This window comes from Staphylococcus sp. GDB9P120P, from assembly GCF_017893435.1.
Taxonomy (GTDB): domain Bacteria; phylum Bacillota; class Bacilli; order Staphylococcales; family Staphylococcaceae; genus Staphylococcus; species Staphylococcus cohnii.
In genome coordinates this window covers 1-56,583 of record NZ_JAESNB010000003.1, presented here as the reverse complement: position 1 = coordinate 56,583, position 56,583 = coordinate 1, and the positions used below count along the sequence as shown (strand labels likewise).

General features: G+C 30.6%; 50 protein-coding genes and 4 pseudogenes. 27 read left to right on the top strand and 27 right to left on the bottom strand.

Annotation, left to right across the window (positions count from 1 at the left end; genetic code table 11):
* Positions 1-319 precede the first annotated feature (319 nt).
* Genes icaA through icaC form a run of 4 tightly spaced genes read left to right on the top strand, consistent with a single transcriptional unit; the run spans position 320 to position 3,717 of the window.
* Entirely contained in the window at positions 320-1,549 is a 1,230-nt protein-coding gene (icaA, locus tag KA856_RS04405; RefSeq protein ID WP_192945564.1) for a poly-beta-1,6 N-acetyl-D-glucosamine synthase IcaA, read from the top strand.
* Between the two features lie 50 nt (positions 1,550-1,599).
* Complete coding sequence (locus KA856_RS14100; protein WP_194375771.1) at positions 1,600-1,821, top strand: adhesion protein; 222 nt, start codon at positions 1,600-1,602, stop codon at positions 1,819-1,821.
* Positions 1,818-2,672: an intercellular adhesin biosynthesis polysaccharide N-deacetylase gene (icaB, locus tag KA856_RS04395; protein ID WP_103301675.1), complete on the top strand. Its 855-nt coding sequence runs from the start codon at positions 1,818-1,820 to the stop codon at positions 2,670-2,672. The genes KA856_RS14100 and icaB overlap by 4 nt, the downstream gene beginning before the upstream one ends.
* The gene (icaC, locus tag KA856_RS04390) at positions 2,665-3,717 is read left to right on the top strand and encodes a polysaccharide intercellular adhesin biosynthesis/export protein IcaC (protein ID WP_046467880.1); all 1,053 of its coding nucleotides are present in this window, start codon (positions 2,665-2,667) and stop codon (positions 3,715-3,717) included. Before icaB ends, icaC begins: the two co-directional genes overlap by 8 nt.
* 17 nt (positions 3,718-3,734) lie before the next feature.
* On the opposite strand, the gene KA856_RS04385 is transcribed toward icaC, so the two are convergent.
* The 3 genes and pseudogenes from KA856_RS04385 to rbsR all read right to left on the bottom strand — a co-directional run bounded on the left by KA856_RS04385 (position 3,735) and on the right by rbsR (position 7,345).
* Positions 3,735-4,787, bottom strand: coding sequence for a family 20 glycosylhydrolase (locus KA856_RS04385; protein ID WP_081256381.1), 1,053 nt, complete (start codon positions 4,785-4,787; stop codon positions 3,735-3,737).
* A gap of 643 nt (positions 4,788-5,430) precedes the next feature.
* Positions 5,431-6,103, bottom strand: a pseudogene (locus KA856_RS04380) (IS6 family transposase).
* A gap of 252 nt (positions 6,104-6,355) precedes the next feature.
* Positions 6,356-7,345, bottom strand: coding sequence for a ribose utilization transcriptional repressor RbsR (gene rbsR / locus KA856_RS04375; protein WP_192945217.1), 990 nt, complete (start codon positions 7,343-7,345; stop codon positions 6,356-6,358).
* Between the two features lie 283 nt (positions 7,346-7,628).
* Between rbsR and KA856_RS13850 the strand changes: the two genes are divergently transcribed.
* The 8 genes from KA856_RS13850 to KA856_RS04340 all read left to right on the top strand — a co-directional run bounded on the left by KA856_RS13850 (position 7,629) and on the right by KA856_RS04340 (position 17,163).
* Entirely contained in the window at positions 7,629-7,727 is a 99-nt protein-coding gene (locus tag KA856_RS13850) for a hypothetical protein (RefSeq protein WP_236593591.1), read from the top strand.
* A 791-nt stretch (positions 7,728-8,518) separates the two neighbouring features.
* A complete protein-coding gene (locus tag KA856_RS04370) occupies positions 8,519-9,598 on the top strand; it encodes a GntR family transcriptional regulator (protein ID WP_192945218.1) in 1,080 nt (359 codons plus the stop codon).
* 143 nt (positions 9,599-9,741) lie between these two features.
* Positions 9,742-11,340, top strand: a complete 1,599-nt coding sequence (locus KA856_RS04365; protein WP_192945219.1) for a xylulokinase — start codon at positions 9,742-9,744, stop codon at positions 11,338-11,340.
* Between the two features lies 1 nt (position 11,341).
* A complete protein-coding gene (locus tag KA856_RS04360; protein WP_002506429.1) occupies positions 11,342-12,037 on the top strand; it encodes an L-ribulose-5-phosphate 4-epimerase in 696 nt (231 codons plus the stop codon).
* A gap of 12 nt (positions 12,038-12,049) precedes the next feature.
* Positions 12,050-13,471, top strand: a complete 1,422-nt coding sequence (gene araA / locus KA856_RS04355; protein ID WP_192945220.1) for an L-arabinose isomerase — start codon at positions 12,050-12,052, stop codon at positions 13,469-13,471.
* Between the two features lie 72 nt (positions 13,472-13,543).
* A complete protein-coding gene (locus tag KA856_RS04350) occupies positions 13,544-14,953 on the top strand; it encodes a sugar porter family MFS transporter (RefSeq protein WP_192945221.1) in 1,410 nt (469 codons plus the stop codon).
* A 710-nt stretch (positions 14,954-15,663) separates the two neighbouring features.
* Positions 15,664-15,756, top strand: coding sequence for a type I toxin-antitoxin system Fst family toxin (locus KA856_RS04345; protein WP_192945222.1), 93 nt, complete (start codon positions 15,664-15,666; stop codon positions 15,754-15,756).
* A gap of 369 nt (positions 15,757-16,125) precedes the next feature.
* Positions 16,126-17,163, top strand: a complete 1,038-nt coding sequence (locus KA856_RS04340) for a 2,3-butanediol dehydrogenase (protein WP_210138518.1) — start codon at positions 16,126-16,128, stop codon at positions 17,161-17,163.
* Between the two features lie 130 nt (positions 17,164-17,293).
* Here the strand turns inward: KA856_RS04340 and KA856_RS04335 are convergent, their stop codons facing one another.
* The 11 genes and pseudogenes from KA856_RS04335 to KA856_RS04290 all read right to left on the bottom strand — a co-directional run bounded on the left by KA856_RS04335 (position 17,294) and on the right by KA856_RS04290 (position 26,089).
* Entirely contained in the window at positions 17,294-17,668 is a 375-nt protein-coding gene (locus KA856_RS04335) for a hypothetical protein (protein ID WP_011867723.1), read from the bottom strand.
* A gap of 7 nt (positions 17,669-17,675) precedes the next feature.
* A complete protein-coding gene (locus KA856_RS04330; RefSeq protein ID WP_064209988.1) occupies positions 17,676-18,200 on the bottom strand; it encodes an acyl-CoA thioesterase in 525 nt (174 codons plus the stop codon).
* Positions 18,201-18,309: 109 nt separating this feature from the next.
* Positions 18,310-19,197, bottom strand: a complete 888-nt coding sequence (gene cidR, locus KA856_RS04325; protein ID WP_210138517.1) for a cidABC operon transcriptional activator CidR — start codon at positions 19,195-19,197, stop codon at positions 18,310-18,312.
* Between the two features lie 26 nt (positions 19,198-19,223).
* Positions 19,224-19,755: pseudogene (locus KA856_RS04320) on the bottom strand (recombinase family protein).
* 1,090 nt (positions 19,756-20,845) lie between these two features.
* A complete protein-coding gene (locus KA856_RS04315; protein WP_210138516.1) occupies positions 20,846-21,028 on the bottom strand; it encodes a hypothetical protein in 183 nt (60 codons plus the stop codon).
* A 955-nt stretch (positions 21,029-21,983) separates the two neighbouring features.
* Positions 21,984-22,190, bottom strand: coding sequence for a hypothetical protein (locus KA856_RS13845; protein ID WP_226957056.1), 207 nt, complete (start codon positions 22,188-22,190; stop codon positions 21,984-21,986).
* Positions 22,181-22,402 carry a plasmid mobilization protein gene (locus KA856_RS13840; protein ID WP_226957057.1) on the bottom strand — a complete coding sequence of 74 codons (222 nt, stop codon included), beginning with the start codon at positions 22,400-22,402 and terminating at the stop codon, positions 22,181-22,183. Before KA856_RS13840 ends, KA856_RS13845 begins: the two co-directional genes overlap by 10 nt.
* A gap of 1,165 nt (positions 22,403-23,567) precedes the next feature.
* Complete coding sequence (locus tag KA856_RS04305) at positions 23,568-23,996, bottom strand: Hsp20/alpha crystallin family protein (protein WP_167708169.1); 429 nt, start codon at positions 23,994-23,996, stop codon at positions 23,568-23,570.
* A gap of 21 nt (positions 23,997-24,017) precedes the next feature.
* Positions 24,018-24,185, bottom strand: coding sequence for a hypothetical protein (locus tag KA856_RS04300; protein ID WP_154409710.1), 168 nt, complete (start codon positions 24,183-24,185; stop codon positions 24,018-24,020).
* Positions 24,186-24,797: 612 nt separating this feature from the next.
* Positions 24,798-25,104: pseudogene (locus KA856_RS04295) on the bottom strand (protein rep); the annotation flags it as partial.
* A gap of 13 nt (positions 25,105-25,117) precedes the next feature.
* Positions 25,118-26,089 (bottom strand): replication initiator protein A, encoded by a 972-nt coding sequence (locus KA856_RS04290; protein WP_154409711.1) that lies wholly within the window; start codon positions 26,087-26,089, stop codon positions 25,118-25,120.
* A 416-nt stretch (positions 26,090-26,505) separates the two neighbouring features.
* On the opposite strand from KA856_RS04290, the gene KA856_RS04285 reads away from it, so the two are divergent.
* From KA856_RS04285 to KA856_RS04255, 7 genes are all read left to right on the top strand, one after another.
* Positions 26,506-27,240 carry a DUF536 domain-containing protein gene (locus tag KA856_RS04285; protein ID WP_154409712.1) on the top strand — a complete coding sequence of 245 codons (735 nt, stop codon included), beginning with the start codon at positions 26,506-26,508 and terminating at the stop codon, positions 27,238-27,240.
* A 224-nt stretch (positions 27,241-27,464) separates the two neighbouring features.
* Positions 27,465-30,251 (top strand): type I restriction endonuclease subunit R, encoded by a 2,787-nt coding sequence (locus tag KA856_RS04280; protein ID WP_210138515.1) that lies wholly within the window; start codon positions 27,465-27,467, stop codon positions 30,249-30,251.
* A gap of 97 nt (positions 30,252-30,348) precedes the next feature.
* Positions 30,349-30,924, top strand: coding sequence for a restriction endonuclease subunit S (locus tag KA856_RS04275; protein WP_002508614.1), 576 nt, complete (start codon positions 30,349-30,351; stop codon positions 30,922-30,924).
* On the top strand, positions 30,925-32,481 hold the full coding sequence (locus KA856_RS04270) for a type I restriction-modification system subunit M (RefSeq protein WP_192945532.1): 1,557 nt from the start codon (positions 30,925-30,927) through the stop codon (positions 32,479-32,481).
* Positions 32,474-33,679, top strand: coding sequence for a restriction endonuclease subunit S (locus KA856_RS04265; protein ID WP_192945531.1), 1,206 nt, complete (start codon positions 32,474-32,476; stop codon positions 33,677-33,679). The genes KA856_RS04270 and KA856_RS04265 overlap by 8 nt, the downstream gene beginning before the upstream one ends.
* A 639-nt stretch (positions 33,680-34,318) precedes the next feature.
* Positions 34,319-36,037 (top strand): ATP-dependent nuclease, encoded by a 1,719-nt coding sequence (locus KA856_RS04260; protein WP_069844430.1) that lies wholly within the window; start codon positions 34,319-34,321, stop codon positions 36,035-36,037.
* A 227-nt stretch (positions 36,038-36,264) separates the two neighbouring features.
* Positions 36,265-36,813 carry a recombinase family protein gene (locus tag KA856_RS04255; protein ID WP_001837446.1) on the top strand — a complete coding sequence of 183 codons (549 nt, stop codon included), beginning with the start codon at positions 36,265-36,267 and terminating at the stop codon, positions 36,811-36,813.
* Positions 36,814-36,981: 168 nt separating this feature from the next.
* On the opposite strand, the gene cstB is transcribed toward KA856_RS04255, so the two are convergent.
* Both cstB and cstA read right to left on the bottom strand, forming a co-directional pair.
* On the bottom strand, positions 36,982-38,316 hold the full coding sequence (gene cstB, locus KA856_RS04250; RefSeq protein ID WP_031863947.1) for a persulfide dioxygenase-sulfurtransferase CstB: 1,335 nt from the start codon (positions 38,314-38,316) through the stop codon (positions 36,982-36,984).
* 30 nt (positions 38,317-38,346) lie between these two features.
* Positions 38,347-39,414, bottom strand: coding sequence for a persulfide response sulfurtransferase CstA (gene cstA, locus KA856_RS04245; protein WP_012816716.1), 1,068 nt, complete (start codon positions 39,412-39,414; stop codon positions 38,347-38,349).
* Between the two features lie 137 nt (positions 39,415-39,551).
* Between cstA and cstR the strand changes: the two genes are divergently transcribed.
* From cstR to KA856_RS04210, 7 genes are all read left to right on the top strand, one after another.
* Positions 39,552-39,812: a persulfide-sensing transcriptional repressor CstR gene (gene cstR / locus KA856_RS04240; protein ID WP_031863946.1), complete on the top strand. Its 261-nt coding sequence runs from the start codon at positions 39,552-39,554 to the stop codon at positions 39,810-39,812.
* Positions 39,812-40,567 (top strand): sulfite exporter TauE/SafE family protein, encoded by a 756-nt coding sequence (locus KA856_RS04235; RefSeq protein WP_031863945.1) that lies wholly within the window; start codon positions 39,812-39,814, stop codon positions 40,565-40,567. Before cstR ends, KA856_RS04235 begins: the two co-directional genes overlap by 1 nt.
* Before the next feature lie 134 nt (positions 40,568-40,701).
* Positions 40,702-41,307: a recombinase family protein gene (locus KA856_RS04230; RefSeq protein WP_031917995.1), complete on the top strand. Its 606-nt coding sequence runs from the start codon at positions 40,702-40,704 to the stop codon at positions 41,305-41,307.
* A 122-nt stretch (positions 41,308-41,429) separates the two neighbouring features.
* Positions 41,430-41,756 (top strand): four-helix bundle copper-binding protein, encoded by a 327-nt coding sequence (locus KA856_RS04225; RefSeq protein ID WP_031917994.1) that lies wholly within the window; start codon positions 41,430-41,432, stop codon positions 41,754-41,756.
* 427 nt (positions 41,757-42,183) lie between these two features.
* Positions 42,184-44,226 carry a copper-translocating P-type ATPase CopB gene (gene copB, locus KA856_RS04220; protein WP_069827826.1) on the top strand — a complete coding sequence of 681 codons (2,043 nt, stop codon included), beginning with the start codon at positions 42,184-42,186 and terminating at the stop codon, positions 44,224-44,226.
* 14 nt (positions 44,227-44,240) lie between these two features.
* Positions 44,241-45,674: a multi-copper oxidase Mco gene (gene mco, locus KA856_RS04215; RefSeq protein ID WP_000277153.1), complete on the top strand. Its 1,434-nt coding sequence runs from the start codon at positions 44,241-44,243 to the stop codon at positions 45,672-45,674.
* A 19-nt stretch (positions 45,675-45,693) separates the two neighbouring features.
* Positions 45,694-46,239 carry a YdhK family protein gene (locus KA856_RS04210; protein WP_002510756.1) on the top strand — a complete coding sequence of 182 codons (546 nt, stop codon included), beginning with the start codon at positions 45,694-45,696 and terminating at the stop codon, positions 46,237-46,239.
* Between the two features lie 474 nt (positions 46,240-46,713).
* Here KA856_RS04210 and KA856_RS04205 read toward each other — a convergent pair whose 3' ends face one another.
* From KA856_RS04205 to KA856_RS04150, 11 genes and pseudogenes are all read right to left on the bottom strand, one after another.
* Positions 46,714-46,935, bottom strand: a complete 222-nt coding sequence (locus KA856_RS04205) for a helix-turn-helix domain-containing protein (protein WP_011867734.1) — start codon at positions 46,933-46,935, stop codon at positions 46,714-46,716.
* 512 nt (positions 46,936-47,447) lie between these two features.
* A pseudogene (locus KA856_RS13835) lies at positions 47,448-48,158 on the bottom strand (transposase).
* Between the two features lie 143 nt (positions 48,159-48,301).
* Positions 48,302-48,994, bottom strand: coding sequence for a Crp/Fnr family transcriptional regulator (locus tag KA856_RS04190; RefSeq protein ID WP_011867731.1), 693 nt, complete (start codon positions 48,992-48,994; stop codon positions 48,302-48,304).
* 16 nt (positions 48,995-49,010) lie between these two features.
* The gene (locus KA856_RS04185) at positions 49,011-49,562 is read right to left on the bottom strand and encodes a Dps family protein (protein WP_015728978.1); all 552 of its coding nucleotides are present in this window, start codon (positions 49,560-49,562) and stop codon (positions 49,011-49,013) included.
* 1 nt (position 49,563) lies between these two features.
* A complete protein-coding gene (locus KA856_RS04180; protein WP_011867729.1) occupies positions 49,564-49,800 on the bottom strand; it encodes a heavy-metal-associated domain-containing protein in 237 nt (78 codons plus the stop codon).
* A 63-nt stretch (positions 49,801-49,863) separates the two neighbouring features.
* A complete protein-coding gene (locus KA856_RS04175; protein WP_192945230.1) occupies positions 49,864-51,714 on the bottom strand; it encodes a heavy metal translocating P-type ATPase in 1,851 nt (616 codons plus the stop codon).
* A gap of 576 nt (positions 51,715-52,290) precedes the next feature.
* Positions 52,291-52,386 carry a type I toxin-antitoxin system Fst family toxin gene (locus KA856_RS04170; protein ID WP_192945231.1) on the bottom strand — a complete coding sequence of 32 codons (96 nt, stop codon included), beginning with the start codon at positions 52,384-52,386 and terminating at the stop codon, positions 52,291-52,293.
* A gap of 166 nt (positions 52,387-52,552) precedes the next feature.
* A complete protein-coding gene (locus tag KA856_RS04165; protein WP_002452612.1) occupies positions 52,553-52,900 on the bottom strand; it encodes an ArsR/SmtB family transcription factor in 348 nt (115 codons plus the stop codon).
* 18 nt (positions 52,901-52,918) lie between these two features.
* Positions 52,919-53,536, bottom strand: a complete 618-nt coding sequence (cadD, locus tag KA856_RS04160) for a cadmium resistance transporter CadD (RefSeq protein WP_210123583.1) — start codon at positions 53,534-53,536, stop codon at positions 52,919-52,921.
* 373 nt (positions 53,537-53,909) lie between these two features.
* Complete coding sequence (locus tag KA856_RS04155) at positions 53,910-54,341, bottom strand: universal stress protein (RefSeq protein WP_000475805.1); 432 nt, start codon at positions 54,339-54,341, stop codon at positions 53,910-53,912.
* Between the two features lie 132 nt (positions 54,342-54,473).
* Positions 54,474-55,148 carry an IS6-like element IS257 family transposase gene (locus KA856_RS04150; protein ID WP_002501687.1) on the bottom strand — a complete coding sequence of 225 codons (675 nt, stop codon included), beginning with the start codon at positions 55,146-55,148 and terminating at the stop codon, positions 54,474-54,476.
* Between the two features lie 331 nt (positions 55,149-55,479).
* Here KA856_RS04150 and KA856_RS04145 point away from each other — a divergent pair, with 331 nt between their 5' ends.
* Entirely contained in the window at positions 55,480-56,514 is a 1,035-nt protein-coding gene (locus tag KA856_RS04145) for a family 20 glycosylhydrolase (RefSeq protein WP_150879720.1), read from the top strand.
* Positions 56,515-56,583: the final 69 nt, after the last annotated feature.

Genomic DNA, 56,583 nt, shown 5'->3' with positions numbered 1-56,583 from the left:
ATGCTGATGATATGACGCAAGATGAATTGGTAGATTATGTATTATCTTATATTGAAGTATTTCTCACAAACTAAAAAGCGCATTCCATATCGATATGGAATGCGCTTTTTAGTTTGTGATCTAATATTACAAAATTATTACAAATTAAAGAAGATTATTATAAAAAATAGCATGTTAGCGTTTACTTATTATATATTGTTGTTTAACAATATAGTTTTGTTACAATGCAATTACGCAGTAATAAAACTATAATAAATAAAGTTTTGAAAAATTTTATTGGGTGTATTATGATGATTGATAGTTAGTTAGGGGAGATTAAATGAAACTATACAATTTACTATTGTTATACCCACTGTTTATGTCGGTTTATTGGATTATTGGGACACTATATTACGTATTACTAAGGGAAATTAAAAACAAAAATGAACCTACATATAAGACATATGGAGAAGGTATATCATTCTTAATACCTTGCTACAACGAAGAAGAAACAATTGAAGATACGATTAAAAATGTATTAAATTTAGAGTTTCCGAACAAACAGATTATTGTAATTAATGACGGAAGTTCTGATGATTCTGAAAAAATTGTGTCAAAATTGAAAGAAAAATTAGATTTTGTATTTGTGAATTTAGAAGAAAATAACGGCAAGGCTAACGCCCTTAATGAAGGAATAAAGTATGCGACATATGACTATGTTATGGGTATCGATGCCGATACAATCATTGACGAAAAAGCACCATATTTCATGATAGAAAACTTCAAAAAAAATTCTAATCTTGCAGCCGTAACAGGCAACCCTAGGATTAGAAATAAAAGTTCTATATTAGGTAAAATTCAAACAATAGAATATGCAAGTATGGTAGGTAGTATTAAAAGAACACAATCCATCGCTGGAAAAATAAATACAATTTCAGGTGTTTTTACATTGTTTAAAAAAGAAGCAGTTGAAAAGGTTGGGAAATGGGATATAGATATGATAACTGAAGATATCGCTATATCGTGGAAGTTTCATATTAACAAATTTCAGATTAAATATGAGCCACGAGCATTGTGCTGGATGCTTGTTCCTGAATCTATTGGAGGTCTTTGGAAACAGCGAGTAAGATGGGCGCAAGGTGGCCAAGAGGTGTTGATCAGGGATTTCAAAAAGGGAATTAAGTCTTTTAATTTTCCTTTGTACTTTTTACTTTTCGAACAAATTTTTTCGCTTATTTGGGTTTATTGCGTTGTCCTATTACTAGGTTTGACAATTATTAATGCAAATTTTTTAGACATATATTATCTAGAATATCAATTCACTATTATTATTCTTTCTGCATTTGTTTTAACTTTCATTAATACAGTTCAATTTATTATTTCTCTTATTATTGATAGCAAATATGAAAAAGTAAATGTATTTATAGTTGTTTTTCTAAGTTGGTACCCAACTGTGTATTGGGTTCTTAATGCTTTAGTAGCAATTGTTGCCTTTCCAAAAGCTTTAAAAAGGCAGAAAGGGGTGTATGCAACTTGGTCAAGTCCAGACAGGGGAAACATCAAACGGTAAAATCGAGTTTAAATGTAATACGAGAAGTATGTGTTCTTCTTTTCACTGCTATGTTCTGGTTATATTGTTGTACTGCGATTATAGTGATTGGTGGTTCATTGTTACATATTAATGTGGAAACAGTTCTAATGATAAGAACAGTACTTAATATTGAAGTTGATGATATAAACTATCTTTTTAAACTCATAGCAATTTTTGCAGTAATTACTTTCTCATTGCTAACATTATCTCTTATCACACAAAAATTGAAAGGAAGTAAAGGAAATCTATGAGTAGACGATTACTATTATTTACTTTGATATTGCTTATTATTATAAGTTCAAACTTACTAATGAACAACCAAAAAGTTCAATCTAAAGAAAAGGAAATAAAATACAAAGAAAATAGCGCACTTGCTTTAAACTATCATCGCATTAGAAACGATAACTTTTTCGATGACTTTTTATCTATATTTTCAAATAGTAAAGAACTTTCAACCTACAGTATTACTAAAGAGGAATTTGAAAAGCAAATTAAATGGTTAAAAGAACAGCATGCCCATTTTTTAACTGAGGAAGAGTTTATTAAATATAAGAAAATTGGGAAATTTCCTAAAAGAAGTGTTTGGATAAATTTTGACGATATGGATCAATCAATTTATAAAAATGCACACCCCGTATTAGAAAAATATAATATCCCGGCTACGGGTTTTGTTATTACTGGGAATGTTGGAGCTGAAAATTTTAATAACTTAAACTTGATAACTCTAAAAGAATTGAAAAAAATGAAAAAATCAGGTTTATGGACTTTTAGTTCTCATACTAATAATTTACATAAATTAAGTAAAAACAAATCTATGATGGTGAAAACTTCAAATAAAAACTTTGTAGATGATATTAGTAAAAGTAATGAATATTTAAAAAAACATTTCAATTACGATAATGAGTCATTAGCATATCCTTATGGCCAAATAGATCAAGAAAAAGAGAAAAATTTGAAAAAAGCAGGTATAAAATATGGTTATGTGTTAGAGGAAAGGCCTGTGGAACCTGGTGATGATAATTATTACATTCCACGAATACTTGTAAGTGATGATGCATTTCATCAAATAATTCAGAAGTGGGATGGATTTAAAAATGAATAAAAAAAAGACTGAGTTAATATATTTACGTGCGTTTATTTGTATACTTATTATAGTAACTCATTTGTTAACTCAAATGATGAACGATATTGATGATACTGAAATAAACCAATTAAAACTTCTTTATTATGTTCAAAATATTGTTATCTTTGGTACACCGAGTTTTATTATCTTATCTCAATTATTAACAACTTTGAATTATGAGAAAATAACATTTAAATATTTATGGTCTAGATTTAAATATATCTTTATTCCTTATTTAACCATCGGGTTATTTTACTGTTATACAGAATCGCTTAAATTAAATAGTCCATTTTTACATCAATTTTATGAAAACGTTGTTTTAGGATATTGGTATGGTTATTTTATTATAGTTATTTTACAATATTTTATACTAAGTTATTTTATATATAAAATTTCAAGTAAGATTTTTGAAAGCAAGGTAATACTATTAATTTCTTTAATAATTCAAATAACTTTTTTACATTTACTACACAATAATAATGAATTTGCTGAAAATTTCCATGCTATTTATCCTTTAAGTGACAATACCTTCATTTTAGGTTGGATATTTTTCTTTTTTTTAGGTGGTTATATTGGGAAGAACTACAATAATATAACTGCTTTTTTAAGGAATTATTTATTTATAATTTTGGTTTTAGCAATTTTATCTTTTGTTTTGTTTATCATTATGTTCTCTCATGATTATTGGAATGTTACTAGTTATACAGAAGCATTAATTTTTTATCATTCTTTCATGTTTTTATTATTACTCGGTGCAACCCTTCATTTTAAGGAATTTATGTTTTATTCTATAAATTTAGTTAATACTTTTTCGTTCTTTGTATATTTATTGCATCCTATTGTTATAGATGCTCTTTATGAAAATACTTCAGTATATATTGACCATACCTTTATTTTCTTGGCAGTGTCATTATTATTTATATTAGGTCTATGCATAGGTGTGGGCATTATACTAAGAGAATTTTATATTTTTAGATTTGTTATTGGTAAACAGCCCTATAGCTTAAAACTAGATTTAAAATAAAGCAAAGTTTAAAAGTATTATTTATTTAAATATGTGCGTATAAGTGGTAGTTCTTGGTTGAGAACTTCTTCCTCTCTCATGCCTGTAGCATGCTCGCCCCAAAAGCTTAAAGCAGAACCTTGGATATTTAAAGAATCTACTTCATAATATGGATTCTTTAAATAGTAAAAACTATTGTGATTATATGCCCAACTGATATAGCTAGTTTGTTCTTCTATATCAGTTGGGCTATAGTTTTTAGAAGGTAAAAAATATAGTGAATAAAAATTATAATTGTAAACTTTAAAATTATAGTCTAAAAAATCTTCGACAGTGATCCCTGGTTCATTATTTTCATTATTACTTTGTTTCCAATAAATTACTGAAAAGTAATTTTTTAATAATTTCAAACCATTTTTAGTAATAGAATCATTCCATATTTGTGGTTCATATCCATTTTGATAAGCATATTCACCAATTTCATTCATAAAATTAATGAAGTCATTTTGGTATGATTTTCCACCAGGAACCTCATCACCGCCCAATACTATTCTTTGTTCTTTTTGAAAATTTGGTTGATGAAAGAGATCTAAAATTTCTTTGATTTGCCTTTTGCTAATCTCTAATGCTTTTTGATTAGAAAAAAAATCAATTGTTTCATCGCTATAATCGCTTACGATATTTTCGTGTAAGTTTGAATTTTCATTTTTTAATAACAATAACCAAGCTTTTGAATGAGAAGGTAAATCAAATTCTGGAACAACCATTATATTTAACTTATTACTATAATGAATAAGGTTCTTTAACTCTTGTTGACTTAAATAATTTTGTGAAGCTATATTTTCGTGTTTAAAAAATTGAGATTCAATTGCATAGTTTTCATTATCAGAAAAATGAAGTTGTAAGTAATCCCCATTATTTTCATGAATTGTATCAACAATCTTTTTGAGTGATTTCAAGGAATAATCTTTTCTAGCTATATCAACATTGATTCCCTTTTGAAAATCTTGAGCATGGACAGAAAAAGAGTTGAATAAAAAAAGATATGAAAGTAAAGTTGAAGTTGAGAAAATAATTTTAATGTAGACCACCTATATTTAAGTTTTATTTAATTTAAATATAACTTAAATGCTATTGAAAGTAAAAGTATTTATTAGCAGAAACTTCCACTGTATAGCGTATACCTTTTCAGTTCCTATAATTAAGTAATTATGTTAACCAAACCAAAAGCCCAAAACACTGTTAAATCAGTGTTTTGGGCTTTTATCATTTGTGATCCTTTATACATGGTTTATACATCTCTGATTTAACACGTTTTCATGTGTTTTCATCAGTATTGTTTTTGTATTTTTATTCAAATTCTTAAAGTGTCGTATTAACTTATACATTTTTGTTATACTAGAAAAGCACTTCCTGTGCAGAAAGGGGGTGCTGTATATGCTTGTTGTAATCTCATTTGTCTTAGGTTTTATCTCGTCAGTTGTTGCCGGTATAGTTGCGAACTATATATTTGATCAACTTAAGGGATAAAATAAAAGCCCCCACATTAGCTTGCCGGCGTGTGGGGGCTTTCTGTATATACTAAGTTGTAACTCATTTGTTAATTATATGATAACATAACAGTCCCCAAAAGTGAACTGAGTTTGATTTTCTGAACTCGTACTATAGATACTGAGGTTCTGTTGCAAAGTAAAAAAATATAGCTAACCACTAATTTATCATGTCAGTGTTCGCTTAACTTGCTAGCATGAGGCTAATTTCGTGGCATGGCGAAAATCCGTAGATCTGAAGAGACCTGCGGTTCTTTTTATATAGAGCGTAAATACAATCAATACCTTTTAAAGTATTCTTTGCCGTATTGATACTTTGATATCTTGTCTTTCTTACTTAATATGACGGTGACCTTGCTCAATGAGATTATTCAGATATTTCGATGTACAATGACAGTCAGGTTTAAGTTTAAAAGCTTTAATTACTTTAACCATTGCTACCTTCGTTGAAGGTGCCTGATTTGTAATTACCTTTTGAGGTTTACCAAATTGTTTAATGAGACGTTTGATAAACGCATATGCTGAATGATTATCTCGTTGCTTACGCAACCAAATATCTAATGTATGTCCCTCTGCATCAATGGCACGATATAAATAGCTCCATTTTCCTTTTATTTTGATGTACGTCTCATCAATACGCCATTTGTAGTAAGCTTTTGTATGCTTTTCTTCCAAATTTGATATAAAATTGGGGCATATTCTTGAACCCAACGGTAGACCGTTGAATGATGAACGTTTACACCACGTTCCTTTAATATTTCAGATATATCACGATAACTCAATGCATATCTTAGATAGTAGCCAACGGCTACAGTGATAACATCCTTGTTAAATTGTTTATATCTGAAATAGTTCATACAGAAGACTCCTTTTTGTTAAAATTATACTATAAATTCAGCTTTGCAACAGAACCTGATTATTTTTAGGTAAAACGATTTAGTAAAACGTTTTACTAAGTCATAATAACATCAATTTCTATATTTGTACACGCTTTCATTTTTTACAAAAAAATATAAGACCTAGAAGATAAGCTGAAAATTGATAACTGCTAACTCGAGTCAAGCAATCAATGACATATCTTTAAGACTTATATTATGTGTGTTTTATTTTTAAAAATGTTGCGTTGTTTCTCTGATAATTAACTCATTATGTAATGCAACGTTATGTAAAGTTGCATCATTTTGATTCAGCTTATGAGTGATTAAAGCTAATGCAGCCTCGCCTATTTCTTTAATAGGTTGTGCAACTGTGGTGAGGGAAGGGACAAGATATTTTGCAATGTCTATATTATCAAAGCCAATAACTGAAATATCGTTTGGTACGTGAAATCCTTTATCAGCGAGGCCACGCATAATACCAATAGCCATCTCATCATTTGTTGCAAAAATAGCACTAGATTTGGACTTTATAATATCATCAATGACTGCAAATCCACCTTCTTTATTTAAAGGGGTTTCGATAATTATAGGAGATGGTATCTCATGCATTTCACAATATTTGATGAAACCATCTGTTCTTGCTTTCATATTACTCGTTAAATTATAAGGTTGAATGATTGAAATGTGCGTGTGGCCGTAATCAATAAGATGTGCGGCTGCCAGTTCACCACCATTGCGTTCATTTGTTTTTACGATATCAGTAAATCCATGGTCATCACTTTGATCTAGTACGATATAGGGTATATTATGATTTAATAAATATTGATTTAAACGAGACGGGTTCTTAATCATCTGCGCAATAATCAGACCATTCATGCCTCGTTCGACAAGATGCATAATCCCTTCTTCGATTTTATCTTCCTTTGTTGTTAAGAAGAATAAATCGACATCATCTGGTTTGTGATCGTCCATAGTTTGCATCATCGTGGAAAAGAATGGATTAGTTAAATTTGGTAATAGCACACCGATTAATTTTGTTTGGCTACCACGTAATTGTTGTGCATTTTTATTAGGGAAGTAGCCTAATCGCTCTTTAGCAGCAATGACTTTGTTTACTGTTTCCTCTGAAAAACGGTTGCTTTTTTTATTTAAAATTTGCGAAACCGTAGTCAAAGACACGTCTGCTTCTTTAGCTACATCTTTGATAGAAACTTTTTTCATCCAAGTTCACTCCTTATACAATCTATCCATTTAATATAATAAGTAATATTTTTATTAATTATAGCGTACCATGTACAAAGTAAAATGTATCCATTTCTTATTAATAAAATGAAAACGTTTTATATTTTGGGGGTGAGTTTTTTTAAAAGTGAAGAAAAGATAGGAGTCACGCAGTTCATGTAGTAAAATATTTTTACAGACAAGTTGGAATAAAGGTGGCTAATCTCATTGAAAATGGGGTGATGCCTATGATTTTGGTCTCTACTCCAAGAAAGGATAGAAAATGACGGATTATGAAATCTTGATGGTTGTGTTAACAATCATTGGACTCATTTTAGTTTGTAATAGCCAAAAAAATAACGTTCCAACTTTAGGCAGATAAATGTTGAAACGTTATTTTCACTTTGTCTAGCCACCGTCTTTTTAACGGGTCTGTGAGGGAGGTATGTTCACGCATATCTCCTTCTTAATTTTAATATAACAACGGTTAATTCATAAGTCAAAAGATTTTATTATATTTTTAAAAGCGTACATAGAGACGTTATAAGAATTCAATAAAATGATTCATATAGGGATAGTTAAATTTTTCAAAAAGTGAAGAAAAGGTAGGAGTGACGCAGTTCATGTAGTAAAATATTTTTACAGGCAAGTTGGAATAAAGGTGGCTAATCTCATTGAAAATGGGGTGATGCCTATGATTTTGGTCTCTACTCCAAGAAAGGATAGAAAATGACTGATTATGAAATCTTAATGGTTATGTTAACAATCATTGGTCTCATATTAATTTGTAATAGCCAAAAAAATAACGTTCCAACTTTAGGCAGATAAATGTTGAAACGTTATTTTCACTTTGTCTAGCCACCGTCTTTTTAACGGGTCTGTGAGGGAGGTATGTTCACGCATATCTCCTTCTTAATTTTAATATAACAACAGTTCAATTCATAAGTCAAAAGATTTTAATGAGTGACGTTTCAATGGCTTAACAGTAGTCTTTCAAGAGGGAAGGCAGTACAAAGAACGACGTTTAAACTAAGTACGTAATTACTTTATATTATATGATGAATTCAACGTATAAATTCAATTTTTCTTAAAATTTGATTCATTGAATAAATATGACGTATGCTATAATATGCGGTATTAAGACAAATTGGTGAGACTAGGAGATTTTCAATTATGAATAAGCCGAAATATCAAATTGTAGCGGACGAAATTAAAGAAAAAATAATTAACAAAAGCTATCAAGTTGGAATGCTCTTACCTACAGAAAAGCAATTTCAGGATAGGTATAATTTAAGTCGCTATACAATCAGACAAGCAATGGATTTATTAGTCAAAGAAGGATACATTAAAAAGAAAAAAGGTTCTGGATCATATGTGAGTTACAATTATTTAAATACAAATCAGAACAATGAAACTAAAAAAATAGGCGTAATCGTGACTTACTTATCGGATTATATTTTCCCGAGTATTATTCGAGGTATTGAGAATGTATTAAAAAAGAATGGCTATTCTTTAATATTAGCAAGTACGAATAACAATCATGAGGAAGAACGTAAATGTTTAGAGATGATACTGAATCAAGGTGTGACGGGACTTATTATAGAACCTACTAAGAGTAATGTCTATAACCCGAATTTGTCCTATTATTCATTATTCAAACAGCGAGATATTCCGATTTTAATGATTAATGCTAAGTATGATGAGTTGAAATTGCCTTATATAGCAATTGATGATGTGAAATCTGGCTATTTAGCAACAAAATATTTAGTAGATCAAGGACATGAAAATATTGCTTTAATTACTAAAATAGACGATAACCAAGGTAAATTAAGAATGAAAGGTTATTTTAATGCTTTTGAAAGTAATCATATTCTTTTTAAAGGCGAACATATTTATACATTTGATACCGAAAGTAAGCCACAAGTCATCGAACAAATTGTTCAGCATATTTGTGAGAAAAAGATTAATATCACTGGCTTAGTTTGTTATAACGATGAAATTGCTTACGAGATCATCCAAAGATTAAAACAGCGAAATGTGCAGATACCAAGCGATTTATCTGTGGTTGGCGAAGATAATTCAGTGCTAAGTAAATTGAGTGAGATGGATTTGACTACAACGTCACATCCTCAAGAATTACTTGGTAGAAAAGCAGCAGAATGGATGATTACCGCGATAAATACAGATAAAAAACAAACGTCACAACTTATAGATACATATATTATCGAACGAAATTCTGTAAAAAAAATATAAAAGACAGGCTCAAATCAATCACGCTATTGGTTTGAGCTTTTTTATAATTCAAAACATGTACGGACATAAAATAATAAACATTGACATGTACGGACAAATATTATAAGGTATATTTGAAAACGGTTTCAATAGGAGTGTTTGAAATGGATGGTTTGAAGAAAGCATTAAGTAGTGAAGATATATCGATTGGTATTGAACTTGGTTCTACAAGAATTAAAACCGTAGCAATTGATCAGCATTTAAATACAGTTGCATCTGGACATTTTGAATGGGAAAACCAATTCGTAGATGGATATTGGACATATTCTATTAATGATATCTGGGTCGGGTTACAGAAAAGTTATAGTGCAATGACAACAGAAATGAAAGAAAAACATAATTTAACATTAAAACAAGTGAAGTCGATTGGTATCAGCGGTATGATGCATGGTTATCTAGCGTTTGATCATAATGAAGATTTACTTGTACCATTTAGAACTTGGAGAAATGGTAATACAGCAAAGGCAGCTACGTTACTTAGCGAAGCATTTCAATTTAATATTCCAGAACGTTGGAGTATTGCGCATGTATATCAAGCCATATTAGATAAAGAAGTCCATGTGAATCAAATTGAATATTTAACAACGTTAGCTGGGTATGTGCACTGGTACTTAACTGGAGAAAAAGTTGTCGGTATTGGCGAGGCTTCAGGCATGTTCCCAATAGATGTTAACAAAAAAGCTTATAGATCAGATTTATTAAATACAGCTAATGACTTATTTAAAGGAAAAGGATTTGAAAAGTCAGTATCAGCTATATTACCTGAAATTAAATTGGCAGGTGAAAGTGGCGGTCGTCTTACAAGTGATGGTGCAACATTATTAGATCCTTCAGGTAATCTCGAAGCTGGTAGCATTATGTGTCCGCCTGAAGGCGATGCTGGTACTGGTATGGTAGCAACGAACACAGTAGCGCAGAATACAGGTAATATATCAGCCGGTACTAGTGCATTTGCAATGGTTGTATTATCTGATGCATTAAAAGGCATGTACCCAGAAATTGATGTAGTAACAACGCCCGATGGTAGTGAAGTAGCAATGATTCACACCAATAACTGTACTTCTGATATTAATGATTGGATGAACATATTTGGCGAAGTATTAAGCGTCATGGGTGTTGATTTTTCATCGGATAAGTTGTACGGACAGATATTCGAGCGTTCATTGGAAAGTGATGACAACATTGGTGGCTTACTTTCATACAACTATGTTTCAGGAGAAAACATTACAGACGTAGAGACAGGTTATCCATTATTTGTACGTGAACCAAACTATAATTTCAATTTAGCTAATTTTATGAAAATGCATTTATATAGTGCATTCAGTACTTTGAAAATTGGATTGGATTTATTGAAAAATAATGAATCGATTAACATAGATAAATTGATAGCACATGGCGGTATTTTTAAAACCAAAGGTGTCGCACAGCAAGTATTATCATCAGCACTTGAAAATAAGATTACCGTAATGGATACGGCAAGTGAAGGTGGCGCATGGGGTGTCAGTGTTTTAGCTTACTATACCGCACAAGAATCTCAACAATCTTTAGCTACATTTTTAAATGAAGTTGTATTTTTAAACACGGAAGAAGTAACTACGGAACCAGTAGAACAAGAAGTGATTAACTTTAATAACTATGTAGAAAAAGTTAAAAAAGGTTTACCTATAGAACAATCGATAGCTAAATATTTAGGAGGCAAATAACATGTTAGAAACGTTAAAAGCTGAAGTTTTTAAGGCAAATTTAGAATTGCCAAACCGAGGATTGATTAAATACACATGGGGTAATGTGAGTGCCTTTGATGCAGAATCGCAATTATTTGTTATCAAGCCGAGTGGCGTAGATTACGATGTCATGAAACCAGAAGATATGGTGGTTTGTAATTTAGATTGTGAAGTGGTTGAAGGAGATTTAAAACCTTCTTCAGATATGCCAACGCATGCTGTTCTTTATAAAGAATTTGGTGATATTGGCAGTGTCGTACATACGCATTCACCATGGGCAACAACGTGGGCGCAATCAGGATTGAACGTGCCAGCTATGGGAACAACACATGCAGATACATTCTACGGCGAAATTCCGTGTGCTAGATTTTTAACGACTGAAGAAATCAATAAAGATTATGAGTATGAAACAGGCAATGTCATTGTTGAAACATTTAAAGAAAAAGGTATCAACCCACATGAAGTACCTGCAGTATTATTGCATGGTCACGCACCATTTATTTGGGGAGATAATTGTGAAAAAGCTGTGATGAACGCAGTAGTGTTAGAAGAAGTATGTAAGATGAATATCTTCACAAGACAATTAAATCCATTCGCAGAAACATTACCTAAAGCAGTACTTGATAAACACTTTGAAAGAAAACACGGCGCAAATGCCTATTACGGACAAAACTAAGGAGGAAACAAAATGACTACAACAAAAAAATTCTGGTTTGTGATTGGATCACAAGAACTCTATGGTGATGATGCACTCGCACAAGTTAAACAAAATGCACAAAATATTACGGACGAGTTAAACGCGCAGGCACAATTACCGTTTGAAATTGAATTACAAACGAAATTAGCAATTTCTGCAGATGTTATTACAGATATTATGAAAGAAGCGAATTATCGTGATGATATTTTAGGTGTGATTACATGGATGCATACATTTTCACCAGCGAAAATGTGGATTAGAGGTACTAAATTATTACAAAAACCATTATTACATTTAGCAACTCAATACAACAATGATATTTCATGGGAAAACATTGATATGGATTATATGAATTTACATCAATCAGCACATGGAGATAGAGAATACGGTTATATTAACCGCCGTCTTAATAAGAAAAATGAAATTATTTTTGGACATTGGAAAGATGAAAATGTACAAAAGCAATTAAGAGAATGGATGGTTGTAGCTAATGCTTATAATGAAAGCTTCAACTTAAAAGTTGCAAGATTTGGTGACAACATGCGTAATGTAGCTGTTACTGAAGGGGATAAAATCGAAGCACAAATCCAATACGGTTGGACTGTGGATTATTTTGGTATAGGTGATTTAGTAGAATATGTGAATCAAGTAACAGATTCAGAAGTAGATCAATTATTTAAATCATATGAAGATTTATATGACTTTGATTACAGAGCGTACAGTAAAGACGCATTTAATGCTTCTGTTAAAGAACAAATAAAATATGAAATTGCGATTAAACGCTTTTTAGATGAGGGTGGATATACTGCTTTCACTTCTAACTTTGAAGATTTACATGGCATGAAACAATTACCAGGTTTAGCAGTACAAAGACTTAACGAACAAGGTTACGGATTTGCAGGTGAAGGTGATTGGAAGACTGCTGCTTTAGACCGCTTACTTAAAATTGCTGCAGAAAATGAAGCAACAGGGTTCATGGAAGATTATACGTACGACTTAAGAAGTCACCAATCACATATACTAGGCGCACATATGTTGGAAGTTGATCCAACATTAGCAGACACGAAACCTAAAATCGTTGTAAATCCCTTAGGTATAGGCGATAAAGAAGATCCAGCAAGATTAGTATTCGATGGAAAAGCTGGCGACGGCGTAGTGGTCACAATGATGGATCTTGGCACACACTTCAAGTTTATTGTGAATGAAATTACTGCTAAACAATTAGATGAACCTGCACCTAACTTACCAGTAGCTAGAGTGTTATGGGATGTTAAACCATCATTAGAACAAGGCGTGAAACGTTGGATTGAAGAAGGCGGTGGTCATCACACAGTACTGTCACTTAAATTGAATACATCGCAAATAGAAATATTATTAAACATGTTTGATTCAGAATATACATTAATAAATTAAATTACAGTAGATTTGTCGTTAATCAAATAACGTAATGTAAGGCATATTTTGTTTTAAAAAAGGGTGAATGGGATGAAAATAAACAGTAAAGTTTCGAATCGCTTTATCTATTTCTTCGGTGCTTTTGGTGGGATACTTTTTGGTTATGACATAGGTGTTATGACCGGAGCGTTACCATTTTTAAGAGAAGACTGGAATATTAATAGTGGATTTATAATTGGGTTAATTACTTCGTCAGTAATGCTAGGCGCAATATTTGGTGGTATTTTAGCAGGTAAATTATCTGATACGCTTGGTAGAAGGAAAATGATTTTAATTTCTGCAATCATTTTCGTAATTGGTTCTGTTTTGTCAGGCATCGCACCACATGATGGTAGTTATTTCTTAATTATATCAAGGTTAATTCTTGGATTAGCAGTTGGTGCTGCATCAGCATTAGTACCAGCTTACATGTCAGAAATGGCTCCAGCCAAGTACCGTGGTCAATTGTCTGGTATGAATCAAACAATGATTGTATCTGGGATGTTGTTATCATACATCGTAGACTATTTCTTAAGAGGTTTGCCAGTTGAAATGGGTTGGAGATTAATGTTAGGTGCAGCAGCAGTTCCAGCAGTCATTTTATTCTGGGGCGTATTAAAATTACCAGAGTCTCCAAGATTTTTAATTAAAAATAATAAATTTAAAGAAGCTAAAATAGTCTTAAGCAACCTTAGAAATAACCAAAACGTAGATAAAGAATTTGAAGAAATAAACAAGACTATTCAAATAGAAAGTAAGAATAAAGTAAACCAATCATTAGCAACATTATTTAGTGGCAAATATAAATATTTAGTTATCGCTGGATTGGGTGTAGCTGCGTTCCAACAATTCCAAGGGGCAAATGCAATATTCTACTATATTCCATTAATTGTTGAACAAGCTACAGGTAACTCAGCAAGTACAGCTTTAATGTGGCCAATTATTCAAGGTGTGATTTTAGTATTAGGATCATTACTCTTCATTTGGATAGCGGATAAATTTAACAGAAGAACATTACTTATGTTAGGTGGTACTGTGATGGGATTATCATTCATATTACCAGCAGTCATTAATTTGATATTACCAAATGCGAATCCAATACTCATTGTTATATTTTTAAGTATTTATGTAGCGTTCTATTCATTTACATGGGCGCCGTTAACATGGGTTATCGTTGGAGAAATATTCCCATTAGCAATTAGAGGATTTGCTTCAGGTGCAGCATCTTCATTAAATTGGATTGGTTCTTTCTTAGTTGGATTACTATTCCCAATTATGACAGTGTATTTCCCACAACAAATCGTATTTGCGATATTCGGCATCATTTGTATACTCGGCGTACTGTTTGTGAAAAAATTCGTTCCAGAATCTAGAGGACGTACACTAGAAGAAATCGAAGCAATCGGTGCTTCACATGCGTCAAACAATGAAAAAGCACAAGCACAAACTGAAAAAGTATAATTAAGATATTACTTTGAAACTAGGACATATATTTATGTCCTAGTCTTTTTTATTTTCACGTTCTTCTGCTACTAATTCATCAAATAATGGTTTGAAATCTCTATGTATTTTAATAGATGTTCTTGATCTAAGACTTTCATATTGATCATTCGAAGGGCTTTTTACTTTTTTATATTTGATTTTATTATAGTAGTTTCCATCATTTGCTTTCCAAGTTCTTCTCTAGTTATTTTTTTCTTTCGGCATTTTCAATCCATTCCTTTCAAATATTTGCAAGTTTTTTAATAATATACTCATATTGATTATAAATATTCAAGAGATTACTTTTATCAGACTAGTTTTGTTCTATTAACGCTACAATTTATCCTAAGAGCATGTAAAAACATGATAGATTTTTTAATAATATATAATTTCAACATCCTTTCTAATTTTAAAGATATTTAATATACACTTCTATTTTCTACTTGTAGTATTTTAAATTAGGAAAATCTATGAAAAAGAAAAGAATTGAAAAGGGATGGAGTGATAATAGAGTAGTATGTGGGGAAAAGTGAAAACTTATTTTTACTAAAATAAGTATATTTATTTTATCATTGAGCTGACATAATTCAACTTATCGGAAGTGCATATGCTTCAAAAGCTACAGGTGGTATAATAGTGGAGTCGCCTTAACTTCCGGCGGTATATTCGGCGGAAGGAGGTGAGCATCTGTGGACTTTTTATTCGTAACGGTTATTGCACCTGTGATAACTGGATGTATTTTAGCTTGGTTTACCTATTGGTTAAACCAACGCAATAAATAGGCGACTATCCATATCACATAAAGAGCCCCAACCTACGGCAATAGGTTGGGGCTCGGTGTATATCTATGGACTTTCTATTCGTTATTTGTATTATAACATCATAGTGCAGAGGAATGCAAAATTAAGATCTATATAGTAGGATAAAATAATAAAAAGAGTATTATAGGATTACTAATAATCGTTTTCTTTTCTTTTTTATTTATTTTTAGTGAAACGATAAATATATTAATATGTATTTAGATATTTTTAATTTTAAGTACACTTTATTCATATAATAATTTAGAAACAATATATTAAAAGATTAATTTATTTGAAAACAGCTTTTAAAAGGAATACTATTAAATTAACTAAATCAAGGAGGTTTTATCAATGAAAGCAGCAGTTTGGTATAGCCAAAAAGATGTACGAGTTGAAGACCGGGAATCTAAAGAGTTACAAGAGAACGAAGTGAAAGTTAAAGTGTCTTGGGCTGGCATTTGTGGTACAGACTTACATGAATACTTAGAGGGACCCATATTTATTTCAACAGATAAACCAGACCCTTTTCTTGGTCAAAAAGCGCCTGTTACATTAGGCCATGAATTTGCGGGCGTAGTGGATGATATTGGTTCTAAGGTTACACAGTTTAATAAAGGCGATCGTGTTGTCATTAATCCTACAGTTTCAAATCGTAAAAAAGAAGAAAATATTGATCTTTATGATGGTTATTCATTTATAGGCTTAGGTTCTGATGGTGGATTTGCAGAATTTACGAATGCCCCAGAAGAGAACGTTTATAAGTTACCAGATAACGTTTCTGATAAAGAAGGCGCCCTTGTAGAGCCAACCGCTGTTGCAGTTCAAGCAATTAAAGAAGGTGAAGTTCTATTTGGAGATACAGTTGCTATTTTTGGTGCAGGGCCAATCGGTTTATTAACAGTAATAGCAGCCAAAGCAGCTGGTGCTAGCAAAATATTTGTTTTCGATTTATCGGAAGAACGACTTAATAAAGCTAAATCAGTAGGTGCTACTCATACGATAAATTCTGGTGAATCAAACCCAAGTGATATTATTAGTAAATACACTGATAATGGCGTTGATGTAGCATTTGAGGTAGCTGGTGTAGCGCCAACACTTAAATCTGCAATAGATGTTACTAAAGCAAGAGGTATTGTCGTTATAGTTTCTATATTCGGTCATCCTATTGAATGGAATCCAATGCAATTAACTAATACAGGTGTAAAACTTACTTCAACGATTGCTTACACCCCCACTACATTTCAACAAACAATAGACTTAATTAACGAAGGTAATTTAAAAGTCAAAGACGTTGTTACCGATGAAATTGAGTTAGATGATATTGTGGAGTCAGGATTTAAACAACTTGTAAACGATAAATCACAAGCAAAAATTCTCGTTAAGTTATAAAAGCTAATAAAAGAGTCACTCTAAATCAGAGTGGCTCTTTTATTAGCTAAAATATAGTTTCATTTAGTCAAATAATTTGTGAATTTTTATAATTTGTTAGTCTAAGCATTCTTAATGAATTTATTATTTATTATTTAATAATTGTATTATTAAATACAAAACCAGGTTCGGCACCTAAAATGATAAGAAATATTTGTGAGTAGTCCACATTTTGGAATTTTAATATCATATCTTTAAAAAACACAAAATTAGTATCTTTTTTAACTTTTGCAACTTCTTGTTCATATAATTTTAAAACAGATTCTCTTATTAAAGTTGGTCTCTCATTTTGAATATTTTCACGGTTATCTGAAAACATAAGTACTCCTAAATATTTATAATGGATACTTAATTGTCTTGTCAAACTAGCTATATATTCTAACTTTTCATACATACTAGGAAATTCGTTTCTTAGTTTTTTCAAATCTAACTTAATTTGGTTTAATTCTTCCATTTCATTAATCATTTTATCACTACTCCAATTCCCATGGCTTATTGATATCAAGAGAGTCAATTATATTTTTAGTTTGTGATCGTTTAATTTTTCGCATTTTAGCTCTTTCTTCGCCATCCATAAATAATAATTTTTCTTCTTTGGACTGAGGAGAGATTTTGGGTATTTTAATTGGTTTTTTATTTTCATCCAAAGCTACAAAAGTAAGAAAAGCTACAGCAGCAATTTTTCTTTCTGCAGTAATCATATCTTCTGAAATGACTTTACAAAATATTTCCATAGATTTTTCTCCAGTATAAACTACATAAGATTCTATACAAACTGAATCAGATTGGGTGATTGGATATAAAAATTCTACTGAATCTGTAGAAGCTGTAACACATTCTTTAACTCTTGCATGTCTTCTAGCTGATAGCGTTGCGTTATTATCAATTTTTTTCATCAACACCCCCCCAAATAGGGTATTATAATTGTTTAAATCATTAATTAATACTTGATCCGTACTGACAATTTTACTGTCACTAGGAAATTTATAATTTTCCATAAAAAACTCCCGTTTCTATAATGTTTATGTTCTAATTATAGAGCGAGAGTGTATAAATATAAAATATCCTTTTTTTATATAGCTATAAATTTCTCAAATACTTTTATATTTAATAGTTAATTAAGAAGTTTTCTTGGAGAAATTTAATCCAATTTTTTGTTAAAGAATCAACTATAATATCTTTTCTCCAAATAATACCAAGTTCCCATTTCATGGAAGGTTCATTAATATCGATGGCTTGTAAATTATTATCTAATAAGCCTAGTATTCCTTCGGGTAATATACATATCCCTAGATTATTTAATAACATTTCTTCTATGAAGCTCCATTGGGTGGTTTCAAAAATTATATTAGGATTAAAGCCATAATTTCTACATGTATTTTTGATTTTATCGTTTAAATAGAAATCAGAATTGAATAAAATAAATTCTTGTTCTTGTAAATCTTCAATATCAATCTTTGTTTTTTTAGATAATGCATGATTTTTATGAACGACCAGTTTTAATTTTTCTTCTGAAAAAGAGAATATATCAAAGTTTTTATTATTTGTAGGAAGTACAGTAATTCCCATGTCCAAATCGCCATAATATACATCGTTTTCAATTTTTTTACTACCATTTTCAAAAAGTTGAAAAGTTATATTAGGATACATTTCATGAAATTGCGAAATTAAGTTAATTAATATTCTTATATTAATAATAGTAGGGATTCCAATTTTCAAATGTCCCTTTTTTAATTCTAATAAATTACTTAACTCATTAGGGATATTATCATACATTTTAAGCATTTCTTTACATTGGAAAAAGAAAGCTTCTCCTGCGTCAGTTAAGTATATTTGGTTTTTATACCTATTAAATAAATTTACATCTAATTCTTCTTCTAATAATTTAATTGTATTACTAATTGTGGGTTGTGTGATAAAAAGATTAGATGCTGCTTTGGTCATACTTTTTTGTTTTACAACTTCTACAAAATACTGCATATGTTTAAGTTCCAATAAATTTCCTCCTTTTTTATTATTCTCTATATCGGTGAACGACTAACATCTGTCTGTACAGCAAATCTCTTCGCCTGTAAGTTTTGTTAATCATGTATAAATTTGCTTTCTCTTTTCTTGTAATCAGGTAATGAAGCCCTTCCACCTTTGTGGCTTCTTGCTCGTGAAGTTTCTAATTCTTTTTTAGTACTTTCACTTAGCAAATTAGCTTTGAGTTCAACGAATGTACTCATCGTGTTAAAGAACATCTTGCCCATCGCATCTTTCGTGAATACATTCATACCTATAATATGTAAGTCAATACTGTTTTTAGCGAATCATTGAGATAACTCAATTAATTGCTTTGTTGTACGTCCAAGACGATCTAACTTATAGAGAATTAGAACATCTCCTTCTCATAAATAATCCAAACACTTATCAAGTTCGATTCTTATCATTTTACGATTACTTGCTTTCTCGCTAAAGATACGTTCACAACCATATTTTTTAAGTATATCAATTTACACATCAAGGCTTTGATCTTGTATTGACACATGTGCAATAACCAATTTTTGCTATTTTAATACCACCTTTTTAAACTTTTTCGGGTAAACATTAAAGAAATCTAATTCTCGATGCAAATAAACATGTCTCTCAGCGTCTGAAAACCAAGTTTTTAAAAATTCCTTTATTTAATTATTAATAGTTTCAAACGTCAGTTCATATAAATCTTTATCATCTAAATTAATGAATCCTCCCAATATTAACTCAATACCTGTTATTATTTTGATTGTGTCTTTAAATTCTTCAAACGCTTTTTTTATTAATTGGCATTAAATAATATTTATCATTAGGTAAAACATTAATGTATTTTCTCGTATAACTTCTTTTTCATTTAAATAAACTTTTATATCATATTTTTAGCAGTTCCACCCTCTAAATTTTGTAGTTTAAAAGCAGCATTTACATAGTCAGAATCAGTTTCAGCTAGACTTCTTAATTTTAAACCTTTTCCTTCTTGTTCGATAATAATTTGATCGAAGGCTAAGAACGGGATAAAAGAAATTTTAATTTATCTGACTTGTATTATTACTGAAATGTATTTATATCTTCATTTATTTGATTATCTTTATTGTTATTGTCATTAGTTATTGATTTGTTTGTATCATCTTCATTGATTAATTGTTTTATGAATTGAGCATTTTCTCAGTAGTTTTTTGTGATAGATAATCTTCTTTATCTAATATAAAGTTTGAGTTTTTATCAATTTTAACTTCTCCATAATTCAATTCTTCAAAGTTAATGTTTTTATATAACTGATTTAGTTTCTTTTATATATCTTCTATTTGTTTAATTTTTCTAGGCGCTACCATAATAAAGTGATCCTTCCTATTTTGGTTTGTCGTTTGATCTGATTCCAGTCTTACTATTTATTGAGGTTAATTCATAAATTTTGTCAGTACTAAAATGATTAAGTTGTTTTTGCTGAGCTTTTAGTCCTTCTTGAATATCATTTTCTTATTCTATTTCACTATATAATTTTACACATCTACAGTATCGTTTCTTATATTTTCAATATCAGTATTTGAAATGTCTGTACTTTCACTTGGTGCGTTATCTAAATCAGTCATTGAAATAGAATTACTAGCTCTTTTTTCGTCATCTTCATCTAAAATAAGCGAATGTATAACGAGTGAAGATGACAGAATTTGTCGAGTGAGAAAGCTCTCAATTTTAATTGTATGTTTGTATTATTTAATTCTTGCTCACCATCTTTTAAATCATGTGAATCAAAATCTAAATAATCGTAGTGTGCTAAAAACCTTAATAGATTTACATTTACTTTATCCATAATCAACACTTCTTTTATTTGAATCTAAATGTATATGTTGTTACAAAGTAACTTCATATACATTAAAATGTTTTAATATAAATTAAAAAGGCCTTCTTAATGAAAGCCTTAAAAAATCCCACTTATTTTATCGTATATTTTAAATAAAGTTTTTTTCCATTTTTAAATGTAAGTCCAATAAAACTAATTACTGATATAACTAAGGTAATATGCATAATAGAAGCATTGAAAAGAAACAACAATAGTAATAGTATGATAGGTCCAATATATATTAAATACAGACTAGCAAAAGTTGCTAGAAAACTTCTGAATTTGGAAATAAATCCGAAATATCTGTCAGGCAAAATCCTCAATAATAGTGCTACCACTATGACAATAAAAGCTGTTGAATTTATCCATATTACAATTGGGTCAGAAATATTACTATTAACAAGTTTTTCCTTTATCATTTCAACTGTATTGTTTACACTATAAACACTCATTTTGTATAGAATGTAAAATGTTGGTATTGAAATCAATACTAAAAATATATTTTCTATTTTTTCTTTCACATTAATCATCCTTTTTAATTACTTAAATATCAAAAATTGTAAGTTGTTGTTGCTTTTGAGTTATTTTAAATGATTGATAATTTAATTCAGATGTTGAGCTATTTTTCTTCATTATCATCCAAATACTCAACAAAGTTTTATTATCATAATCTTCACCTAAAAACTCTTCGCAAAACCATCTCACATAATTAACAATAAAACTACCACCTTAATTTAAATTTTATGCGTATACGCCAATTTCTTCATAAGACTTGTTAGATAATAAATGTTGAACTAAAATATCAATTTGATTATAGAATTTATCGAGTGAGAAAGCCCTCGGTTTTAATCGTGTGAATGAGAACGAAAATTTCAAAATGTAATATAAATTATATTCGTATATTTTATATCTTTGAAAAATTAAATCAGTTTTCAAAAAAGGATTTAATAGCATCTTTCATCTCTTCTTTTAATTGTTCATCTCTCTTATATCCATTCAAATTAATATATTCCGCATCTTCTTGTACATACTGTAAGAACTTCTTAAACGTATCAATATAAGTTTTATAACTTTCACATTGTGCTTCTAAAAGTTCAACATCTTCTTTTGGTACGCTTATCTCTAAAGCCATTTCAAGTGTTTGTTTTTCTTTTTTAGCTGTTCAGTATATTCATCTGTGTTATAGACAACCGTAGGTTTGATACGATTGCCTAATGCTGCAAGCCGCGTATAAGCTGTTAGATTTAAATCTCTATCTTCTGCTAATGCTTTTACCTTTTTATATTCTTCTTCAGTTAAATTAATATTGATTGTTTTAGCTTTTCTATGACTTTTATTGGTCATTTTTAACCCCTCTGAAACTAATTAATTACTCATTTGTTCATCCGATAATATGGTTAGTAATCACTCAATATTTTTACAAAAAATAAACTAAGCAAATACTCATCTATTTTAACAAGTTATTAGCTTAGTAATTACTAATCAATTATATATTGAAATATTGATTGATTTTGGATGAACATAAGGAATCCTTTAGGGATTCTTTAGGGATTCCAAAGATTCCCTGTTGTGAAATCCCTTGCGCCCCAAAGGATAGAAGAATTGCTATTTTCCAAAGAAAATGCCATGTAAAATTTCATGGATTCCTTTGTGTCCGTCATTAAATATGATTCATAAATACCGTAATATCAGCATTTATATCTTTTAAGGATAAGTTTAGAGAACCCCAGCTATGCTGGGTGCCATGGCCATGGCATTGTTTCTCCTTATCCTGTTGTCCGGGATTCCTTTTAGATTCCCTGTAAATTTAACAAACGATTAAAATAATTTACACGATACAATGCGTAAGTCTTAGTTTGGTATTAATGTAACAGTTAAATAAACATTCATTAATAAAATGAAATTTATAGAATTAAAAAAGACTTAGAGAAAGTGAATTATAAACTCAAAATGATTCAATGGATAATATAGTAGTAGGTGAACATATCGTTAATGAAATGAGGATATAGCAAAAGTATGGTTAGGTTACAATCATATTTGTTAAAAGAGGTATAATGATGAATGTCTAAAAGGGTAAAAAAATAAAGCTCCTAACAGCATTAATCAATCTGTTAAGAGCTATTACATCACTAATTAAAGCGTTAATAAACTAAATTAACTTTTTAGGAGGAGTCTCCACTCCTCTTTCAATACATCTATATTATAACATTTTACTACCTTTAAAACTATTACGGTTGACTGAAATAATGAAACAATAAGTTCTATTATCAATATTAGATATCATTCTATCAATTTTATTAATGTGTTTAACACATCGATTCTATAAAATATGGTATAGATCGTTGAGACGCATTCTTTTTGTCATAAAAGTATTTAGATTCCATGCTAGAATATTAAAATGGATTAAATCAATCTCCCCATTATCGAGACAAGAAGAAATTCGTTTTTAACTCGTTGCTTAAAACCCTAAAAAAGAGATGTGAAAATATTTTCACATCTCTTTTTTATATTAATTGATATCTATGACTTTTCTTTGACTATTTTCTGTTTTTGGTAAATCTACAGATAAAATACCATCTTCAAATTTAGCCTCAATATTATCTTCATCTATATTATTAAGTGAATACATTCTCTTCACATTACTATAAGATCTTTCTTTTTGAATGACTTTACCTTCATCATCTTTTTCTTCATTTACCTGATTATTTTCAGCAGAAATTATTAGCGTACCATTTTCATAAGAAATATCTATTTGGTCTTTTGAAAATCCTGGAAGCTCTGCTTTTAATTCATATCTATCGTCTTTTTCACTAATATCAGTTTTTATACCTTGTTCATCAGGAAAATTACTAAAAAATTGTCTTCCAAAATCTCTAAACAATTCACTAGGTGTCATATCAAAATAATCTCTTCCAAATGGTTTTAAATCATAAGTCATAACGATCACTCCTTATAATATTTAACCTATTTTTTGATTCATATTTTTGACATAATCCAAATCATTTAAATACGCTTCCCAATTACTGTTGAATTCGAATTCAACAAAAGGGCTAAATTCAAATACACCATCAAAATTAGACATATTCTTAAAAGGAATTAGTTTTTTTGAATTTTTATCTAAATTCATATCAACCCCTCCCTACAAAGCATATAACTATTTTCACTATATATATAACATAAAGGTCAAAGTTGGTCAATAATTTTTGCTTTATTTCAATTGCTTTATTGACGTTGAGCCACGGAACCCTTAACAATCCCAAAACTTGTCAAATGGTCGGCGTAATAGCTCACGCTATGCCGACATTCGTCTACAAGTTTAGTTAAGGGTTCTTCTCGACATCAATAAATTTTTTCTGCATAAATGCGTGGTCTATTTATTTTTCTTCTCTCCAAAATAGTAAGATAAAAACACTCCTTTTTAAACAAACTTTATCACAAGAACGATTTAAATTTTAAATACCTTTATTTTGTATTTTAAGGGGCCGTTTTAAAGATTTAGGGGTAAATCATATAGTTTTATGCCTAAAAACGTATATAAGCTCTTAAAACGCAAATATGAGCCAAATAAATACATTCTCATTTCACAAATAAAAATTTGAGCAAAACCAGTGACTAATTTTTTAGACACTGCCCATTTACGCACAAAATTATTTTTTGCGTAAAAACTGGGCAACCATGCTGGTTGAACGCTATAGTTCCCGCAGGGGCAAAAAATCATAAAAAAACGCTAGCTTTTAAGCTAACGTTTCAAATTTTTCAAGTAATAATTTTGTTTTTCAAAATGCCAAATTGCCGTAATTGAATGTGCTTTTTCTTCTTCGTCTGTTGTTTTATCTTCGTCACTTGTATTAATCAAATTGCCATCTTCAGCATCATCTAAATTTAAAATTTTATGTTTTTGTTTAAGCAATCCACCATAACTCAACATACGTTTTCGGTCTAAACCTTTTTCTAAATCATTTACGATTTCTTGATTTTTTTTCGTCATCATCAGTTAAAAAATCAGATGACTTAACCGAGTATTATGAAGTCTCTTTGATTGCTGAAAGATCATTTGAATTATTGATTAAAGATATTATGTTTTTTAATGTTTTGACGTCGCATATACAGTGCATGAGTTTCTTCAAGTTCAGCTTTAATTGATTGCATTAGATACCCTTGCATAGTTTCAACCGTTTCATTTTTTTGTAGCAGCATCGCTTTAAATCGTTTTAAGACACTGACAAGTTCGAACTCCACGTCTTCTAAACGGTAATATGTATCATGAGCATTATTAAATGATTTTTTTCCTTTAAGTAAAACACTTTTAATAATACGAATTTCTCTAATTTCAAAATTACTTAAGTAATCTTTGATTTGTTGTGGCAATTCTTCAAGCACTTGGAATTTTAAGGCATCATTATTAAATTCAGTTTGTTGATGATTTGTATGATTTGAATGAATGTTTGTAGAAATATTGTTAGATGTATCATTCAAATCATTCGTATCATTGTTCTCAGTCTCTATATAATCAGTATTACTAAATTCAGTATCATTAGGGTCTAAGTTTTGGGATTCTGGAGTCCCATCATTTGGGATTCTGGAGTCCCATTGTTTGGGATTCTGGAGTCCCATTATTTGGGAGTCCATGATATCACTCGGTTCGTCATCGTTCGAAGTACTATTTTGTATTTCTTTTTCAATAGTTATATTCGTTTCTATTTCATGAAGATATAGTTTGTTCGGTCGATTAAACCCGGTTTTAACTTGTTCCAGTAAACCAACCTCTTGTAACTCTTTTTTTATTTTAGTTATTGTATTTTTACTTTTATCTAACACTTCTTGAAGATTTTCATTAGTAAAAATAAAGTATATATCTCCATTTTGATCTATCCAATTATTTTTAATAGATAAACTAACTCTATCATTAAGAATTGCATAGGTAACTTTAGCACTATCACTTAGCTTTTTATATTTTTCGTTGATAAATAAAACTTTATGCAGCATATAGAAATTTTGATTGGCTTGATTTTTTATATTTTTTCTAGGCATAATAAAAACCCCTTTCCTATTAAAGTTTTGGATAGAGGTAATAAAACATTACAAGAACACATAAATTTTCTGCTTGCACTTTGATGATATAGTTGTATATAATACAGATATCAAAAGATTTATAAACGTGCTGCAACGTTTTATCACCAAACCCCGACTATTACCAGTAGTTGGGGTTTTGTCATGTTAAGGTTATTATATCACTTTGAACAACCTTATAAAAGGGAAAATGCAGGCTTATCAAAGGTTTATAAAGGGTTCATAAACCTTTGATAAAAATCATCAACCCTTTATGAACCTTTGATGAAACGATTGACAGGAACCGTTTTTAATATTGTAATTACTTTATTATCAAGCTTTATGAGTTTATACTGTTTTATAAAGGGTTGATAAACATTTTATAAAGGGTTGATGATATGAGAAGCGTGAAAGCTTTGAGTGAAGAATTAGAAGTTAGTAAGCAAACAATTTTTAATAATATTAAAAGATTGAATATAGAAACAATAAAACAGGAAAACACTTCGTTTATTAAAGAAGATAGCGACATAGAAAAAATAGTTCAAAGAGTAAATGAAAATAAGAAGAAATATGGATTTGTAAATGTTGCTGAAAGTAAACAAAAAAAAGACCCAGATAATATTGACGTTGAATCTAAAACTGATGCTCAAATAGTGGAGATTCTTAAAAACCAGATTGATACTTTGAATAATCAAATTGAAAAGCAAGAAAGTCGTCATGAAACAACAATTGAATTTTACAGAAAAGAGTTGCAAGAAAGGTCGAAATTGCTTGAAAATCAACAAGTATTAGCATTAGAAAGTAATAAAAAGATTAAAAAATTAGAAGATCAATTAGAGGAAGAAAGACGACTTAATTATTCTTTTGATACGTCTGTTAATGAGAGACAAAATGTTAATGTACAAGAAGCAACATTTACTGGAGAGTCTAAAGATACTGATCAACAACAAGAATGGGAACAGCCTACAGAGGTGCAGCATAAAGATATACCTGAAGAGAAAGAGAATGAAAACCTCAATGAAGAACCATCCACAATAGACGATAAACAATTCGAAGAAATAGATAATGAATACGAAGATAAGGAAGAAAAACCACCTAAAAAAGGTTTCTGGAGTCGGTTGTTTGGTAATTAACACAATAAAAAGCGCTACAAGCTCATGAACTTGTAGTGCTTTTTTATGCTAGAAATTCTGATAATCATCGATTATGTAAATGATTCGTATAAGATAAACAATTATATATATCTTATAAAAAATAATAGCAATTATGGTGTTGAGCATCATTACTCACCATATATAGGCTTTCTTATATGTTATTATTTAGTTATATTAAAGATTGATAAGGTGGAGCGATTAAATTGGGATACCAAAGTGAATATGGTTTAGAAGAAAATGTGGTTAAACAGCTAGAAGATTTGGGGTATGAGCGTGTATCATTGCGCAATGAAGCACAATTGAAAGAGAATTTTAGAAATATTTTAAATGAAAGAAATGCAGATAAATTAGAAGGAACACCTATATCAGATAGTGAATTCAAACGTATCATGATTGATATCAGTGATAAAAGTGTATTTGAAAGTGCACAAATATTAAGAGATAAATATGTACTAGAACGTGATGACGAAACAAAAGTTTACCTTAGCTTAATGAATATAAAAAAGTGGTGTCAAAATACATTTCAAGTCACAAATCAGGTGAGCGTAAATGATACACACAAGAGTCGTTATGATGTAACCGTTTTAATTAACGGATTACCTTTGGTTCAAATTGAACTTAAACGTAGTGGCGTTGCGATTACAGAAGCTTTTAATCAAATTGAACGCTATCGTCGTCAAAACTATACGGGGCTATTTAGATTCATACAAATGTTTGTAGTGAGTAATAAAATGGAAACGCGCTACTACGCGAATAGCGATCAAAAAATCATGAAAAGTCATATGTTCTACTGGAGCGATGAAAAAAATGAGCGCATTAATGTGCTTAAAGATTTTATTGAATCTTTCTTAGAACCGTGCCATATTGCTAAAATGATTAGCCGTTATATGATTATTAATGAAACAGATAAAATATTAATGGCCTTGAGACCGTATCAAGTCTATGCAGTAGAAGCTTTATTAAATCGTGCTATAGAAACAAATAACAATGGTTATATTTGGCATACGACAGGGAGTGGTAAAACCCTCACATCGTTTAAAGCGAGTCAAATATTAGCGCAAGAACCAGATATTAAGAAAGTGATATTCTTAGTCGATCGCAAAGACCTAGATGGTCAAACTTTAGGGGAATTTAATAAGTTTGAGTCAGATTCTGTTGATAGGACGTTCAATACTAAAAAGTTACTCAAACAAATGGATGATCCTACACGGAAACTAATTGTTACGACGATTCAAAAAATGGATAATGCGATTAAATCAGGACATCCAGCCATGGAACGTTATAAAGAAGATAAAGTCGTTTTCATTATTGACGAATGCCATCGAACACAATTTGGTTCAATGCACCGTATCATCAGACAACATTTCGGAAACGCCCAATACTTTGGTTTTACGGGAACACCTAGATTTGAAGAGAATGCGAGTCAAGATGGACGCGCGACTGCGGATATTTTTGGAGAATGTCTACACCATTATCTAATCAAAGATGCGATTAGAGATGGTAACGTGCTAGGTTTTTCTGTTGAATATATGAATACGTTTGACCGTAGTGAAAAAATTACCGAAGATGGTTATGTTAATAAAATTAATGAAGCTGAAATATGGATGGCAGACGAACGTGTTCAAAAAGTAGCAGAACATATTATTGCGAATCATAATAAAAAAACACGTGATCAAATGTACACAGGGATGTTGACCGTTCAAAGTATTCCAATGGCGATTCAATATTATCGTGTTTTCCAAAAATTGAAGAAACAAGGTGTACATAACTTTAATATCACGACAATATTCAGTTATCAAGATAATGAAGCCATAGATGATACGATGGATGAACAAACAAGAAGAGATATATTAGAAGGTATTATTCAAACGTATAACGAGACCTTTGATAAAAATTTCTCAACGGATACGTTTGATGGTTACTTCAATGATGTATCAAATCGTGTCAAAAAAGGATTACCCGATCAAAAATTAGATATTCTTATCGTTGTCGATATGTTCTTAACAGGCTTTGATAGTAAAAAATTGAATACGTTATATGTTGATCGTAATTTACAGCATCATACGCTTATTCAAGCATACTCACGTACCAATCGTGTGGAAGAGCCAACGAAACCCTATGGAAATATTGTTGCTTATAGAAACTTAAAAGAAAAAACGGATGAGGCTATTGAGCTTTTCTCTAAAACAGACAATACAGATACGGTATTGAGCTTATCGTTCCAAGCGTACTTAACGAAATTCAAACAGGCTCTGATCGAACTATTTGAATTAGCTGAAACACCTCAAGCCGTAGACCAATTAGAAAGGGAAGAAGATCAGCGTGACTTTGTTATTGCATATCGCGAGTTAGCGAAGCATATGCAAAAGTTAAAAACGTTTGATGAATTTGCATTTGATAAGGAAACGTTAGGTATTGATGAACAAACATATGAAGATTATAAAGGTAAATATTTAGATATCTATGATAAAGTGATGCGACCTGATAAAGAAATTGTAGAGGGAGAATCTATATTAGACAATATTGATTTTAATATTGAGATTTTACGAAATGATTTGATTAATGTTCAGTATATTTTAGATTTATTAAATCAAATTGATTTAAGTGATACAGAACAACAAGAAAAAGACATTAAAGAGATTCGTAAAGTGCTTGATAAAGCTGATGATGACCAATTGAGATTGAAATCCGATTTAATTCGAACATTCTTAGATAAAGTCGTACCGAACTTAAATGAAGGTGATTCAATTGATGATGCTTATTATAATTATGAATCTAAAGTGAAGGTTGGAGAGCTAGAACAATTTTCTGAGGAAACAGATTATCCGCTAGAATTATTGAAATCGTTAGTTAAGGAATTTGAATTTAGTGGTCATTTAAATAATAACTTAATTGAAGAAGGCGTCTCTGGCGGTCTTTTAATACGTACTAAAAAAATAAAACGTGTGAAATCATTTATCAAAGACATGGTTAAAAAATATAGTGTTTAACGTAAAACAAGTGTAGTTTTTTAAAACTACACTTGTTTTTATTTTAAAGTCATGCTATATTTGTTTTGTAGAAAAACACAACTACAGGAGGTTTGGTATGTTAAAAGATTATGTTAATTATCAAAGTGGCACATTAATACAGCGCTTAGAAGTTGATGAGAGTGACCTGGGGAATCGTTATATGGTATATGATCAAAATATGTTAGATATAGATTTAGGGTTAACCATAGATGATACATATCAACCTAGAGTCATCAAATTAAAAGATACATCAAGAGCAACCGTTGTACGTAAAGATGATATTGTCATAAGTATGATGACAGGTGAGTGCACCTTAGTGAGCTCAAGACACGATGGTTCAATTTTACCTTATAACTATACAAAAATTGAAGTTACTTCAGACTTATTGGAACCTGCTTTTTTAGTCTATTGGTTTCAACTAGCCCCAGAAGTACAATCACAATATAAGCAATATATGCAGGGTGGCTCAACAATAAAAAAACTAACACATCAACAGTTAAAATCACTCTATATTACCTTACCTTCAATTGAACGACAACGGTTGATTGGGCAAATTGGTATTAAAGAAAAACAATTAAACGTATTAAAACAAAGACAAAGTCGATTAAAAAAGCAATTCTTATCTAACACTTTATTCAAGGAGGACAATTAAATGTCTATTACGGAAAAACAACGCCAACAACAAGCTGAATTACAAAAAAATCTATGGTCTATCGCTGATGACTTACGTGGCAATATGGATGCCAACGAGTTTAAAAACTATATCTTAGGTATGATTTTTTATCGTTTCTTAAGTGAAAAAATTGAAGAACAAGCACAAATACTCTTAGCTGAAGACAATATAGATTATGAAACTGCGATGGCAGATGAAGATTATAGACCCGTCTTAGAACAAGAATTTATTTCACGTATCGGCTATGTGATTGAACCACAATATCTATTTAGTCACTTAGTTAAAAAAATTGAGAAACAAGTTTTTGAAATGGAAGACCTGAGTAATGCGATTAAAAACATAGAAAATTCTACACGGGGTCATGATAGTGAAGATGACTTTATTCATCTATTTGATGATTTAGACCTTAATTCTTCACGTTTGGGTAACTCTAATGCTGCACGTACAAAATTGATTTCAAAAGTAATGATGAAGATATCTACATTACCTTTTGTTCATAGCGATATGGAGATTGATATGTTAGGTGATGCTTACGAGTACTTAATTGGTCAATTCGCAGCAAGTTCAGGTAAAAAGGCAGGCGAATTCTATACACCCCAACAAGTTTCAACGATTTTAGCTAAAATCGTAACAGCCAATAAAAAAGATATTAAGAGTGTTTATGACCCTACATGTGGATCGGGATCATTACTCCTTCGTGTCGGTCGTGAAGCCAATGTACGTCAATATTACGGTCAAGAGTACAATAGTACAACATACAACTTAGCACGTATGAACATGTTGTTACATGATGTAAACTACGCGAATTTTAAGATTGAAAATGGAGATACGATAGAAGATCCGGCCATTTCAGACGAACGTTTTGAGGCAGTAGTGGCGAATCCGCCTTATAGTGCGAAATGGAGTTCAGATCCACAATTCTTAGAAGACCCACGTTTTAGTAATTATGGCAAACTAGCTCCTAAATCAAAAGCAGATTTTGCATTTATTCAACATATGATCTATCACCTAGATGACAATGGCACAATGGCTGTCGTTTTACCACATGGTGTATTATTCCGTGGCGCAGCTGAAGGTGTCATTCGCGAATACTTAATTAAAGAAAAAAATTATTTAGACGCAGTGATTGGGTTACCGTCCAACTTATTTTTTGGGACATCGATACCAACAAGCATATTAGTATTTAAAAAATGTCGTGAAGAAGATAACAATGTATTGTTTATTGATGCATCGCAATCATTTGAAAAAGGTAAAAATCAAAACCATTTAACAACTGAAGATGTTGAAAAAATTGTTGAAACTTATAAAAATCGAGAAACATTAGATAAATATAGTTATGCGGCAAGTTTAGAAGAAATTGCAGAAAATGATTATAACCTTAATATCCCAAGATATGTCGATACATTTGAAGAAGAAGAACCTATTGATTTAGAACAAGTTCAAAAAGACTTAAATCAAATAGATGATGAAATTATCGAAGTAGAACAAGAAATTAATAATTACCTAAAAGAATTAGGAGTGTTAAAGCATGACTAAGGAAGTGAAGAATGTACCTGATTTAAGGTTTCCTGGGTTTGAAAATACTTGGGAGAAAAAAAAGTTTTTTGATATTTTAAAGTCTAAAGGAGAAGGTATTAAGAGAGGTCCTTTTGGCGGAGCACTTAAAAAAGAAATTTTTAAAAATAGTGGTTTTGCAATTTATGAGCAAAAAAATGCAATCTATGATAATCAACATTTTAGGTATTTTATAGACGAAGAAAAATATAATGAAATGATAGGCTTTGCAGTTAAGCAAGGCGATATAATTATGAGTTGTTCTGGTACTATAGGAAAACTATCATTAATACCAGAGGATGCTAAGATTGGAATTATTAATCAAGCATTAATACGTTTTAGAACAAATAATACTATATTAAACACTTATTTTTTAATATATATGAGAAGTCAATATATGCAAAAGAAAATACTCGAATCAAACCCTGGATCAGCGATTACAAATTTAATCCCAGTTAAAGAATTAAAATTATTGAATTTCCCTTTGCCTAATATAAATGAACAAAAAAAGTTAGGAAGTTTTTTCTGCAAACTCGACCGCCAAATTGAACTCGAAGAACAAAAGTTAGCGAAATTAGAAGAACAGAAAAAGGGATATATGCAACAAATATTCTCACAACAACTTCGATTTAAAGATGAGAATGGAAATGAATATCCAGAGTGGGAAGAGAAGACTATTAAAGATGTTTATAAAGTAACTAGAGGTTATGTCTTAGCAAGAAAATTAATGAGTGATAACCCAAACAGTATTAACAAATACCCAGTATATTCATCTCAAACAAGTAATAATGGATTGATGGGTTATTATTCAGATTACTTATATCAAGATGCCATAACTTGGACAACAGATGGTGCAAATGCAGGGAGTGTAAGTTTTAGACAAGGAAAATTCTATTGTACAAATGTTTGTGGAGTTTTATTAAATGAATTAGGAAATTCAAATGTGTGTATGGCAGAAATGCTTAATAATATAGCTTTCAAATATGTATCTAAGGTTGGTAACCCTAAATTAATGAATAACGTTATGGCGATGATTAAATTAAAATTCCCTTGTTTAGAAGAACAACAAGTAATTTCTAATTTTTTGAATGTCTTTAGTGAAGTTATAGATAATCAAAACAAAAAAGTAGAATTACTAAAAAAACGTAAAGAAGGATTATTACAGAAAATGTTTGTTTGATTCTGATAATGTCCTATTATGTTAACTACTTCAACTCAAATACCAATTTCTCAATATTTGAGGGAGGCAGCATGATACTATATTTTTTTGTAATCGATTTTTGATCTAATAACAATATCTTGTTTTAAATTCATATAATCACTTTATTAACAAATATTCTTCACTACCTTTTTTAGCTTTAATATAAAGCATATACGGTTCTGGATCATCAGATTGATCTATATCTTTTTGATTTTATAGACATTTTTCTTTCATTCTGAAATTTAATTTTTGAGTTTTATTATCATTATCTGTTTGAAACAACATACTTGCTGGTTTAGGATAGATTTTCAATTTTTGTTGTCGCCTAGATTCTCATATTCTTTATCTTTTTTAATTTTTATGGTGATAGTGGAGGCGGAGATTTAATTAATGAATTTCCTGAAGCGATCTATCTCGTAGTAGCGTTAATATTATCAATCATCAATTACTTCTCTGTAAAAAAGAAATATACGTCGTAAGACGCTAACTAACGAATTTGAGAAAGTGAACTAATCGTGTTTAATTCACTCTATAAAAAATGTCCTAATTATTAATCTAATAACGTTAAGATGAAGCTTCAACACTGTAAATAAAATAAGAATTAGAAAGGAGACTTTTATGATTATAAGTAAAGTGTATATTAAAAATTTTAGAAGTATTAATGAAGTTAAATTAGAGTTATCAAATTATAGTGTGATTTTTGGAAAAAACAATGAGGGTAAATCTAACATTATGAGAGCTATTTATAGAGGTTGGACTTTACTTGAAGATTTTTCTAATCATAATCACAATGCTGTTCGTTTAAGACATAATAAAAATGGTTTTAAAATAAGAACTAGAGGAAATTTAATTTCAAATACTAGTAAAGAAGTAGAAGATGATATAACCAAAGACTCGGACGATAAAAATAATTTAATCCAAATTGGTTACTATTTTGATTTAAGTGATGAAGAATATATAGAAATTAATAAATCTATGAATAGTAAGACTAAAATTACCAAAAAAATTTATGTAGAAATTCAATATGATGATTCTTTATTTTATAAATGCAGAGTTAAGCTAAATAGTAATGGGAACTTTTTAAGTTCACCCAAAAACATACTTGCCAGCATTATTTTTATACAAAAAAAATTTGATATTGATTATATCCCTTCAATTAGAACAGAAGAAACAGCTACTGAAATTGTCCAAAATGCAGTTAAAGAGAGGCTGAAAGACCTAACGTTAAGAGATGAATACAATGAAGCAATCAATTTAATAAATCAATTACAAGATCAGGAATTAAAAAAAATAGCTTCACAAATTGAACCTGATTTAAAAAGGTATTTAAAAAATATAAAATCAGTAGAAGTAGTTTCTCTTAGAAGCGATAGGCCATTAATTAGGTATGGATATTCAAATGATATTGATATCAATATTAACGATGGTAGACTAACTAGTATTAAAAATAAAGGAGATGGGATAAAAAGTTTAATTGCTCTCTCAATTCTACAAACTAGTGAATCAAATAATAGGTTATTAATGATCGATGAACCTGAATCTCATTTGCATTCTGGGGCGATAAGAGAACTTAAGAGTAAAATTATGAGCGATACATTAAACCACCAGACATTAATATGTTCACATCATCAAATTTTTGTAGATAGAAACACAATTAAAAATAATAAGTTACTTAACGGAGGGAAAATAAATGAAAAAATAGATATTAGGAAAATCAGACAAGAATTAGGTGTTTCACTTGGAGAGAATTTATTGAGTGCAGAAATAGTACTATTGGTAGAAGGTGAAACGGACAAATCAATAATAGAAATGTATATTAAAAATAAAAGAACGGATTTACAAAATTTATTAGAAGAAGGAATTTTTATTATAGATTCTGTCAGAGGTGTTTCAAAAATTGATCAAAAAATTTCTGTTTATGAGTCAGGACTTTGCAACGTCGTTGCGTTGTTAGATAATGATGAAGCAGTTAAATCAAATAAAACTAAAATTAACTTAGACAAATCAAATTATTTTTTAGTTCCTACATTCAATAAAAATGAAAGTGAAATTGAAGATATCTTTGAAAAAGATTTTATTTTCAAAGTCGTGGATGAACAATTTGGATTGAACAATTCATATGACAAAAAAAGAATGGGCAAAAAGAAATTTACAAATGGTCTAAAAGCTATATTACATAATAAAGGTAAAATTTTTGAAAAGGAAGAAGAAGAACAATTTAAATGGAGAGTAATTAGTCGCTTGAAAGAAGAAGAAAATTTACCTATAAACCCAATTTATAATGAATTTTTAGAAAGTGTTTGTGATAGAATATCTGCTTTGTATTTTAAAAAGTAAAAGAAAAATCGACTACTAATAATGGTTCGTTTTTGACACAAAACCTCTTAACTTAATATTAAGAGGTTTTTCTTGGATATTTAAGTCTATAAACTTGTGTTATAATCAATGTATCATAAATATCAAAAATCATGAGTTTTTAGACGATGAGAGACGCGTTTATTTGCATCGAGAACTAGATTTCATTAGTAAGTACTCATAAAACGATTAAAAGAGGTGGTATTCAAATGGCTAAAATTGGTTATGCACGTGTATCAACACAAGATCAAAGTCTTGATGGACAGATTGATACACTTGAGGAATATGGTTGTGAACGTATCTTTAGCGAGAAAGCGAGTGGTCGCAAAACGAAAAGAACGGAACTTGATAAGTGTTTGGATTATTTACGGGAAGGAGATATTCTAGTTATCTATAAACTAGATCGTCTTGGACGTACAACGAAACAATTAATTGAGTTATCCCAATGGTTCGATGAAAACAGCATTGATTTACATATTATTGATATGAATGTATCAACGAAAGATGCGATGGGCAAGATGTTCTTTACTATGATGAGTGCATTCGCTGAACTTGAAGCTAACTTATTAAGTGAACGTACGAAAAAAGGATTAGAAGCAGCACGAGCAAGAGGGCGAAAAGGCGGGAGGCCTTCATTACCTGACCATAAGAAAAGAGAAATTAAGTTTCTATACGATGAGCAAAAACTTACAGGAGAAGAAATTGCTAAACAAACAGGTGTAAGTCGTTCTACAGTATATAGGATGCTTAAAGATTAAACTCTATGAAAAAATATATTACTTAAGGCTCTTATAGGTGTATCTAAATCATTTTATGAACATTGATTTTATGTTGAGTTTTTGAACATATTATATACTGATATTCATAGATTTTGGATTATGAAGAAAGAGTGTACAGAAAACAGTTATTTTCTGTACACTCTTAAATTATTTTAATGATTCTGGAAAATCTTGATAGCCTTCTCTAATATTTACGACATTTTCAAATCCTTTGTTTTCTAAGATACCCACGGCGATTGAACTTCTAACACCTGACTGACAATGTACGTATATTTTATCCTCTTTATTAAATGGAATATTTTCATTTAATAATTTACCATGCGGAATATTGACTGCTTGATCTAAGTGCCCATTATTCCACTCTTCTTCATTACGTACGTCAAGTATATATTCTTCTTTACCAGTCATATCAACGCTATGGATGGATTGGGTTAAAATTTCTGATTTTGGTAAACGATAACCTGCTACATTATCAAATCCAATTAATTGTAAAGTATGCGCTGCTTGTTCAACGGTAGATTTATCACCAATTAAATCTATACTATTTTCATAGTCTAAATACCAACCGATTTGGTTAATAAAGTTTTTGTTGTAAGGAATATTGATTGTCCCTTTAGTATGACCACCATGAAAGGCTTCTTTGCTACGAAGATCAAATGCTATTCTTTCATTGCTTAAACTAGGATAAACATTGTATGGTTGATATAATTCCATACCAAATTGGTTAATTTTTTTCATTTGTGTAAAATGATGTGGTGGCGCTGGTTGATTTGATGTTAATGTTTCAATGAATTTAATTTCATCAGTTTCACTAAATGCCCAGTTATTTATTTTTTCATAACCTAGCGTAGACATTGGTACGGCGCCTAATGCTTTACCACAAGGACTTCCAGCACCGTGGCCTGGCCAAATTTGAATATAATCTGGTAAATCTTTAACACTTTCTATAGATTGATACATTTGTTTCGCACTAACTTCTGTAGAACCTTCGACTTGAACTGATTTTTCTAGTAAATCGGGTCTACCGATATCACCAACAAAAATAAAGTCACCACTAAATAAACCCATTGGAACACTTGAGCCGCCACCTTCATCCGTGAGTAAGAAACTAATACTCTCTGGGGTATGACCAGGTGTATGCAATACTTCTAATTTAATGTTACCTACATGAATAATATCTTGATGTTTAACAAAATGTGTTTGTTCTGGCATATTACGATAACTTAATTCATCGTCACCTTCGCCAGATACATATACGTTTGCATTTAATTGTTCTGCCACATCTCTAATGCCTGAAGCAAAATCAGCGTGGATATGGGTTTCTGCAGCTTGTGTAATTGTAAAACCTTCGCTATCTGCAACTTCCATATATTTTGTTAAGTCACGTACAGGGTCAATTATTATTGCCTCTCCTGTGCGTTGACAGCCAACTAAATAAGATGCTTGAGATAAATTGTTATCGTAAAATTGTTTAAAAAACATATAAAGAACTCCTTATTTTAATAGATTTAATTAAATAAATAAATTATGACTCGCGTTTTCAGTATCACCTATATAAGTGCCTACACCGCCGTACTCAACTTCGTCTCTTAATTCTTCTTTCTTAATGCCCATGACATCCATGCTCATCGTACATGCGATTAATTTGATATCTTGGTCGATTGCTTGGTCGATAAGTGATGGTAATGAATCAACATTTTTCTTTTTCATTACGTAGCGCATCATGATATTACCTAAACCGAACATATTCATTTTAGAGAGTGGCATTTTCAAGGGTGTTTTTGGCAACATAAAATCAAACATTTTTGCGATACCTTTCTTTTTAACGTTAGCTGTTTGCGCTTTTTTCAACGCGTTAAGTCCCCAGAAAGTGAAAAAGATGGTTACATCTCTTCCTGCAGCTTTAGCACCATTCGCAATAATCATTGCTGCCACTGCTTTATCTAATTCTCCACTAAATAGTACAATTGTAGTGCCTTTAGACGTATGACTCACTTCTAAATCTTTGGGTTGTTCTTTTTGAATAATCGCTTTAATTTCATTGTCACCCCCATCAAGTTTTACTAATGTGTGTCCCGTTTGTTTCGCCCAGCTTTTAATATCACTTGCGAATCCTGGATCTGTGACTGTAACCTCAATTTGGTCACCTTCTTGAATATTTTTTACTTCTTTACTGATATTTACAATAGGGCCTGGACATTGAAGACCACTATAGTTTAATTGTTTACGCTCTGCTTTAATTTCTACATTTGTGTTTTCTTCTTTTGTATCATCGCTGACGTTTTTTTCTTCATAAGCTTTATAGCCGCCGTCTAAATTTACAACGTCATAACCTTGTTCAGCTAAATATTTACTAGCTTTAGCACTTCTGTTACCACTTTTACAGTGTACATAATAGGTTTTATTTTTGTCTTTATTGAACGACTCAATCTCATCTACAGGATGCAGTGTGGAACCATTGATGTGCCCCAATTCATATTCTTCTTGTGTTCTTACATCAATCAATTGACCTTGAGAAGTTAATTTTTCTAATTCTGATTTACTTAAATCATTAATATGTTTTTCATTATATTGTTTCATAATAACCTCCTATTAAATACCTATAAGGGTATGTTAAAAGATATAACTCTTTTTGTCAAATACCCCCGCACGTATTTGACAAACTTGTTTTAATTTACTATTATGACTGTATTCAATTAAAAGTGGAGGAAATTACTATGAATTATGATAAAAACATGATCAATCGTATTAATAGAGTACAAGGGCAATTAAATGGCGTTGTAAAAATGATGGAAGAAGAAAAGCATTGTAAAGATGTGATTACGCAACTTAGTGCTTCAAAAAGTTCATTACAAAGATTAATGGGGATTATTATTAGCGAAAATTTAATTGAATGCGTCAATTCAGCTGATGACAACAATGAAGATTCACAAGAAATCATTAATGAAGCTGTTAACTTATTGGTGAAAAGTAAATAATGGATATTATAAATATTATCATTATGTTGCTCATCGGAGTGTTCGGAGGATTTATATCTGGTCTAGTAGGTATAGGTGGCGCTATTATTATTTACCCAGCCATTTTATTGTTACCGCCACTATTTGGGGCTCCTGCATATAGCGCGTATATCGCATCAGGACTTACTTCTAGCCAAGTCTTTTTCAGTACCTTAAGTGGCTCTTTGAAAGCAAGAAAAAAACCAGAATTCTCACCCCAGTTGGTCCTTTATATGGGAGGAGGTATGATTATAGGGAGCATGTTAGGGGCTTTGCTAGCAAATTTATTTGATGCTACATTTGTAAATATGGTGTATATTATCATTGCTTTACTTGCATTAATATTAATGTTTATTAACGTAAAACCTAGTTCAGACCAATCTTCCTTTAATAAGCCTTTATTGGTTATTGTGGGTCTTTTCGTTGGCATCATTTCGGGTATAGTTGGAGCAGGCGGCGCCTTTATTATTATTCCTATATTATTAGTTTTATTCAAATTACCAATGAATACGGTGGTTGCTAATAGTATAGTAATTGCTTTTATATCTTCAATTGGCGCCTTTATCATTAAACTTATACAAGGTTACATTCCTTTAGAAGATGCGTTATTTTTAATAATAGGGAGTATTATTTTCGCTCCGTTAGGTTTAAAATTAGGTAAAAAAGTCCCTAGTTTTGTACAAAAGTGGATCATCAGTATTTTAATTATTATTGCGATTATTCAAATTGTTTTATAAATAAGAAAGAGAAGTACAACTAATATTTGTACTTCTCTTTCTTATTTATAAAGTTAAAAAATTCTCATATAGCAAGTAAATTGACATGCTACATTCGTTTGTATGATTAGGGTGTATGAGAAAGGGTGTTAAAAATGATAGTTGGATATGCAAGAGTTTCTACCGTTGATCAAAATTTGGATAGACAAATTGAAAATTTGCAATCTTTTGGTGCTGAGAAAATCTTCACTGAAAAACAATCAGGGAAATCTATAGAAAATCGACCTGTATTTCAAGAAGTATTAAATTTTTTAAGAATGGGAGATCGTTTAATTATTGAGTCTATTGATAGACTAGGAAGAAATTACGATGAAATAATCCAAACAGTTAATTATTTAAAAGATAAAGAAGTTCAATTAATGATAACGAGTTTACCCATGATGAATGAAGTGATTGGTAATCCATTACTAGATAAGTTTATGAAAGATTTAATCATTCAAATATTGGCAATGATTTCAGAACAAGAAAGAAATGAAAGTAAACGTCGACAAGCTCAAGGTATTAAAGTAGTCAAAGAAAAAGGTATTTATAAAGGAAGACCTGTTCTGTATTCTCCCGATGCTAAAGACCCTCAAAAAAGACTTGTTTATTATCGTATTGTTGAACTACTGAATAAAGAAATGTCAATTAGTAAGATAGCTAAAAAAGTCGGTATAACAAGGCAAACTATATACAGAATTAAAAAAGAAAGAAAATATTAAGAGAAGTACATTTGATATTAAAATCCTGCGCAGTTTCTATGGAGTTCAGCAATTATCGGTTTATTTACTAAATAGAATGGGAATTAATTTAAGAGATTTAGATTTCATTGGAGGTGTATCAAATGACTGATAAACAATATTACAATCTGGTTCAAACGCTACATGAATGTATGGAAGCGTGTAATCATTGTTACGATGCCTGTTTGAAGGAAAAAGACATGACAATGATGGCAGAGTGCATCCGTCTGGATCGTGAATGCGCAGACATCTGTGCATTTTTAGAACAATCGCTAACAAGAAATTCACCATTTGCTTCTGATTTGGCGACAATATGCGCCAAAGTATGCGGAGCATGTGGTAATGAATGTCAGAAGCATAACCATGACCATTGTCAAAATTGTGCAGAGACGTGCTTTAAATGTGTAGAAGCTTGTAAAGAAATCGCGTAAACAAAACCAAATAATATAAGGAGTGGCACATTGGAGATAAAGCCCCCATGTGCCACGTTTTTATTTCTTGCAACTAAAGAAACGAATATAAAATAAGTATGTGCCTGGAAACACAGCAATTTAACCCAGCAATATGAATATACCTCTTGGACGTCGGTTTACCACAGTCATAATGATAATCAGGATATCAAGTATAAAACCAGCGCCTTTGCCTAGTTTGCTCTCAACTTCAATATTCCCCCATGCAATGCCACAATTTCTTTGGCGATGGACAAACCAAGACTAAAGTTTCTATTTAAATGGCTATCAAATTTTCTGAACGCTGAAAAATAAAAAATACTAAATAATATATACGTCCAGGGGGTATATGTTATACTCACATTATCTTATTACTATCTCTAAAAATATAAAATTAGGAGGTTTTATTTTGCCGAATAATGAAAAACATCAAAATCATGAGAATCATAGCCATCAAGAACATGAGAATCACGCTAGTCATGGCGATCATGCACATCATCATGGGAATTTTAAAAGTAAATTCTTTATTTCTTTGATTTTTGCGATACCGATTATTATTTTATCACCCATGATGGGGGTTAAATTACCGTTTCAATTTTCATTTACAGGGTCAGATTGGATTGTATTAATTCTTGCTACTATTTTATTCTTTTATGGAGGAAAGCCATTTTTATCAGGGGCTAAAGATGAAATTTCAACTAAAAAACCTGGAATGATGACGCTTGTTGCTCTAGGTATTTCAGTTGCTTATATTTATAGTTTATACGCCTTTTATATGAATAATTTCAGTGGTTCATCCACACATACAATGGACTTTTTCTGGGAATTAGCGACTTTAATTTTAATCATGTTATTAGGTCATTGGATTGAAATGAACGCAGTAGGTAATGCAGGCAATGCACTGAAGAAAATGGCAGAACTTTTACCTAATACTGCAGTGAAACTGATTGATAATAATCAACGAGAAGAAGTTAAAATATCAGATATTTATATTGACGATATTGTGGAAGTCAGAGCAGGCGAAAGTATACCCACAGACGGAATCATTGTTCAAGGAGAAACATCAATTGATGAATCATTAGTTACTGGCGAATCAAAAAAAGTTCATAAAACTCATAATGATGATGTTATTGGGGGTTCAATTAATGGTTCAGGCACAGTACAAGTTAAAGTGACAGCTACGGGTGAAAACGGCTACCTATCTCAAGTTATGGGTCTTGTTAACCAAGCGCAAAACGATAAGTCAAAAGCTGAACTCCTCTCGGATAAAGTCGCAGGTTATTTGTTTTACTTTGCCGTAGGAATTGGGCTGATTTCATTTATTGTATGGATGCTTATTCAAAATAACGTTGATTTCGCACTCGAACGACTTGTAACCGTATTAGTTATTGCTTGTCCTCATGCATTGGGATTGGCAATACCTTTAGTTACAGCACGTTCTACTTCTATAGGCGCACATAATGGTTTAATCATAAAAAACAGAGAATCTGTAGAAATCGCACAACACATTGATTACATCATGATGGATAAAACTGGGACACTTACTGAAGGTAACTTTTCAGTGAATCACTATGAAAGTTTTACGAACGAGCTAAATAATGAAGAAATATTGAGTCTATTTACTTCATTAGAAAGTAACTCTAATCATCCACTTGCCACTGGTATTGTTGATTTTGCTAAAGGCAAAAATATTTCATATGCTACTCCTCAAGAAGTTAATAATATTCCAGGTGTAGGCTTAGAAGGCACAGTTGATAATAAAAAACTCAAAATAGTGAATGTTTCTTATCTCGATAAAAGCAATTTTGATTATAATAAAGAACAATTTACGAATCTCGCTCAACAAGGGAATTCTATTAGTTATCTAATTCATGACCGACAAGTTATTGGTATTATCGCACAAGGCGATAAAATTAAAGAAAGTTCAAAACAAATGGTTTCGGATTTATTATCGAGAAACATTACGCCAGTCATGCTTACAGGCGATAATAAAGAAGTGGCACAAACAGTGGCTGAAGAATTAGGTATTAGTGATGTCCACGCGCAATTGATGCCCGAAGATAAAGAAAGTATTATCCAAGATTATCAAAGCAATGGTAGCAAAATCATGATGGTTGGTGATGGTATCAATGATGCGCCAAGCCTTATTAGAGCAGATATTGGTATGGCAATTGGCGCAGGGACAGATGTAGCTGTTGAATCGGGGGATGTCATACTCGTTAAAAGTAATCCTTCTGATATTATCAATTTTTTGTCCCTTTCAAAAAATACGATGAAAAAAATGGTTCAAAATTTATGGTGGGGCGCAGGATATAACGTGATTGCAGTTCCTCTTGCAGCTGGTATATTAGCTTCTATTGGTTTAATATTATCACCTGCTGTGGGTGCAATACTTATGTCTTTAAGTACGATCATCGTAGCAATTAATGCATTTACATTAAAATTAAAATAAAAGAGGTAAATATAATGTATAAAAAAATGTTCACAATTTTAATTACGTTATTTTCTATAATGTTTATGGTTCCTAATGATACTTTTGCAGAAGGTAAGCACAACATGATGGACATGAAAGAAAATGATCAAAAGCGAAATGATATGATGGATATGAAAAGTCATGACGAAAGAAAAAATTTGAATTCTTCACAAGGAAAAAATGAAATAACATTTCCCAAAGTTTTAGATCCTAAAAAAGATAACAATGGTTATAAAAGTTATACATTAAAAGCGCAGAAAGGAAAGACAGAATTTTACAAAGGTAATTTCTCTAACACTTTAGGATACAATGGAAATTTACTTGGGCCAACTTTAAAATTAAAAAAAGGAGATAAGGTTAAAATTAAGTTAGTCAACAACTTAGATGAAAATACAACATTTCATTGGCATGGGTTAGAAATAGATGGAAAAGTGGATGGAGGCCCTTCTCAAGTTATAAAACCAGGAAAAGAAAAAACAATAAAATTTGAGGTTAAACAAGAGGCTGCTACATTATGGTATCATCCCCACCCCTCCCCAAATACAGCTAAACAAGTTTATAATGGTTTATCAGGGTTATTATATATAGAGGATGACAAAAAGAATAATTATCCTAGCAATTATGGGAAAAATGATTTGCCTATAATAATCCAAGATAAAACATTTGTATCTAAAAAATTAAATTATACAAAAACGAAAGATGAAGATGGTACTCAAGGTGATACAGTCCTTGTGAATGGGAAAGTAGATCCTAAATTAACAACAAAAGAAGGAAAAATACGTTTGAGACTTTTAAATGGCTCCAATGCTCGGGATTTAAATCTTAAGCTAAGTAATAATCAAAGTTTTGAATATATTGCTTCAGAAGGCGGCCATTTAGAAAAGACTAAAAAGTTAAAAGAAATTAATTTAGCTCCTTCAGCAAGAAAAGAAATAGTAATAGATTTATCTAAAATGAAAGAAGAAAAAGTCAATCTTGTTGATAATGATGAAACAGTAATTTTACCAATTATTAACAAAGAAAAAAGTACTAACAAAGACACTACTCCAAAAGTAGATAAAAAAATCAAATTAGAAGGTATGGACGATAATGTTACTATTAATGGCAAAAAATTCGATCCTAACAGAATAGATTTCACACAAAAGGTAAACCGGAAAGAAACTTGGGAAATTGAAAACGTCAAAGATAAAATGGGTGGTATGAAGCACCCGTTCCATATCCACGGAACGCAATTTAAAGTTTTATCAGTGGATGGGAAGAAACCTTCAGAAGATATGAGAGGCAAAAAAGACGTTATATCTCTGGAACCTGGACAAAAAGCCAAAATAGAAGTGGTTTTTAAAAATACTGGGACATACATGTTCCATTGTCACATACTTGAGCATGAAGATAATGGAATGATGGGACAAATAAAAGTAACAAAATAATTTATAAGGAGAATTCAATATGATGAAAAAATTGAGCTCAATTATAGTAGCTTCAGGATTAGTATTATCAGCTTGTTCAACTGGTAACGAAGAAGAAGAAAATTCTAAAGATCAAAAACAAGAAAAACATATGAATCATAAGAGTGAAAGTAAAGCCCCAGATAATATGAAAAGTACAGATGACAGTAAATATAAAAAGGACGATAAAATAACAATTACAGCTGATCATATGCCTGGTATGAAAAATGCTAAAGGTACAGTTAAAGGTGCTTACAAAACCTATGCTTATGTCGTGAGTTACACACCTACAAATGGTGATGAAAAAGTTAATAATCACAAATGGGTCGTTAATGAGGAAGTTGCAGATGCCCCTGAAAATGGATTCAAGAAAGGTGATACAGTTAAATTAGAAGCTGACCATATGCCTGGTATGAAAGGTGCAGAAGCTCAAATTGATGATGTAGAAAAAACAACCGTTTATATGGTGGATTATAAATCAACAGAAAACGATGAGATGGTTAAAAATCATAAATGGATGACAACTGACGAACTAAAATCTCGTTAATGTCTATCATTTTAAAGCTTTAAAGTATTTAGTTAGTTATTCACAAATGCAATGAGAATCCCCTTTGTTAAATAGACAAGTAAACAAATAAAATTTATGGCCACTCTCATATCCACAATAATGAGAGTGGCCATTTGTTTAGAAAAATTAAATGATTTTAATGAAAATGAGGGGATCTTTTATAATTTATCAATGGAATTTCGAAAAATATAAAAAATGGAATAGTGAATGTATTGAGCTTTATCATTTATCAAGAAAAGTTATTCTAAATTAGCAGGTAAAGTCACAAACATTCATTACTGACTGATTAGGGCGTACCTTAAATAGATAAACTTCTCGAAGTTAATATATTTATTTTCTATACGATAAAGTAGAGTCCATTAATAGCTTTTATCTTTATGATCCCTTCATTCAAAAACAAATGAAATCAAAAAAATAGAAAGGCAATGAAATATAATTGAGTATAATCACATTTCATTGCCTTGGAATATAGTCATACACCTCTGCTAATAGTTGAAAGAAGTCAATTTCTAGAGCAGTTGATAATATTTTCAAAGTTGATAAACTAGGTAAATTATATCCATTTTCAATATTAGTTAAAGTCTTTACAGATAGATCTTCATATTCTATTAATCCTTGTCTTACTCGATCATCTAAGAAATAACTCCTTGTATCTTTTTTTAAAGATAAATTCATTCTATGTTCTCTTATAATTGATCCAAATTTTATTAAGTCTCTATTTTTTCTTTAGAAAAAATCCTAAAGGAATTGGGAATATTCACCAGCAAGCTGACCAAACTTAAATTTTACATTGTAAAATTTAAAGGTTTATAAGTATATAAAATAGTAATAAAATATTATTTTATTTTTTAATATAATAATATTTTTATAAGGCCGTTATAGGGGAATTTTATTAAAGGTGGGATAGATAATGAATGTATTAACGCAAGAAGATAGAATACAAATTTTATCTGATATTGTTGAAATTAAAACCGGAAATGATAATTAATTAGAAAGGTTCTGTGTCAAATAGTGTTGGGAACCAAAAGTAAATAATCACAGTTAAGATTTAAATGAAATTTTTAATAACTGAAAGGCCATGTTTATTTTCAAGATAAGCATGACCCTTTTCTCGCCCTTAGGCGAGAAAGTCGGATCAAGAGTTGGATAATTAATAATGAAAGCTAACAAGTGTCATCGTCTAATATTTAAGCTGCAACTGGTTGGAAAGTCGCAGGTAGTGGATTAGATGGTTTAAAGATCAGTTTAAATTGTAATAGAATTCTGGCTCTGAAATTTCTAAAGCTTGCGTAGCCATATCCTGTACGTTTGATTAACTTAATCTTGTTATTCATACCTTCGGTAGGACCGTTAGAAACACGATAAATTAAAGCATTTTCGACATATGGTAAGAATCTTTCCAGTGTATTAATCGTTTTTCTTACCTTTTTATTTAATCTGACTTTCTTTAAATCTTGTAAAGTGGCTAATAAGTAACTGTAGTCTCTAGTTTCTGTCGCAAATTTAAGGTCATTCATCACTTGGTAAGCTTGTTGTAATTTCGGAGAAAGACTTAATAAATAATCTACCATACGTTGCTCAGTCATCTTTTCATGGTATAGGCGATGATAATAATAGTTTGAAAAATCGAGATAATCAGCATTTTTTAATATCAATCTCTATTGATTTTTTAGTTTTCGATAATCTGTAGGGCGACTTTTTTTGATTTCATTCATGACTGCAATCCACATTGAGTTAATTGTATTATTTAGTAATTGTACGATATGAAAACGATCAATAACAATTTTTGCATTAGGGAAAAAAGCCTTAACAACACTTATATATGGAGAATATAAGTTCATTGAAATCGTCTTTACTGCAGCTCGTGCTTCTTTAGAATAGCGATGGAAATACCGAATTAACGACTGCTGTTTTCAATCCTCTATAATGTTTCCTGCTTTCAAGTATATTGTGGTAATTTACTTTATTTTAGGATTTCATGGCCTTTTTGTATACCCAAAAAACCGTGAGAGTATTATCCTCTTACGGTTTTTTCGGCACTTTAACTTGATGAAAATAATAATTCATCTAAATCAAATATCTCAATATATTTATGCGTATGTTGTTTAATTAAACCTTTTTCTTCCAATGCTGAAAACTTTCGACTTATTGTTTCAGGAGTTGTACCCAAATAAGAAGCTAGATCCTTCTTTGACATTGGTAAGGTCACATAAGTATGATTTTCTTCATTCTCAACGTATTCTGATAGAAAATCAATAATACGAGACTCTACTTGCTCCATACCAACCTGCATCGTTTGCTTTTCTGATACCTGTAAACGTTTCGTAACGTCTGATAGGATTCTTCTCATAATTTCTGGGTAAGCATCTAAATAGTCATTCATATCCTTTTTATGAATTCTACATATACTTACTTCTGATATTGCTTCAGCATAATTAGAATGGTAACTTTCAGTTTGAAAAATAGCCACTTCTCCCATAAAATCACCAGGATTTAGTATGCGTACAGTTTGTTCACGACCGGATTCATTTAAGTTATAAATACGTACACGCCCATTATTTACGATATATAGTGTGTCATCTTTATCACCACTTCCAAATAACAACGCATTCTTTTCATAATGTACTTCATGCGCTGATTGTGCAATTAAACTCATTTGTTCTTCATTTAGGTGATTAAAAATCGGAACTAAACGTATACAATCTACATGACTATGGTGATGATGGTGTGCCATACAACTTTCCTCCTAATTAATCATTATCTATATAGTCATCGTCTTCTAGCGCATCCTTGTTAACAAAGGCTTGAAGTTGCCAAATATTTACATCTAAATAATCTTTATAACTAATTAGTAAATCCTCTAACGCATCATCTGCTTCTTCTTGGGCTAAACGCATTGCACGAATGGTAAATTCACGGTTAGATCTAAAATCCTCTACTAACTGTAAGACCATTTCTTCAGCAGAATAATATTTTTCAGACAAATCTTCAGAAATCGTTGTAAATTTTTGGAATTCGGTAGTTGTTGATGCTGGCTTAAATCCTGAAGCTAGTAAACGTTCTGCAATTTTATCAAACCATGTTTCATTTTCATTATATAGTTTTTCAAATACCTCATGCAATGAATAAAAATTTGTGCCTTTTACATACCAATGATATTGGTGTAATTTTACATGCAAGGTATGAATATTAGCCAGTACATGATCTGTAACAGCTGCTGCATTAATCTTAGTATGATGAATGTGTTCTTTATAGGCTTGTTCAGCAGCTAATTTTTCTTGTCTTTCATTTACTGTTGTCATTTTATACACCTTCCTTTACTTTTGAACTAATAACGGAATATCCTAAGTTTTCAATAGCTTTTTCAATTGTATTCAAATTGACTTGTTCTTCATCAAAATCCACTTTTACCTTACTTGCATTGAACAGCACTTTTACAGAATCTTTTTCTACACCAGCAGTCTGTTTTAAACCACTTTCAATTTTTTGTAAACATGATGGACAAGTTAATGTTTCTAATTTTAATGTTGCTTTAGTCATATCTATCACTCCTTTAAATAAATTATATAAGGTATTTTTTTAAAAATAATTGACACGGATCAATTATCTTAATTGATAACTTCTTAATCTCATTGCATTTAAAATAACGACCAAAATACTTGCCTCATGAACTAACATACCAATTGACATAGACATCCATTCACTAAATATTAAACTACCCAATAATATTATCACCACACCAACAGCAATGAGAATATTTTGTTGCATATTCGCGTATGTCCCTTTAGCTAAACCTAAAGCATGGGGGAGACGATTAAAATTGGAATTCATTAGAACAATATCTGAACTTTCAATAGCCACATCTGTCCCATTTCCCATAGCTATCCCTACTTCTGCAATAGCTAGAGAAGGGCTATCATTCACACCATCACCAATAAAAGCAACAATTTCACCAGTAGACTGTCTTTCTTTTAAAAATGCTTGCTTGTCCTCTGGTAGCATATCGCCATGGGCCTCGGTTAATCCTAGCTCCTTTTTAACTAAATTAACTGTACCTTGATTATCCCCTGATAATACAATGAGATTTTTAACACCAAGTGATTTTAATTTTTGTAGGTCTTGTTTAACGCTTGGTCGAACTTGGTCACGGATTTCCATTAAAATGATTAACTGACGATCAACTGCCGTTAATACAATTGAACTACCGGCTCTTTCTAATTTATCTAATTCTTTAAGAACATCATTAGATAGTGGAATACTTTCTTGTTCCATTAAGGTTTTATTCCCTACTGCAACAATGTGTCCGTCAACGTGAGCAATTATACCCCCACCTTTTATAACCTGTGTACTCTCTACAGGTCTTAGTTTATATTGCGCTAATTTATTTGTAATAGCGACAGCTAAGGGATGGTCAGATTCCCTTTCAATCGAGTATAATAAAGATAAATCCTCCTCTTGATTATTTCCATAGTAAACGAATTCGCTAACTTCAGGCTTTCCTTCAGTTAAGGTACCTGTTTTATCAAATAGGACTGTATCTACATTCGCAAAATGACTAATCACTTCAGAACCTTTAAACAAAATACCATTCTTTGCACCATTTCCTATACCCGCGACATTTGAAACAGGTACACCAATGACCAAGGCCCCTGGGCAACCAAGTACTAATACAGTAACTGCAAGTGCTGTATCTTTAGTTAATACCCAAACTAATAGCCCAATGATAAGTACTACAGGTGTATACCAACGAGAGAACTGGTCAATAAATCGTTCAGCTTCCGATTTAGAATCTTGTGCTTCTTCTACTAACTCAATAATTCGACCAAATGTAGAATCTTCCCCAATTCTATCAGCAACTATTTGAATAGTCCCATTATCCATAATGGTACCGGCAAATACTTCATCACCTTTCTTTTTCTTTAGAGGTAAAGATTCACCGGTGATATTAGCCTCATTTACATGTCCTTTCCCAGTAGTTACCCTACCATCTACTGGAATCTTAGCCCCAGTTTTTACTAAGAGAATATCTCCTTCCTCTACTTTATCAATATCTACTTCTTCAAATTGTCCCTCGTGAAATTGCTTAAAAGCAGTCTCTGGAGCCATTTCCGTCAACTCTTTAATAGCAGACCGTGTTTGCTTAAGTGTACGCTGTTCTAAATATGATCCAAATAAAAATAAAAAAGTAACAATAGCTGACTCTTCGTAATTTTGAATAAAGAAAGCACCAATAACCGCTATCGTTACTAAAACATCAATACTCACTACTTTTACTTTCATAGCCTGATAAGCCTGTATTGCAATTGGTATAACACCCAATATGGAAGCAATTATAAAAGCACTATTAAAGACAACCATATTGCTAAAGATGAAATGTGCAATAAAACCTATAATAATAAGTAAACCACTAATAACAGTAATATGATTTTTATGTTTCAAAATAGTCTGTTGCATATAAACCTCTCCTACACTTTAGTTTAATCATAGTGTATTCGTTTTTAAGAAATATAAACTTGACCCATATCAATCTTATCTAATAAATATAGCGAATAATATTTAGGCTTAAACAGATAGATATATAAAAAGAGTCCAGAAACTTTATGTCCCGGACTCATGAAACAGAAAAATTTAATTATATATCGAGAGAAAAAGATATATTTGAAAATCTCTATGAAAATGTCTTGCCTTATAACCCATATATTTATGGAATTAATGAAAATCAAATAAACACTTATTATAATAACTATGAATTAGTTAAAAATAATAAGGATTTATTAAAATTACTAAAGTTAAAAGGAATTCATTTCGAAAATTCTTTAAGAAATGATCCTCTTTATAGCGAACAATACGAAGTATTTAGAAATTTACTTTAGTGTGATTAGTCTGAATACATGGTTTTGCATTCCTCTACCAGCCAGTGTTATAATTTAATTAACAAATAGTGTACTAACATGATAAACACCGAGCCCGATAACTACTGCGAATAGTTATCGGGCTCTTTTGGTGTATTAGCTATATGTCGCCGCTAAATTACTTTTCACAATTATTCAGCCAATGAGAAAATAACGTGAGTATAACTCCTACTATGATAGGAGCTATAATAGTTACAAATAGTGTACTGAACATGATGTCACCTCCTTCCATGCTAAATACAGCACAGAAGTGAACGACGACCTTTGTATTATATCATTTCTAATAATTGAGTTACAGATGACTTCCGATAAGTCATTTTATGTTATATCTTTGCTTATTTTTATAGTATCAAGACAAGAAGAAACTCGTTTCACTCGTTTCAAAAACCCTTCTGATTTTTAGAGAAAAACTCTCTTATTTCATCGTCTTTAATAAAATAATATGCCATCTTTCCATCTTTATAAAAATCAAGCACCTCATTTTTATATAAAAGTCTTAAATGATGTGAAGTTGAAGCAATACTCATTTTCAATATCAAAGAAATATCACAAACACACAACTCATCTTCTTTAATCAAAGATAATATGATTTTCAATTTTTTCTCATCACAAATTTTTTCTAAAATGTTAAGTAATTTCTTAGATTTATCATCTTCTAAAAAACTTAAAGCATTGTTAACTTTATCCTCATGTACACAGATCACATCACAAGCATTTTCATAGCTCATATAAAATCACACCCTAAATTAAAATATAAATCCTAAAATTGTTCCAATAGTGTCATTTTCAATAATAATAAATAAACCTAAAGCTATGTAAATAACAGCCATAATCCAACGACTAAATTTCTCAACAATTTCTCCAACTCCTGGAATATTAGCTAATTTTTGTGCAGTAAATACCAAGAAGAAAATTAAAATTAAAAAGACAAACAAAGTAATTAATAAATCAGTAACACTTAATGTCACAAAATACGGAACAAATAAACCAATATTATCAGCACCACAACTTGCTATCGTAACAATTGCAACCGTACCAACTAATTTAGACAATCCTTTTTCATTCAATTCTTTTTTAGCTCTCTTTTCTCCTTCACAATCATCATAAATAGCTACTTTAATTCCAAGATAAATTGGTATTAAACCCAATAAACCTAATATCCACTTCTCTGGAACATAATTTAATACAAAAGCTAAAAACAAACTAACTAATATTAAAATAATAGACCCTAAATATTGACCAACATAAATATCTCTATATTCTTTTCTAGTCTTTGCTCTAGCAAAAAATATTAATAAAATTACTAATAAATCAACTGCTGTAGCAATATAAAGAACAGCAGCAGTGACAACCGTTTGAATCATACATACACCTCATTCAAAAATATTTTTGAATGTATTATAACTAATATTTTTAAATAATCATAGGTGCTTTATTCCAATTGCTTTATTGACGTTGAGCCTCGGAACCCTTAACAATCCCAAAACTTGTCGAATGGTCGGCTTAATAGCTCACGCTATGCCGACATTCGTCTACAAGTTTAGTTAAGGGTTCTTCTCAACTTCAATAAATTTTCTCGGCATAAATGCGTGTCTAATCTTTTTTAGAACGACTAATCAAAAAATAATCTAAAAAATCACAAACCAAAATTAAAAAAATAAAAAAGCCTAAATACTCTCTCGATTTGTGAGAAAGTATTTAGGCTTTTTGAATTAATAAATTTCTTACTTCTTATGTTTATTTAACAATTAGTACTGGGACAGAACTTCTTTTAGCAATCTTATGTGTAACATCTCCTAAAACATGTTTAATATTCAAATCGACTCTATGATTACTCATAATTACTAAATCAAATTCACCATTATTTATATCTCCAGAAGTAATTTTTTCTAAGATTGTATCTTTAATATGCCCAAAATCTACATCTATTTTATATTGAATATCTCTTTTTTCTAATTCACGTAAAAATGGAGTGAGTTTTTTTTCTTTTTCTCTAATAATATCTTCTTTATGCTTATTATAATATTTGACACTAATTGCAAGATCATTTTCTGTTACAACGTGATAAATTACAACAACTGAATCTTCATCGGTGACTTTTTCTAAATAGTCAGGGATAGCACTAAAATCATTTTCGAAATCATAGGGTAATAATATATTTTTGAACATCTACACCAGCCTCCTATTACTTATTATTTAGATGTCTATTACTTATATATACCCTAAATATATATGCTTATTCTGGTTCTGTTGCAAAGTAAAAAATATAGCTAACCACTAATTTATCATGTCAGTGTTCGCTTAACTTGCTAGCATGATGCTAATTTCGTGGCATGGGGAAAATCCGTAGATCTGAAGAGACCTGCGGTTCTTTTTATATAGAGCGTAAATACATTCAATACCTTTTAAAGTATTCTTTGCCGTATTGATACTTTGATATCTTGTCTTTCTTACTTTAATATGACGGTGATCTTGCTCAATGAGGTTATTCAGATATTTCGATGTACAATGACAGTCAGGTTTAAGTTTAAAAGCTTTAATTACTTTAGCCATTGCTACCTTCGTTGAAGGTGCCTGATCTGTAATTACCTTTTGAGGTTTACCAAATTGTTTAATGAGACGTTTGATAAACGCATATGCTGAATGATTATCTCGTTGCTTACGCAACCAAATATCTAATGTATGTCCCTCTGCATCAATGGCACGATATAAATAGCTCCATTTTCCTTTTATTTTGATATACGTCTCATCAATACGCCATTTGTAATAAGCTTTTTGATGCTTTTTCTTCCAAATTTGATATAAAATTGGGGCATATTCTTGAACCCAACGGTAGACCGTTGAATGATGAACGTTTACACCACGTTCCCTTAATATTTCAGATATATCACGATAACTCAATGCATATCTTAGATAGTAGCTAACGGCTACAGTGATAACATCCTTGTTAAATTGTTTATATCTGAAATAGTTCATACAGAAGACTCCTTTTTGTTAAAATTATACTATAAATTCAACTTTGCAACAGAACCAGAATATTAATATATACATTGTATAAGTGGTTGTTTTCAACTGCTAAATGGTAGTGAAAAATAACGTTTTATGCTTTCTTATTACTATTAGTAGTATCTCAATGGAAATGAGAAATCTAATATAATATCAAAAACAATTGTTAAAGTTATATTAAGCAGGTTTGGAAAGGTATGAAGTTATCTTTTAAAAATGTATGACCTATACAAATTCACTATCTATAAGCCTTAATTATGTTATTATATATGAACTAATAACGTAAAATTATGGGGGAAAAATGATAAAAAAATTTATAAGTATTATCATAATAAGTACTGTTTTATGTACTGTCTTACCGGAACAATTAAGCCACGCTAAAATAGAAAAGGGTGTAACAATAGATATCGCTAGAAAATATTATTCTAAAGATAGTTTGAAGAAAATAGTACAACAAATTAGTGAATACAATGGAAGTTATTTACAACTTCATTTTTCTGATAATGAAAACTATACTATTAACTCAAATTATTTAGATCAAACCGCTAATAAGAAAAACAAATATTTTTTGACTAAATCAGAATTAGAAGAATTAATAAAATTTGCTAATAAAAAAAATATTCAAGTTATCCCAGATATAGATTTACCAAGCCATTCTAAAGGATGGCTAACTCTGTTAAGGAAGAAAGACGAGGATCTATATAGGAATGTGGTATCTAATTATAGTAATGAAATGGTAGACTATCATAACAATAAAGCATCATTATTAGTATCTCGCAAACTAATAAAAGAAATATTAGTGATGTTTGAACAGCCCAAGTTTAAAAACGAACAAAAGATTGTTTTGGGAGGTGATGAAGTTCCTGGAAGTATTAGGCAGCAAGATGATTTTATTAACTTTATGAATGAAATAACAAAAGTAGCTCTAGAGGGAAATTACACTGTAAAATTGTGGAACGATTCAATAACTACTAATGGTTTAAAAACCTTAAATAACAATGTAATAATAATGTTTTGGCAGAGAAAAAGCTCTGACTTAGCATCTGTAGATGATTTTTTAAAACAAGATTATAGTATCGAAAATTATAATAGTTATAGTTATTATCTTTTTCCTTCTTTAAACGAAGGGTTACAAGATTTTAATATAAATAAAAGGAATATTAATAAGGCAAATTTAAATGACTTTAGCGATTTAAATAGTGATTTTACTAAGTACGTAGGGACAAATATAAATGGCGAAAATATTACCTTTTGGGGCGAACATGCTGATGATATGACGCAAGATGAATTGGTAGATTATGTATTATCTTATATTGAAGTATTTCTCACAAACTAAAAAGCGCATTCCATATCGATATGGAATGCGCTTTTTAGTTTGTGATCTAATATTACAAAATTATTAAAA

What these genes read in the sequence shown, in the direction of transcription:
- icaA (WP_192945564.1), top strand. Translation starts at nt 320, where the DNA reads ATGAAACTATACAATTTACTATTGTTATACCCACTGTTTATGTCGGTT.
- KA856_RS04265 (WP_192945531.1), top strand. Translation starts at nt 32,474, where the DNA reads ATGACTAAGGAAGTGAAGAATGTACCTGATTTAAGGTTTCCTGGGTTT.
- KA856_RS04340 (WP_210138518.1), top strand. Translation starts at nt 16,126, where the DNA reads ATGAAAGCAGCAGTTTGGTATAGCCAAAAAGATGTACGAGTTGAAGAC.
- KA856_RS04315 (WP_210138516.1), bottom strand. Translation starts at nt 21,028, where the DNA reads ATGGATAAAGTAAATGTAAATCTATTAAGGTTTTTAGCACACTACGAT.
- KA856_RS04170 (WP_192945231.1), bottom strand. Translation starts at nt 52,386, where the DNA reads ATGTTCAGTACACTATTTGTAACTATTATAGCTCCTATCATAGTAGGA.
- KA856_RS04185 (WP_015728978.1), bottom strand. Translation starts at nt 49,562, where the DNA reads ATGACAACAGTAAATGAAAGACAAGAAAAATTAGCTGCTGAACAAGCC.
- KA856_RS04300 (WP_154409710.1), bottom strand. Translation starts at nt 24,185, where the DNA reads ATGAATTTAGATAAAAATTCAAAAAAACTAATTCCTTTTAAGAATATG.
- KA856_RS04205 (WP_011867734.1), bottom strand. Translation starts at nt 46,935, where the DNA reads ATGAATTTATCTTTAAAAAAAGATACAAGGAGTTATTTCTTAGATGAT.
- KA856_RS04150 (WP_002501687.1), bottom strand. Translation starts at nt 55,148, where the DNA reads ATGAACTATTTCAGATATAAACAATTTAACAAGGATGTTATCACTGTA.
- rbsR (WP_192945217.1), bottom strand. Translation starts at nt 7,345, where the DNA reads ATGAAAAAAGTTTCTATCAAAGATGTAGCTAAAGAAGCAGACGTGTCT.
- KA856_RS04360 (WP_002506429.1), top strand. Translation starts at nt 11,342, where the DNA reads ATGTTAGAAACGTTAAAAGCTGAAGTTTTTAAGGCAAATTTAGAATTG.
- KA856_RS04175 (WP_192945230.1), bottom strand. Translation starts at nt 51,714, where the DNA reads ATGCAACAGACTATTTTGAAACATAAAAATCATATTACTGTTATTAGT.
- KA856_RS04275 (WP_002508614.1), top strand. Translation starts at nt 30,349, where the DNA reads ATGTTAAAAGATTATGTTAATTATCAAAGTGGCACATTAATACAGCGC.
- mco (WP_000277153.1), top strand. Translation starts at nt 44,241, where the DNA reads ATGTATAAAAAAATGTTCACAATTTTAATTACGTTATTTTCTATAATG.
- KA856_RS04145 (WP_150879720.1), top strand. Translation starts at nt 55,480, where the DNA reads ATGATAAAAAAATTTATAAGTATTATCATAATAAGTACTGTTTTATGT.
- KA856_RS13845 (WP_226957056.1), bottom strand. Translation starts at nt 22,190, where the DNA reads ATGGCTTTAGAGATAAGCGTACCAAAAGAAGATGTTGAACTTTTAGAA.
- cadD (WP_210123583.1), bottom strand. Translation starts at nt 53,536, where the DNA reads ATGATTCAAACGGTTGTCACTGCTGCTGTTCTTTATATTGCTACAGCA.
- icaB (WP_103301675.1), top strand. Translation starts at nt 1,818, where the DNA reads ATGAGTAGACGATTACTATTATTTACTTTGATATTGCTTATTATTATA.
- icaC (WP_046467880.1), top strand. Translation starts at nt 2,665, where the DNA reads ATGAATAAAAAAAAGACTGAGTTAATATATTTACGTGCGTTTATTTGT.
- KA856_RS04330 (WP_064209988.1), bottom strand. Translation starts at nt 18,200, where the DNA reads ATGGAAAATTATAAATTTCCTAGTGACAGTAAAATTGTCAGTACGGAT.
- KA856_RS04225 (WP_031917994.1), top strand. Translation starts at nt 41,430, where the DNA reads ATGACTGATAAACAATATTACAATCTGGTTCAAACGCTACATGAATGT.
- KA856_RS04270 (WP_192945532.1), top strand. Translation starts at nt 30,925, where the DNA reads ATGTCTATTACGGAAAAACAACGCCAACAACAAGCTGAATTACAAAAA.
- KA856_RS04230 (WP_031917995.1), top strand. Translation starts at nt 40,702, where the DNA reads ATGATAGTTGGATATGCAAGAGTTTCTACCGTTGATCAAAATTTGGAT.
- KA856_RS04260 (WP_069844430.1), top strand. Translation starts at nt 34,319, where the DNA reads ATGATTATAAGTAAAGTGTATATTAAAAATTTTAGAAGTATTAATGAA.
- KA856_RS04285 (WP_154409712.1), top strand. Translation starts at nt 26,506, where the DNA reads ATGAGAAGCGTGAAAGCTTTGAGTGAAGAATTAGAAGTTAGTAAGCAA.
- cstR (WP_031863946.1), top strand. Translation starts at nt 39,552, where the DNA reads ATGAATTATGATAAAAACATGATCAATCGTATTAATAGAGTACAAGGG.
- KA856_RS04190 (WP_011867731.1), bottom strand. Translation starts at nt 48,994, where the DNA reads ATGGCACACCATCATCACCATAGTCATGTAGATTGTATACGTTTAGTT.
- KA856_RS04255 (WP_001837446.1), top strand. Translation starts at nt 36,265, where the DNA reads ATGGCTAAAATTGGTTATGCACGTGTATCAACACAAGATCAAAGTCTT.
- KA856_RS04350 (WP_192945221.1), top strand. Translation starts at nt 13,544, where the DNA reads ATGAAAATAAACAGTAAAGTTTCGAATCGCTTTATCTATTTCTTCGGT.
- KA856_RS04365 (WP_192945219.1), top strand. Translation starts at nt 9,742, where the DNA reads ATGGATGGTTTGAAGAAAGCATTAAGTAGTGAAGATATATCGATTGGT.
- KA856_RS04290 (WP_154409711.1), bottom strand. Translation starts at nt 26,089, where the DNA reads ATGCCTAGAAAAAATATAAAAAATCAAGCCAATCAAAATTTCTATATG.
- cstB (WP_031863947.1), bottom strand. Translation starts at nt 38,316, where the DNA reads ATGTTTTTTAAACAATTTTACGATAACAATTTATCTCAAGCATCTTAT.
- KA856_RS04165 (WP_002452612.1), bottom strand. Translation starts at nt 52,900, where the DNA reads ATGAGCTATGAAAATGCTTGTGATGTGATCTGTGTACATGAGGATAAA.
- KA856_RS04335 (WP_011867723.1), bottom strand. Translation starts at nt 17,668, where the DNA reads ATGATTAATGAAATGGAAGAATTAAACCAAATTAAGTTAGATTTGAAA.
- KA856_RS04180 (WP_011867729.1), bottom strand. Translation starts at nt 49,800, where the DNA reads ATGACTAAAGCAACATTAAAATTAGAAACATTAACTTGTCCATCATGT.
- KA856_RS04155 (WP_000475805.1), bottom strand. Translation starts at nt 54,341, where the DNA reads ATGTTCAAAAATATATTATTACCCTATGATTTCGAAAATGATTTTAGT.
- KA856_RS04235 (WP_031863945.1), top strand. Translation starts at nt 39,812, where the DNA reads ATGGATATTATAAATATTATCATTATGTTGCTCATCGGAGTGTTCGGA.
- KA856_RS04305 (WP_167708169.1), bottom strand. Translation starts at nt 23,996, where the DNA reads ATGACTTATGATTTAAAACCATTTGGAAGAGATTATTTTGATATGACA.
- KA856_RS04370 (WP_192945218.1), top strand. Translation starts at nt 8,519, where the DNA reads ATGAATAAGCCGAAATATCAAATTGTAGCGGACGAAATTAAAGAAAAA.
- KA856_RS14100 (WP_194375771.1), top strand. Translation starts at nt 1,600, where the DNA reads ATGTTCTGGTTATATTGTTGTACTGCGATTATAGTGATTGGTGGTTCA.
- KA856_RS13840 (WP_226957057.1), bottom strand. Translation starts at nt 22,402, where the DNA reads ATGACCAATAAAAGTCATAGAAAAGCTAAAACAATCAATATTAATTTA.
- araA (WP_192945220.1), top strand. Translation starts at nt 12,050, where the DNA reads ATGACTACAACAAAAAAATTCTGGTTTGTGATTGGATCACAAGAACTC.
- KA856_RS04210 (WP_002510756.1), top strand. Translation starts at nt 45,694, where the DNA reads ATGATGAAAAAATTGAGCTCAATTATAGTAGCTTCAGGATTAGTATTA.
- KA856_RS13850 (WP_236593591.1), top strand. Translation starts at nt 7,629, where the DNA reads ATGACGGATTATGAAATCTTGATGGTTGTGTTAACAATCATTGGACTC.
- cstA (WP_012816716.1), bottom strand. Translation starts at nt 39,414, where the DNA reads ATGAAACAATATAATGAAAAACATATTAATGATTTAAGTAAATCAGAA.